Origin of the sequence: Streptomyces sp. NPDC101118, assembly GCF_044759445.1 — a bacterium.
In the GTDB taxonomy this organism is placed as follows: Bacteria; Actinomycetota; Actinomycetes; order Streptomycetales; family Streptomycetaceae; genus Streptomyces.
The window spans coordinates 228,712-271,291 of the sequence record NZ_JBIVZG010000006.1 but is presented as its reverse complement, the minus strand read 5'-3'; the positions used below and the strand labels follow the sequence as shown (position 1 = coordinate 271,291).

The 42,580-nt window shown below is 74.1% G+C and carries 39 protein-coding genes, 1 tRNA gene and 1 pseudogene (1 of these 41 cut by a window edge); 27 read left to right on the top strand and 14 right to left on the bottom strand.

Features of this window, described 5'->3' with window-relative positions:
* Positions 1-1,297 precede the first annotated feature (1,297 nt).
* Complete coding sequence (locus ACIQUQ_RS13975; protein WP_403975145.1) at positions 1,298-1,783, top strand: SMI1/KNR4 family protein; 486 nt, start codon at positions 1,298-1,300, stop codon at positions 1,781-1,783.
* 55 nt (positions 1,784-1,838) lie between these two features.
* On the opposite strand, the gene ACIQUQ_RS13970 is transcribed toward ACIQUQ_RS13975, so the two are convergent.
* A tRNA-Arg gene (locus ACIQUQ_RS13970) sits at positions 1,839-1,911 on the bottom strand.
* A gap of 157 nt (positions 1,912-2,068) precedes the next feature.
* On the opposite strand from ACIQUQ_RS13970, the gene ACIQUQ_RS13965 reads away from it, so the two are divergent.
* From ACIQUQ_RS13965 to ACIQUQ_RS13955, 3 genes are all read left to right on the top strand, one after another.
* Positions 2,069-2,416, top strand: coding sequence for a GntR family transcriptional regulator (locus ACIQUQ_RS13965; protein ID WP_403975021.1), 348 nt, complete (start codon positions 2,069-2,071; stop codon positions 2,414-2,416).
* A gap of 2 nt (positions 2,417-2,418) precedes the next feature.
* A complete protein-coding gene (locus ACIQUQ_RS13960) occupies positions 2,419-3,390 on the top strand; it encodes a DUF1648 domain-containing protein (RefSeq protein ID WP_403975143.1) in 972 nt (323 codons plus the stop codon).
* 480 nt (positions 3,391-3,870) lie between these two features.
* Entirely contained in the window at positions 3,871-4,587 is a 717-nt protein-coding gene (locus tag ACIQUQ_RS13955) for a chaplin family protein (RefSeq protein WP_403975019.1), read from the top strand.
* 169 nt (positions 4,588-4,756) lie between these two features.
* Here ACIQUQ_RS13955 and ACIQUQ_RS13950 read toward each other — a convergent pair whose 3' ends face one another.
* A complete protein-coding gene (locus ACIQUQ_RS13950; RefSeq protein WP_403975017.1) occupies positions 4,757-6,037 on the bottom strand; it encodes a M6 family metalloprotease domain-containing protein in 1,281 nt (426 codons plus the stop codon).
* Between the two features lie 277 nt (positions 6,038-6,314).
* Here ACIQUQ_RS13950 and ACIQUQ_RS13945 point away from each other — a divergent pair, with 277 nt between their 5' ends.
* The 3 genes from ACIQUQ_RS13945 (at position 6,315) to ACIQUQ_RS13935 (ending at position 9,622) form a co-directional block, all read left to right on the top strand.
* On the top strand, positions 6,315-6,995 hold the full coding sequence (locus tag ACIQUQ_RS13945; RefSeq protein WP_403975141.1) for a TetR/AcrR family transcriptional regulator: 681 nt from the start codon (positions 6,315-6,317) through the stop codon (positions 6,993-6,995).
* Between the two features lie 111 nt (positions 6,996-7,106).
* Positions 7,107-8,654 (top strand): MFS transporter, encoded by a 1,548-nt coding sequence (locus ACIQUQ_RS13940; RefSeq protein WP_403975015.1) that lies wholly within the window; start codon positions 7,107-7,109, stop codon positions 8,652-8,654.
* A gap of 179 nt (positions 8,655-8,833) precedes the next feature.
* Positions 8,834-9,622 (top strand): dioxygenase, encoded by a 789-nt coding sequence (locus ACIQUQ_RS13935; RefSeq protein WP_403975013.1) that lies wholly within the window; start codon positions 8,834-8,836, stop codon positions 9,620-9,622.
* Positions 9,623-9,628: 6 nt separating this feature from the next.
* Here the strand turns inward: ACIQUQ_RS13935 and ACIQUQ_RS13930 are convergent, their stop codons facing one another.
* The gene (locus ACIQUQ_RS13930; RefSeq protein ID WP_403975011.1) at positions 9,629-10,273 is read right to left on the bottom strand and encodes a Uma2 family endonuclease; all 645 of its coding nucleotides are present in this window, start codon (positions 10,271-10,273) and stop codon (positions 9,629-9,631) included.
* Positions 10,274-10,808: 535 nt separating this feature from the next.
* On the opposite strand from ACIQUQ_RS13930, the gene ACIQUQ_RS13925 reads away from it, so the two are divergent.
* A complete protein-coding gene (locus ACIQUQ_RS13925) occupies positions 10,809-11,810 on the top strand; it encodes an RNA polymerase sigma factor RpoD/SigA (protein WP_403975008.1) in 1,002 nt (333 codons plus the stop codon).
* A gap of 32 nt (positions 11,811-11,842) precedes the next feature.
* On the opposite strand, the gene ACIQUQ_RS13920 is transcribed toward ACIQUQ_RS13925, so the two are convergent.
* A complete protein-coding gene (locus ACIQUQ_RS13920; protein ID WP_403975006.1) occupies positions 11,843-12,871 on the bottom strand; it encodes a helix-turn-helix transcriptional regulator in 1,029 nt (342 codons plus the stop codon).
* A gap of 74 nt (positions 12,872-12,945) precedes the next feature.
* Between ACIQUQ_RS13920 and ACIQUQ_RS13915 the strand changes: the two genes are divergently transcribed.
* From ACIQUQ_RS13915 to pfkB, 3 genes are all read left to right on the top strand, one after another.
* Positions 12,946-14,502 carry an MFS transporter gene (locus ACIQUQ_RS13915; protein WP_403975139.1) on the top strand — a complete coding sequence of 519 codons (1,557 nt, stop codon included), beginning with the start codon at positions 12,946-12,948 and terminating at the stop codon, positions 14,500-14,502.
* A gap of 152 nt (positions 14,503-14,654) precedes the next feature.
* Positions 14,655-15,416, top strand: a complete 762-nt coding sequence (locus tag ACIQUQ_RS13910) for a DeoR/GlpR family DNA-binding transcription regulator (RefSeq protein WP_403975004.1) — start codon at positions 14,655-14,657, stop codon at positions 15,414-15,416.
* Positions 15,413-16,357, top strand: a complete 945-nt coding sequence (pfkB, locus tag ACIQUQ_RS13905) for a 1-phosphofructokinase (RefSeq protein ID WP_403975002.1) — start codon at positions 15,413-15,415, stop codon at positions 16,355-16,357. The genes ACIQUQ_RS13910 and pfkB overlap by 4 nt, the downstream gene beginning before the upstream one ends.
* A 17-nt stretch (positions 16,358-16,374) precedes the next feature.
* Here the strand turns inward: pfkB and ACIQUQ_RS13900 are convergent, their stop codons facing one another.
* Positions 16,375-17,145, bottom strand: coding sequence for a DUF6227 family protein (locus ACIQUQ_RS13900; RefSeq protein ID WP_403974999.1), 771 nt, complete (start codon positions 17,143-17,145; stop codon positions 16,375-16,377).
* A 208-nt stretch (positions 17,146-17,353) separates the two neighbouring features.
* The gene (locus ACIQUQ_RS13895) at positions 17,354-18,391 is read right to left on the bottom strand and encodes a P1 family peptidase (RefSeq protein ID WP_403974996.1); all 1,038 of its coding nucleotides are present in this window, start codon (positions 18,389-18,391) and stop codon (positions 17,354-17,356) included.
* Positions 18,392-18,469: 78 nt separating this feature from the next.
* Here ACIQUQ_RS13895 and ACIQUQ_RS13890 point away from each other — a divergent pair, with 78 nt between their 5' ends.
* Positions 18,470-19,126: a vitamin K epoxide reductase family protein gene (locus tag ACIQUQ_RS13890; protein ID WP_403974994.1), complete on the top strand. Its 657-nt coding sequence runs from the start codon at positions 18,470-18,472 to the stop codon at positions 19,124-19,126.
* Between the two features lie 147 nt (positions 19,127-19,273).
* Here ACIQUQ_RS13890 and ACIQUQ_RS13885 read toward each other — a convergent pair whose 3' ends face one another.
* On the bottom strand, positions 19,274-19,684 hold the full coding sequence (locus tag ACIQUQ_RS13885) for a rodlin (protein ID WP_403974991.1): 411 nt from the start codon (positions 19,682-19,684) through the stop codon (positions 19,274-19,276).
* A 181-nt stretch (positions 19,685-19,865) separates the two neighbouring features.
* Between ACIQUQ_RS13885 and ACIQUQ_RS13880 the strand changes: the two genes are divergently transcribed.
* Both ACIQUQ_RS13880 and ACIQUQ_RS13875 read left to right on the top strand, forming a co-directional pair.
* Positions 19,866-20,387, top strand: a complete 522-nt coding sequence (locus ACIQUQ_RS13880) for a hypothetical protein (protein WP_403974988.1) — start codon at positions 19,866-19,868, stop codon at positions 20,385-20,387.
* Positions 20,388-20,509: 122 nt separating this feature from the next.
* The gene (locus ACIQUQ_RS13875) at positions 20,510-20,749 is read left to right on the top strand and encodes a chaplin (RefSeq protein WP_403659048.1); all 240 of its coding nucleotides are present in this window, start codon (positions 20,510-20,512) and stop codon (positions 20,747-20,749) included.
* A 222-nt stretch (positions 20,750-20,971) separates the two neighbouring features.
* Here the strand turns inward: ACIQUQ_RS13875 and ACIQUQ_RS13870 are convergent, their stop codons facing one another.
* The 5 genes from ACIQUQ_RS13870 to ACIQUQ_RS13850 all read right to left on the bottom strand — a co-directional run bounded on the left by ACIQUQ_RS13870 (position 20,972) and on the right by ACIQUQ_RS13850 (position 24,214).
* Entirely contained in the window at positions 20,972-21,316 is a 345-nt protein-coding gene (locus ACIQUQ_RS13870; RefSeq protein ID WP_403974985.1) for a hypothetical protein, read from the bottom strand.
* Positions 21,317-21,517: 201 nt separating this feature from the next.
* The gene (locus tag ACIQUQ_RS13865) at positions 21,518-22,786 is read right to left on the bottom strand and encodes a chaplin (RefSeq protein ID WP_403974982.1); all 1,269 of its coding nucleotides are present in this window, start codon (positions 22,784-22,786) and stop codon (positions 21,518-21,520) included.
* Positions 22,787-22,915: 129 nt separating this feature from the next.
* A complete protein-coding gene (locus ACIQUQ_RS13860) occupies positions 22,916-23,149 on the bottom strand; it encodes a chaplin (RefSeq protein WP_403974979.1) in 234 nt (77 codons plus the stop codon).
* 290 nt (positions 23,150-23,439) lie between these two features.
* Positions 23,440-23,850 carry a rodlin gene (locus ACIQUQ_RS13855; RefSeq protein ID WP_403975137.1) on the bottom strand — a complete coding sequence of 137 codons (411 nt, stop codon included), beginning with the start codon at positions 23,848-23,850 and terminating at the stop codon, positions 23,440-23,442.
* Positions 23,851-23,953: 103 nt separating this feature from the next.
* Positions 23,954-24,214, bottom strand: coding sequence for a chaplin (locus tag ACIQUQ_RS13850; RefSeq protein ID WP_403974977.1), 261 nt, complete (start codon positions 24,212-24,214; stop codon positions 23,954-23,956).
* A gap of 175 nt (positions 24,215-24,389) precedes the next feature.
* On the opposite strand from ACIQUQ_RS13850, the gene ACIQUQ_RS13845 reads away from it, so the two are divergent.
* Genes ACIQUQ_RS13845 through ACIQUQ_RS13805 form a run of 9 tightly spaced genes read left to right on the top strand, consistent with a single transcriptional unit; the run spans position 24,390 to position 35,366 of the window.
* Positions 24,390-25,520 carry a DUF3344 domain-containing protein gene (locus ACIQUQ_RS13845; RefSeq protein ID WP_403974974.1) on the top strand — a complete coding sequence of 377 codons (1,131 nt, stop codon included), beginning with the start codon at positions 24,390-24,392 and terminating at the stop codon, positions 25,518-25,520.
* A 21-nt stretch (positions 25,521-25,541) separates the two neighbouring features.
* Positions 25,542-26,723 (top strand): glycosyltransferase, encoded by a 1,182-nt coding sequence (locus ACIQUQ_RS13840; protein WP_403974971.1) that lies wholly within the window; start codon positions 25,542-25,544, stop codon positions 26,721-26,723.
* Positions 26,720-28,219: an exopolysaccharide biosynthesis polyprenyl glycosylphosphotransferase gene (locus ACIQUQ_RS13835; protein ID WP_403974968.1), complete on the top strand. Its 1,500-nt coding sequence runs from the start codon at positions 26,720-26,722 to the stop codon at positions 28,217-28,219. Before ACIQUQ_RS13840 ends, ACIQUQ_RS13835 begins: the two co-directional genes overlap by 4 nt.
* Before the next feature lies 1 nt (position 28,220).
* Positions 28,221-29,651 (top strand): O-antigen ligase family protein, encoded by a 1,431-nt coding sequence (locus tag ACIQUQ_RS13830; protein WP_403974965.1) that lies wholly within the window; start codon positions 28,221-28,223, stop codon positions 29,649-29,651.
* On the top strand, positions 29,648-31,429 hold the full coding sequence (murJ, locus tag ACIQUQ_RS13825) for a murein biosynthesis integral membrane protein MurJ (protein ID WP_403974963.1): 1,782 nt from the start codon (positions 29,648-29,650) through the stop codon (positions 31,427-31,429). Before ACIQUQ_RS13830 ends, murJ begins: the two co-directional genes overlap by 4 nt.
* On the top strand, positions 31,419-32,204 hold the full coding sequence (locus ACIQUQ_RS13820; RefSeq protein WP_403974961.1) for a polysaccharide deacetylase family protein: 786 nt from the start codon (positions 31,419-31,421) through the stop codon (positions 32,202-32,204). Before murJ ends, ACIQUQ_RS13820 begins: the two co-directional genes overlap by 11 nt.
* Entirely contained in the window at positions 32,201-33,412 is a 1,212-nt protein-coding gene (locus ACIQUQ_RS13815) for a glycosyltransferase (RefSeq protein ID WP_403974959.1), read from the top strand. The genes ACIQUQ_RS13820 and ACIQUQ_RS13815 overlap by 4 nt, the downstream gene beginning before the upstream one ends.
* Before the next feature lie 8 nt (positions 33,413-33,420).
* Positions 33,421-34,191 (top strand): lipopolysaccharide biosynthesis protein, encoded by a 771-nt coding sequence (locus ACIQUQ_RS13810; protein WP_403974956.1) that lies wholly within the window; start codon positions 33,421-33,423, stop codon positions 34,189-34,191.
* Positions 34,188-35,366: a GNAT family N-acetyltransferase gene (locus ACIQUQ_RS13805; protein ID WP_403974954.1), complete on the top strand. Its 1,179-nt coding sequence runs from the start codon at positions 34,188-34,190 to the stop codon at positions 35,364-35,366. The genes ACIQUQ_RS13810 and ACIQUQ_RS13805 overlap by 4 nt, the downstream gene beginning before the upstream one ends.
* A gap of 566 nt (positions 35,367-35,932) precedes the next feature.
* Here the strand turns inward: ACIQUQ_RS13805 and ACIQUQ_RS13800 are convergent.
* A pseudogene (locus tag ACIQUQ_RS13800) lies at positions 35,933-36,910 on the bottom strand (glycoside hydrolase family 26 protein); the annotation flags it as partial.
* Between the two features lie 150 nt (positions 36,911-37,060).
* On the opposite strand from ACIQUQ_RS13800, the gene ACIQUQ_RS13795 reads away from it, so the two are divergent.
* The 4 genes from ACIQUQ_RS13795 (at position 37,061) to ACIQUQ_RS13780 (ending at position 42,471) form a co-directional block, all read left to right on the top strand.
* A complete protein-coding gene (locus tag ACIQUQ_RS13795; protein WP_403974952.1) occupies positions 37,061-38,485 on the top strand; it encodes an ATP-grasp domain-containing protein in 1,425 nt (474 codons plus the stop codon).
* Between the two features lie 59 nt (positions 38,486-38,544).
* Positions 38,545-39,831 (top strand): NAD(P)-binding domain-containing protein, encoded by a 1,287-nt coding sequence (locus ACIQUQ_RS13790; RefSeq protein WP_403974950.1) that lies wholly within the window; start codon positions 38,545-38,547, stop codon positions 39,829-39,831.
* 270 nt (positions 39,832-40,101) lie between these two features.
* Positions 40,102-42,183 carry a SpoIIE family protein phosphatase gene (locus tag ACIQUQ_RS13785; RefSeq protein ID WP_403974947.1) on the top strand — a complete coding sequence of 694 codons (2,082 nt, stop codon included), beginning with the start codon at positions 40,102-40,104 and terminating at the stop codon, positions 42,181-42,183.
* 120 nt (positions 42,184-42,303) lie between these two features.
* The gene (locus ACIQUQ_RS13780) at positions 42,304-42,471 is read left to right on the top strand and encodes a hypothetical protein (protein WP_399949683.1); all 168 of its coding nucleotides are present in this window, start codon (positions 42,304-42,306) and stop codon (positions 42,469-42,471) included.
* A gap of 35 nt (positions 42,472-42,506) precedes the next feature.
* Here ACIQUQ_RS13780 and ACIQUQ_RS13775 read toward each other — a convergent pair whose 3' ends face one another.
* Positions 42,507-42,580, bottom strand: partial view of a DUF6299 family protein gene (locus ACIQUQ_RS13775; RefSeq protein WP_403974945.1) — the 3' portion only. The gene runs 364 nt beyond the window's last position; 74 of the gene's 438 nt are visible here — the last part of the coding sequence; its start codon lies beyond the right edge, outside the window; it ends in the stop codon at positions 42,507-42,509.

The following is a 42,580-nucleotide window of genomic DNA, read 5'->3' as shown; positions in this document are numbered from 1 at the left end:
CGGCCCGGGAGCCCCGGGGTCGCCCGTAGCTCCCGGAGCTCCGGTGTCCCCAGTGGCACCCGCAGGCCCCTGGCCACCCGTGGCTCCGGTGGCGCCGGCCGGACCCGCAGGCCCCTGGTCTCCGGTCGCACCCGTGGCTCCGGTCGGCCCGGTCGGCCCGGGAGCCCCGGGGTCGCCCGTAGCTCCCGGAGCTCCGGTGTCCCCAGTGGCACCCGCAGGCCCCTGGCCACCCGTGGCTCCGGTGGCGCCCGCCGCACCCGCAGGCCCCTGGTCTCCGGTCGCACCCGTGGCCCCGGTAGCTCCCGGAGCTCCGGTGTCACCGGTGGCGCCCGTAGCCCCGACCGGACCGGGCTCGCCCTGCAAGCCGGCCGGCCCCGCCGCACCCGTAGCTCCAGTCGCCCCGACCGGCCCGGCAGGCCCCTGCGCACCAGCAGGACCAACGGGCCCCTGCACTCCGGCAGGCCCGGTAGCCCCCTGCGGTCCAGCCGGGCCGACCGGTCCCACAGGACCCGCCGGACCAACAGGCCCCGCAGGGCCCGCCGGCCCGGGCGGCCCAGGAGGCCCCTCCTTGCACTCGCCCCCACCGCCACCCGCACCAACGGCACCACCCGCACCAACGGCACCACCCACACCAGCCGCGCCACCCCCACCACCGGCGCCACCACCGGCGCCACCACCACGGCCGGGGTTCACGCCCACCCGAACCGGGCCCGGCGGCCGGCCGTCCGGCACCCCCGGCCTCCGCGGCCGGCAGTCATCGCCGCCACCCCCGCCCCCACCACCAGCCGGAAGCACAACAGCGGCGGCGGCGGCCGCGGCGCGCTCGCGAGCCGCACCCGCAGTACCAGCCGCATCCGCCACCCCCGCGGCACTCGCCACAGGCGCGACGAGCCCCACCAACACCAGCCCCAGCGACGCCAGCGCGCCACCGGCAACCCACGCCCCGCTCCGTGGCAGCGGGCCCAGCCACAACTTCGTTCCGTACGGAGAACGCACCCATCTCCCTTTCAGGCCAGGGCCGGACGCTCCCCGGAACCGGGCCGAGCGCCACGAGCCATCAGCACTTCCATCGGCCCGGACGCCCCACCCTTGAGGCCCCCACCAGCACGTTCATCCCGACAGCGCACCCAAGCGACCCACGGCCGCCACCGCAACACAAAGGCCCGACCAGCCCGCCCGCACCCGCCGCTTACACTCTGCTCGCGTGATCACGACCCCGTCCCCGGCCCCGAACCCCAACCCGACCTCGAACCCGCACGACGGCGACCGCCACTTCCCCGCCGCGCTCGCCGCGGCCATGGCGGTCCGGCTCGACCGCATCGGCGAGGACGGGGTCGACTTCGAACCCCACGAGTCCTTCCTGAGCGCCGACGAGACGACGGACTGGTTCCGCGCGTGGACGGGCAACGACGACCTCGACGGCGACGCCTTCCGCGTCTTCGGCCAGGACGGCACCGGCGGCTACGCGGCGTTCTGGCTGGCCCGCCCGGGCCAGGAGCTGGCCGACCAGCCCGTCGTCTTCCTCGGCTCCGAGGGCGAGACCGCAGTGGTCGCCCGCGACCTCGGCGCCTTCCTCTGGCTGCTGGCCGACGGCTACGGCCCCTGGGAAGCGGCAGCCTCGTACGGCGCCGACCCCGACTGGGCCCCACACCGCATCCAGGCCCTGGCAACCATCGCCGAGCAGTACGCCCCGCACAGCCGCGCACCAGCAGCCTCGATCGTCACCCAGGCCACCGAAGAGTTCCCCGACTTCGACGGCACCATCCTGAACCTCTGCCGCTGAACCCCTCAAAAACCAAAGGGCACCTACCAGAACCGGTAGGTGCCCTTCGCCCATGTGCCCCCGGCAGGATTCGAACCTGCGACACCCGCTTTAGGAGAGCGGTGCTCTATCCCCTGAGCTACGAAGGCGGACGGCGTGGTGGCAGGCCGTGAGGGCGTGGCCACCGCGGTCAGTGTAGCGGGTGGCGCATGATCCGCAGGCGGCAATACGTGCGTGCTGGGTCGGGGCGTGGGGGGCCGGGCGCTTTAGCCGGATGGCGTGGATGGTGCTAGTTTCATTGGCATCATGCTGCTGAAGTTGGACGCGAGTGACAGTCGGCCGCTGCACGAGCAGGTTGCGGGGGCGATTCGGCGGGCCGTTGCCGAGGGGGAGTGTGCGCCGGGCGACCGGCTGCCTCCTGCGCGGGATCTGTCGCGGGCGCTCGGTGTGAACGCGAACACCGTGCTCCGCGGCCTGCGTGCCCTGCGCGACGAGGGCGTGCTGGAGTTCCGGCGCGGTCGGGGGATCACCGTGGCCGGGGCCGCCGATCAGCGGGCGCAGCTCCTGGACCGGGTCCGTGAGTTGGTGGCCGACGCGGCGCGGGTCGGGTACGGCAGGGACGACGTGATCGAGATGATCAGGGGGCTTTCGTGATCGTGCGTACGGAGACGAGGGGCGCCCGGTGGGCGGCGGTGACCTGGGTGGCCGGGGTGGCGGTCTTCCTGGCGGCGCTGCCCGTTGTCGCGCGGGGGAGGCTGCCCGGGCGGCTCGCCACCCACTGGGGGGCGGGTGGACCGGACGGCTCGATGCCCCTGTGGGCGGCGGCCGCCTTCCCGGTGCTGGTCTGGGGCGTCCTGGCTCTCGCGGCGGCTCTGGCCGGGCCGCGGGCGGGCGCGTCGGCCGGGGCGTGGGGCGGTGTCGCGTTGCTGTCCGGAGGGGTGCTCCTGGCCGGTGTCCAGGCGTGCGTCGTGCGGGCCAACCTGGACCGGACGGACTGGAGGGACGCCGGTTCGGTCGGGGCGGGCGTCGCGATCACGGCGGTCGCCGCCGTGGTGGCGGGCGCGCTCGGGTGGCCGGCCGTCCGTCGCGCGTCCCTTCCCGCCGTGCCGCCGCAGCCCGTCGCGGGCGACGTCATGGAGCTGCCGCCCGGCGAACGGCGCGTCTGGCTCTCCCGTACGTCCAACCCCTGGCTCCACCTCGTCGCGGCGGTCACGGGGCTGGTTGCCGCAGCTGGCGCCGTGGCGGGTGCGGGCGGGCTGGTCGGGGTGCAGTGGGGCCTGATCGCCCCCTTCGCGATCGCCTCGCTCGCCGTGCTCGCGTGTTCCTCGGTGCAGGCGTGCGTGACCGAAGCCGGGCTGGAGGTGTCGTTCGGCCCGCTCGGGTGGCCGGTGCGTCGCTGGGCGGCCCGCGACATCGTCTCGGCGCGCTGTGAGACGCGTTCCCCGGCGCAGGTCGGCGGCTGGGGCTACCGCCTGAGCGGACTCGGCACCACCGTCATGCTTCGGTCCGGTGAGTGCCTGGTCGTCCGGCCGCGCAAGGGGGCCGAGTTCGCCGTGAGCGTCGACGACGCGGAGCGCGGCGCCGCGCTGCTCAGTGCAGTTGCCGCCAGGCAGTCGGCCGACGCCTGAGCGGCCGATGCCTGACCGGGCGACGCCTGAGCGGCCGATGCCTGACCGGCCGATGCCTGAGCGGCCGATGCCTGAGCGGGCGGGGCCGGGTGCTGCCGTACGCCGCACCGGGGCCGGATGGTGCCCCGTACGCCGCACCGCGGCCGGGGTGCCGTACGCCGCCACCGGCGTCGGGGCGCGGTACGCCGTGCCGGGAGCCGGGAGCCGGGAGCCAAGTGCCGTACGCCGTGCCAGGGCCGGTTGCCGTACCCCGCACCGGGCCAGGTGCGGTACGCCACGCGCCGGCCTTGGCCGTACGGGCACGGCGGCGAGCGCAGGATGCCGCGCCGCCCGTTCGCTCGTCCGTTCGGTGGCCGCATCGGGCGAACGGCTGACAAGCCATAACCCCGCCCGTTCGCTTCGCGTTTCACCGGTCGACCGCGGGTAGCCGCGACCTCGTCCGGAAGGCAGGGACCGATGAGACGGGCCAATCGGAACAGCGTGATCACCATTGCGGCCGCGTCAGGCGTGATGGCCTTGGCGGGGCCGGTCAGTGCCGACTCCCACGCGGACGGCTCGGCGGCCGGTTCGCCCGGGCTCGTGTCCGGCAACGGCATCCAGCTGCCGGTGAGCCTCCCCGTGCAGGTGTGCGGGAACACCGTGAACGTGGCGGGGCTGCTCAACCCGGCCGCCGGCAACACGTGCGCGCAGAAGGGCGGGGGCGCGAAGGACGGCAAGCCGGCGCGGGACTCCAGTACGTCCGGCAGCGTGAAGGATTCTCCTGGTGTCCTCACCGGGAACCTCGTCCAGCTCCCGGTGAAGGTGCCGGTCAACGCCAGCGGCAATTCCGTGAACCTGGTGGGCGTCGGCAACCCCGTCTTCGGCAACGGCGCGGAGAACACCCCCGCGCAGCCGGTCGAGCCCGCCGAGCCGGTCCGGCCGCAGCAGCCCGTCGAGCCCGTGAAGCAGCCGCCGGTCGAGGAGCCGACGACGCGGGTCGTGCCGCCCGTCCCCTCCCGCCCGCAGCAGCCCGCCGCGCCCCGGCCGCTCCCGGAGCCGGTCCCCGTCGAGGTCCCGCAGCGCACCACCGGCGAGCTCGCCCGTACCGGTACGGAGGAGGGCACCCTCGGCGTCGCGGCCCTGAGCCTGCTGTCCGTGCTCGGCGGCGGCGCCCTGTACGGCGGGCTGCGCTCCCGCGCGTCGCGGCCCAGCTCCTGACCGGGGTCCGGCCCAGCTCCTGACCGGGGTCCGGCCCAGCTCCCGACGGGAGACCCGTCACGGCTCCCGACCCGGACCCGTCACCGCTCCCGGTCCGTACGGCGTCCACGTCCCGTCGTGACCCCGGCGGGTGGCGGCCACCCGCCGCCACCCGCCGGAGCGACCACCCTCAAGGCCGCGTCACGCGCACCTGGTACGCCCCGGTGCGGAGCTGGCCGACCACGGAGATCGAGATGCCGGCCTCGTCGTCCGTGAAGGTCTCGCCCGGCGAGAAGGGGGCGTCCGACAGCTCCGCGTGGACGTTCGGGCGGCGCGTGCAGCCCCCGCTGTCGCGGGTGCTGTCCGAGACCGTCACGGGCCCGCGCCCCGTGTCCACGTCCGAGTCCACCTTGTAGATCAGTACGCCGGGCTTGCAGACCGCCTCGTCGTTCCCGGCCCGCGTCCGCACCTCCACCGCGTACCCCGCCGACTCCGACGTCGGTACGAAGGCCAGCTTCGTGCCGCCCGCCACCGCCAGCGGCGACAGGACGTGGTCGCTCGTCCCCGCCTTCGAGGCGCAGCTGATCTGTGACGCGTCCAGCCAGCCCAGCTTCCACTTGTGCCAGCCCAGCAGGTCGTTGTTGGCGCCCCAGTCCTCGGACATGATGTCCCAGTGCCCGACGGCCCCGCCGCCGTCCGCGGTGTAGAGGTCGGGCAGCCCGAAGACGTGGCCGTTCTCGTGCGGCAGCACCCGGTAGCCGGTCTCGCGGTACGAGCCCGAGCCGTCGTCCTGGCGGCTGTAGACGAACGAGGTGTTCGCGAGCGGCACCCCGTCCGCCACCGGCGCGTCCGTGTTCCCCGAGAAGGTCACCGACAGCACGGTGTCCAGCGCCGAGGGCCCCGCGTTCGGCGTGACCAGGATGTTGACCAGGTCGTACCTGCTGAAGTCCACCTCGTCGTCCGCCGCGGCCACGATGTGCTGGACCAGCTGCCGGTAGCCCGGCTCGTACGGGGCGCCGCGCTCGATCCCGTACGCGGCGAACGGCATCGGCATCCGCAGCCACTCCCGCAGCGGCGCCTCGGGCAGGTAGGCGAGCCGCCCGTACGAGCTGGTGCGGAACCAGTCCGAGGTCTGCGGGAAGAACTCGGCGAGCCGGTCCGCCGCGGTCCCCTCGCCCTTGGCGTCGGGGAAGTCGACCATCAGGTTCAGCGCCCGCACCTCGCCCGTGGAGCGCGAGTACCCGGGCGGGGTGGGCAGCCCTTCGGACATCTGGACGCCCATCGAGCCGGAGATCCGGCAGGGTGCGAGGGTCGCCGACTCGTTCGCGGCGGCCACGGGGCCCGGGGACGAGTGGCCGTGCTCGGAGATGCCGGTGCTCGCGGTTGCGGTGACTCCGAGTGCCAGTGCGGTGAGGCCGATGTACGCACTGGCGCGGCGGTGTCTGCATATGCGGTGCCGGATCTGCGCCATGCCGCCGCCCTCGTGCCTCGTCGGCCGCCCGGCCCGTCCCGGATGGCGCCTGTGCGATCACCCTCTGCCGCCGCTCGCGAGCCCGCTCGCCGGAGGCGTCCGAACGTGGGGTGGGGTGTGACTCAGGTCACACCAGCGAGTGAAATAAGCGGGGACTCCCTCCCCGTTTGCATGACTGTCCCCGAAGCGGGGAGTCGTTCCCCGGTTTCGTTCGCCGCGGGTACGGCACGGGGGAGGAGCCGGAACAAGCGAGGAGGACGCCGTGCAGGCGCCAGTCATGGACATCGGCAGTACGGGCCAGGCGGGCCCGCCCACCCGCGTCCCCCGCCCCCGCGCCGACGCCCTGCGCAACCGCGAGCGCATCCTGGTCGCCGCCCGCGAGGTCTTCGTGGAGCACGGGTCCGACGCCCCGCTGGACGAGATCGCCCGCCGGGCCGGCATCGGGAACGCCACGCTCTACCGCCACTTCCCCGACCGGAAGCTCCTCGTCCACCACGTCGTCCTGTACGTGATGGACCGGGTGGCCGACCAGGTCGAGACCGCCCGCGCCGAGGAGCCCGACGCCTTCGCCGCGCTCCGCCGCTTCGTCCACTCGGCCGCCGACGAGCGGATCGGTGCCCTGTGCCCGATGCTCTCCGACGGCTTCGACCGCGAGCACCCCGAGCTCCTGGCCGCGCGCGACCGCCTGGAGTGCGCGGTCGAGCGGGTGATGGCCGAGGGCCGGGACGCCGGTCTGCTGCGTACGGACGTGGCCGTCGGCGACCTGATGGTGGCCCTCTCCCAGCTCAGCCGCCCGCTGCCGGGCAGCGGCTGTCTGTCGTTCGACCGCTACGTCCACCGCCACCTGCAGATCTTCCTAGACGGACTGCGCGCGCCGGCCCGCTCCGAACTCCCGGGCATGGCGGCCACGCTCGACGACCTGAGGCGCCCCGAGACGACCCGGGGCGAGTCCGTATGACGCCGACCTCCTAGCGGCTGGTCACCGGTCTGACCTCCACCGAGCCCGAACCTTCAACTCGCCCTTTTCCTCGGGTTTCTTCCCGATCCGCATCACGAAGTGGGTACCCCCATGTCCAAAACAGCCCCGTCCCCGGCCCCCGGCGGCCTCCCGCAGGCCGACCCCAGCCGCTGGAAGGCGCTCGTCTTCATCGCGCTCGCCCAGCTGATGGTCGTGCTCGACGCGACGATCGTGAACATCGCGCTCCCCTCCGCCCAGCAGGACCTCGGCATCTCCGACGCCAACCGGCAGTGGGTCATCACCGCGTACGCCCTGGCCTTCGGCGGTCTGCTGCTGTTCGGCGGCCGCATCTCCGACCTGTGGGGCCGCAAGCGGACCTTCGTCACCGGCCTGATCGGCTTCGCCGCGGCCTCCGCCCTCGGCGGCGCGGCCACCGGTGAGGCCATGATGCTCGGTGCCCGCGCGCTCCAGGGCGCCTTCGGTGCGCTGCTCGCGCCCGCCGCGCTGTCCCTCCTCGCGGTGATGTTCACCGACGGCAAGGAGCGCGCCAAGGCGTTCGGCATCTACGGCGCGATCGCCGGCGGTGGCGGCGCCGTGGGCCTGATCCTCGGCGGCTTCCTCACCGAGTACCTCAACTGGCGCTGGACCTTCTTCGTCAACATCCCCTTCGCGATCGTGGCCGCCGTCGGCGCGTACTTCGTGATCCACGAGCCCAAGGGCGGCCGCAACCGCGCGTCGCTCGACATCCCGGGCGTGGTCCTCTCCACCCTCGGCCTCGTCTCCCTGGTGTACGGCTTCACCCGCGCCGAGTCCGCGGGCTGGACGGACGGCCTGACGCTGGGTCTGTTCGTGGCCTCCGCCGTCCTGCTGGCCGCGTTCGTGTTCACCGAGGCCAAGGTCCGCTCGCCGCTGCTGCCGCTGCGCGTGCTGACCGAGCGCAACCGCGGTGGCGTGTACCTCTCCCTCGGCCTCGCCGTCATCGCGATGTTCGGGCTCTTCCTCTTCCTGACGTACTACCTCCAGGTCGTGAAGGGCTACTCCCCGGTCAAGACCGGCTTCGCCTTCCTCCCGATGATCGCGGGCATGATCACGGGCTCCACGCAGATCGGCGCGCGCCTGATGACCCGGGTCGCCCCGCGCCTGCTGATGGGGCCGGGCTTCCTGACCGCCGCCGTGGGCATGCTGCTGCTGACCCAGCTCGAGGTCGGCTCCTCCTACCCGGCGCTGATCCTGCCGGCGCAGTTGCTGCTGGGCCTCGGCATGGGCATGGCCTTCATGCCGGCGATGTCGCTGGCCACGCACGGGGTCGCCCCGGTCGACGCCGGTGTCGCGTCCGCGATGGTCAACACCTCGCAGCAGGTCGGCGGCGCGATCGGCACGGCGCTGCTGAACACCATCGCCGCCTCCGCGACCACCGAGTACCTCGTCTCCCACGCCGCCGAGGCGGCGGGCGGCAAGCAGGCCGCCCTGGCGCTCCAGGCCGAGGCCATGGTGCACGGCTACTCCAGCGCGATCTGGTGGGCCGTGGGCATCCTCGTGGCCTCCGCGGCGATCGCCTTCACGATGATCAACACGGGCCGGCCGGGCGCCGCCGGCACGGTGGCCGGTTCTGGCGCGGCCGAGGGCTCCGAGCCGCAGGTGCCGGTGATCGCCCACTGACCGGGCGACGGCGCGACTGACGCCCTCCGGGCATGGGTACCCCTTGACCCGTCCGCCCCGGCCACACCTGACGGTGGCCGGGGCGGACGGCTGCCCGGACCTCCGCCGCAACACCCGCAACATCTTCAAATTCGAACTATCTTCTTCAAATTTGAACTAAACGGGTCTACGCTGGTCACATGACCACCGCCCCGGAACGCATGCCCGCCCTCTACCTCAGCCACGGCGCCCCGCCCCTGGCCGACGACCCGGTCTGGCCGGGCCAGCTGGCCGCCTGGTCCGCGGACCTGCCGCGTCCCCGCGCGATCCTGATGGTCTCCGCCCACTGGGAGGAGGCGCCCCTCGCGCTGGGCGCCACCGAGACCGTCCCGCTCGTCTACGACTTCTGGGGCTTCCCCGAGCACTACTACCGGGTCCGGTACGACGCCCCGGGCGCCCCCGGGCTCGCGGAGGCCGTCCGGAAGCTGCTGCGGGCCCCGGGCACCCCCGTACAGGACATCCCGGACCGGGGCCTCGACCACGGCGCGTACGTCCCGCTCGTCGAGATGTTCCCGGAGGCGGACGTCCCCGTGCTCCAGATCTCCCTGCCCACCCTCGACCCGCGCGCCCTCATGGAGGTCGGCCGCAGGCTCGCGCCGCTCCGCGACGAGGGCGTCCTGATCGTCGGCAGCGGCTTCTTCACCCACAACCTGGCCGCGCTGCGCCACTCGGGCCCCGGGGTGCCGGCCTGGTCGGCGGAGTTCGACAGCTGGGGCCACGAGGCGCTGGCCGCCGGGGACGTGGACGCGCTGCTGGACTTCGAGCACAAGTCCCCGTCCGGCCGCCTGGCCCACCCGCGCACGGAGCACTTCGCCCCGCTCTTCGTCACCCTCGGCGCGGCCGACGCCGCCGGCGACCTGACGGCCCGCCGGGACGTCATCGACGGCTTCTGGATGGGCCTGGCGAAGCGCTCCGTCCAGTTCGGCTGACGATGCCTAGCCGATCGCGTTCCGCGGCGGTCCGGTGATCGCCTCGTCGATCACGAAGCCCTTGGCGGGGCCCTCGGGGATGACCACCTCGGAGCCGTACTGGACCCGCAGCTCCCCGGTGTAGCGGGCCTCGCCCGGAATGGGCGAGGTCAGCACGCTGACGGTGCCGTGGCCGTCGTAGTCGTCGACCAGCACGTACACGGGGATCCCGGCCCGGGCATAGGCGCGGCGCTTGCGGACCCGGTCGCGAGCCGTGCTGTCGTGGCCGGGAGAGACCACCTCGACGACGAGTGGAACGGCGGACGCGTCGACTCCGAGACCGTCCTCCGTGACGTACTGTCCGTCGTCGTCCTCGGAAAGGACGAACACGTCCGGGATCCAGACCTTCCGGCCGTGGATCACGTTCATGTCCTGGCGTGCGGCGTACTCCGAACCCGCCAGGAACGTACTCAGTCTGTCGCGCAGACGGTTGACGATCCGGCCGTGCGAGTAGCGACCCGTGGGCGACACCTCGATGAACCCCTCGACGATCTCCGCGCGGTAGCCCTCGGGGAGTTCCATCGCCTTCCAGGCCTGCCACAGGACCTCGTCCAGGTCCTGATGCGGCGTCTTCGCTTCGGGAGCGTCGTGCTCGTGCGCGAGAGCGGTCATGGGGCGGCACCTCCTCCTCAAGTGTGGGCGTCGGTGGCCCGCTGCCACAAGCGACACCCGGACGGTAGGGGAGGGAGGCCGCATATGCCGGAGGAATGGTCATGTAGTCACCCGGACGGGTGGCGGTCCTAGGGTGGCGGGGCGATCCGGGGGTACACGCAGGCAACCAGGACGTGGCTCCGGCCGTCTTCGGGGGTGTGGGAGCAGGTGCGGGCAGCGTCGCCCGGGCGGCGGACCCGCGCCGCGCCGAGTGTGACGCCTGTCTCATCGGAGCGGGGTCTCGGGTGTCCGCGGGGCCTCCGGCTCGGCCGCCGCTCCCGGCCTGACCTGCGCCTCTTCGTGGTCTGGCGGCGTCCGGCCCCTGTGGAGGCGGGGCAGGATACTGCAAGATCTCGAAAATGGGGCGCGGCGTGGGAATTCTGTCCCGATTCCGGTCGTTGTTTCCTTCGGATGCAGCCACTCGGGAGAGTGTCAAGGCACCCGGACAGAGCCGCACCAGCCGCACCGCGACCGAACTCATCGCAAGGGAGCACGCATGGCAACCCGCGCCGTCGCCCGTCGTCAGTCCGACACGGCCAACACCGTTCGCGCCGTAAGCGGGGAAATCGCCGACCGAGACCTGGTCGGCATGTATCTGGACGAGATCGCTCGCACCCCGCTGCTCGACGCCGCCAGGGAAGTGGAGCTCTCCCAGATCATCGAGGCGGGCGTGTACGCCCGGCAGATCCTCGACGAGGACGGGCAGGACACCGAGAGCACGGACGGCGGGGCCGCCGGGGCATCCCGCGAGGAGCTCCAGGCACTGGCCGACGCCGGTGAGCGGGCCAAGGAAGTCTTCATCCGGTCCAACCTCCGCCTGGTCGTCGCCGTGGCGCGCCGCTACCCGCGCAGCGGACTGCCGCTGCTCGACCTGATCCAGGAGGGCAACGCGGGCCTGGTGCGGGCGGTGGAGAAGTTCGACTACACCAAGGGCTTCAAGTTCTCCACGTACGCGACCTGGTGGATCCGCCAGGCGATCACCCGCTCCATCGCGGACCAGTCCCGCACGATCCGTCTCCCCGTCCACCTGGTCGAGGAGCTGGGCCGCATCCGCCGCGTCCAGCGCGAGTTCAACCGCGAGAAGGGCCGCGACCCGGAGCACGCGGAGATCGCGGCCGAGCTGGGCTCGACCGAGCAGCGCGTGGGCGACGTACTGGACTGGGCGCGTGACCCGGTCAGCCTCAACATGTCCGTCGACGACGAGGGCGAGACCCAGTTCGGCGACCTGCTGGAGGACACCTCGGCGATCTCCCCGGAGCAGTCCGTGCTGGCACTGCTGCGCAGCGAGGAGCTGGAGGACCTCATCGGCAAGCTCGACCAGCGCACCGCGTCGATCATCAAGATGCGTTACGGCATCGACGACGGCCGGGAGCGTACCCTTACAGAAGTGGGCAAGCAGCACGGACTGACCCGCGAGCGGATCCGGCAGATCGAGAAGCACGCCCTGCTGGAACTGAAGAAGATGGCCCGGGACACGGGCTTCGACGCCGCCGCCTAGAGCGGCCGGCGTCCCCCCTGCCGCCCCGGCACCTATCCCCCCCAGGTGCCGGGGCTCTCCCGTTCCCGGGCTCCGTACGACGCCTCGCCCGCCCCCGTGCCGGCCCCCGCCGCCAGCCGCGCCCCCATCGCCCCCGCCGCCGCCACCAGCGCCTCCGGCGAGTGGATCGTGAAGGGCAGGCCGGTCAGCGCGAGCCGGACCGCGACCCAGTCCAGCGTCTCCGAGGTCTCGAAGCGCAGCCGGGAGCCCGTGCCCTCAGGGCCCGGTTCCGGTACGCCCACCCAGGCCGGCGTCACCGCCGCCACCTGCTCGACCGTGGCCGCGAAGGAGACGTCCACCCGGTACGCGGGGGCCTGCCGCCCCCGTACCGCCTGGGCCACGAACGCCAGCACGTCCCCCATCGGCAGCTCCCGCGGCGTGAACCGGGCCCCGGTGGCGAAGGGCTCGCTCACCCGGTCCACCCGGAAGGTCCGCCAGTCCGACCGGTCCAGGTCGTAGGCGGCCAGGTACCAGCGGCGCCCCGTCGACACCAGCCGGTACGGCTCCACCAGCCGCTTCGAGGCCGCCCCGTCCCCCGCCCGGTACGCGAAGCGCAGCCGCTCCCGGGCGGTGGCCGCACCCGCGATCGCGGTCAGGGTGTGCGGATCGATGCTCGCCCCGTCGCCCCGGGTCAGCGGCACGGTCGCGGCCTGGAGGGTGCCGACCCGGTGCCGGAGCCGCGCCGGCAGCACCTGCTCCAGCTTGGCCAGGGCCCGTACGGACGCCTCCTCGACGCCCTCGATCGCGTGCCCGGCCCCCGCCCGCAGCCCCACCGCGATCGCCACCGCCTCCTCGTCGTCGAGGACCAGCGGGGGCAGTGCGGCCCCGGCCACCAGGCGGTACCCGCCCTCCGCGCCCAGCGTGGCCTCGACCGGGTATCCCAGGGCCCGCAGCCGGTCCACGTCGCGGCGGATCGTCCGGGAGCTGACCCCGAGCCGCTCCGCGAGCTCGCGGCCGGGCCATTCGCGGGGGGTCTGCAACAGCGAGAGCAACGTCAGCAGGCGTGCGGGTGTATCGGTCATGGAATCCAGGTTCCCCGGGAAATAGGACACGATCTGTCCTACTCGCAGTCTACGGTTCCCCCATGAGCACCGAGATGAAGAAGACGCCCCAGTCGGGGGCGGAACCCGAGAACATAGCCGGCGACGCCGGCGACCGTCGGCGCTGGTTCGCGCTGGCCATCGTCATGACCGCGGCCTTCATGGACCTGGTCGACGTCACGATCGTCAACATCGCGCTGCCCAGCATGAAGACGGAGTTCGGCGCGTCCGACACCGCGATCCAGTGGATCACCGCGGGATACGCCCTCGCCTTCGCCGCCGGCCTGATCACCGGTGGCCGTCTCGGTGACATCTACGGCCGCAAGCGGCTGTTCCTCGTCGGCATCGCGGGCTTCACCGCCGCCTCCGCGCTCTGCGGCTTCGCGGCCAGCCCCGAGATGCTCGTCGCCTCCCGGATCCTCCAGGGCGGCATGGCGGCCCTGATGGTCCCGCAGGTGCTCGCGATCATCCACGTCACCTTCCCGCCGCACGAGCGCGGCAAGGTCTTCGGCATGTTCGGCGCGATCGTCGGCCTCGGCGCCGTCTCCGGCCCGATGCTCGGCGCGCTGCTCACCGAGTGGAACCTCTTCGGCCTCGAATGGCGCCCGATCTTCCTGATCAACCTGCCCGTCGGCATCGCCGGTCTGCTCCTGGGCTACCGCTTCATCACCGAGTCCAAGGCCCCCAAGGCGCTGCGCCTCGACCTGGTCGGCGTCGTGATGGTCACCCTCGGCCTGGTCATGCTGATCTATCCCCTCACGCACGGCCGCGAGGCGGACTGGCCGCTGTGGGGCTTCATCTCGATGGGGGCCACCCCCTTCGTCTTCGCCGCCTTCATCGCGTACGAGCGGTACAAGACCAGGAAGGACGGCTCCCCGCTGGTGGAGCTCTCCCTCTTCAAGATCAAGAGCTTTGCGGGCGGCATCGCGGTCCAGCTGACCTTCGGCATCGCGCTCGGCATCTTCTTCCTCTGCTGGACCCTCTACATGCAGATCGGTCTGGGCTGGACCCCGCTGCACGCCGGCGTCACGGGCATCCCCTTCTCCCTGGCCGTCTCCGTGGCCGCGGGCATCTCCGTGCAGAAGCTGGTCCCGCGCTTCGGCCGCAAGGTCCTCCAGGCGGGTGCGCTGACCATGGCCGTCGGCATCCTGATCTACATCTGGGAGGCGAACCGCTACGGCCTCGCCATCCACTCCTGGCAGATGGCCCTCCCGCTGGTCGTCATGGGCCTGGGCATGGGCCTCATCGTCGCCCCGCTGACGGACGCGGTGCTCGCCGACGTGCCGCGTGAGCACGCGGGCTCCGCCTCCGGCCTGATCAACACCATGGGTCAGGTGGGCAACGCGCTCGGCCTCGCCCTGGTCTCGGTGGTCTTCTTCACCGTCATCGACGACAAGCTGCCCGAGGCCGGCCCGGGCACGGCGTTCGTCGAGGGCTACCAGACCGCCCTCTGGTACGTGCTGGGCGTCCTGGCCCTCATCTTCGCGGTGATGTTCCTGCTGCCGCCGCGGCAGAAGCAGGGCATCGCCCACGAGGCCGAGGCCGGCGCGCTCGATGCCGGCGCCGAGGACACCGCCGGCACCGGCGAGCCGGTGAAGGTCCCCGCCGGCTGAGCGTGACGCCGGCCCGGCCGGTCCCGCACGCACCACGGACATACCCGCCCGACATGGGGCGGGTATGTCCGTTTCGTTTGTTCTGTTCCCCGTGGGCCGGTAGCCTGGCCCCGAATCCACGCATTCGGGCATCGAACGGACTCAAAACCCCCATGTACGCTCCGGAGCGCCAGCAGGAGATCCTCCGCCTCGCCCGTGCGGCGGGCCGCGTGGACGTGCTCTCCCTGGCCGAGGAGTTCCAGGTCACCGCCGAGACCGTACGCCGCGACCTCAAGGCCCTCGACCGGGCCGGCCTCCTCCGCCGCGTCCACGGGGGCGCCATCCCCGCCGGCCGCCTCGACTTCGAGCCCGACCTCACCGAGCGCGAGGCCACCGCCGCCGACGAGAAGGACCGCATCGCCCGTGCGGCCCTCGCCGAACTCCCCGACGGGGGCAGCGTCATCCTCGACGCCGGCTCGACCACCGCCAGGCTGGCCGCCGCCATCCCCGTCGACTCCGCGCTCACCGTGGTCACCCACGCCCTGCCGGTCGCCGCCCGCCTCGCCGCCCACACCGGCATCGACCTCCACCTGGTCGGCGGCCGCGTGCGCCAGCGCACCCGGGCCGCCGTCGACGCCTGGGCGCTGCGCGCGTACGCCGAGATCCGCGCCGACGTCGCCTTCCTCGCCACCAACGGCTTCAGCGCAGAACGGGGCCTGACCACCCCCGACCTCGCCGAGGCCGCCGTCAAGGCCGCCGCGCTGCACGCCGCGCGCCGCGTGGTCCTCCTCGCCGACTCCGCCAAGGCCGGGCAGGAGCACTTCGCCCGCTTCGGCGGCTTCGCGGACGTCGACCTGCTCATCACCGACGCGGGCCTGGACCGCGCCCAACAGGCGGCCATCGAGGCCGCCGGTACGGAAGTCGCACTCGTATGATCCTGACCGTCACGCCCAACCCCTCCCTGGACCGCACCTACGAGGTCGCGGCCCTCGAACGCGGTGCCGTGCTCCGCGCGACCGCCGACCGGGTCGACCCCGGGGGCAAGGGCGTCAACGTCTCCCGCGCCGTCGCCGCCGCCGGCGGCCGGACCGTCGCCGTCCTCCCGCTCGGCGGCCCGCCCGGCACCCTCATCGCCGAACTCCTCGGCGGCCAGGGCATCGACGTGACGGCGGTGACCATCGCCGGCCAGACCCGCTCCAACATCTCCGTGGCCGAGCCCGACGGTACCCTCACCAAGATCAACGCGGCCGGGCCGTCGCTCACCACCGCCGAGGCCGACCTCCTCCTCGGCACCGTCCGGCACCAGGCCGCCGACGCCGACTGGATCGCCTGCTGCGGCAGCCTGCCGGGCGGACTGCCCGTCGGGTGGTACGCCGACCTGGTCACCCGCGCGCACGACGCCGGCGCCCGCGTCGCCCTCGACACCGCGGGCCCCGCCCTGCTCGCCGCCCTCCCGGCCCGCCCGGACGTGGTGAAGCCGAACGCCCACGAACTCGCCGAGGCCACCGGCCGGCAGCTCATCACGGTCGGCGACGCCGTCGCCGCCGCCCGCGAACTCCGCGACCGCGGCGCCGCGGCCGTCCTGGCCAGCCTCGGCGCCGACGGGCAGCTGCTGCTGGAGGCGGGCGGTACGTACTACGGCACCGCCTCCGTCACCGCGGTCCGCAGCGACGTCGGGGCCGGCGACGCCGCCCTGGCCGGCTTCCTGCTCGCCGGCGGCCGGGGCCCCGACGCCCTCGCCTCGGCCCTCGCGCACGGCGCGGCGGCGGTCCGGCTGCCCGGCAGCGCGATGCCCACGCCCGCGGACCTGGACCCCGCGGCGGTCACCGTCACCACCGAACTTCCCTTGGACCGCCCCCTGTCGAAGCCGGCCTGACGAACCGCCAGGCCGGTTCAGCGCACCCGGGCCCGCAGCTCCATCGCCCCGCGGGCCGCCTGCTCGCTCGTGTACACCTCGCACATGTGCCGCCCGTCGGGCGTGGCCGTGTGCTCGACCTCCCACAGGCTGAACTCCGTGCCGTCCAGCAGCACGAACGCGTGCTCGTACAGCGTGAACCCGGCGTCCCGGCCGTCCGCCAGGCACTGCCGGCTCCCGAACGCCTGGGTGATCTGGTGCGCGTACGCCGAGGCCAGCAGCCGCCCCACCGCCGGACCCGGCCGGTCCGGGTTCTCCGCGCGCCGCAGCACCCGGCGCGCGTGGTCCGCGGACTCGTCCACGGCGTACATCCGGCGCTGCCGCGGCAGGCCGGGCCGGGCGAACAGCGCCCCGAGCACCGCGAGGTCGTCCTCCGTGTCGTCCGGCGCGTCCGGGTCCTCCGCCACCGCCGTCGCCACGTCGAACTGCTCGCCGAAGAGCCGGTTCGTGGCCAGGCAGAGGTCCGCCTTGCTCGCGAACACCTCGTGCTCGGTCCGGCCCGTGCCCGGCGCGCGGTACGCCAGCTCCCACAGGGAGACCGCCTCGCCGTCGGACAGGAGGTAGGTGTGCCGGAAGGTCTCGCGGTGCAGCCCGGTCACCGAGCTGTGGTGCGAGGAGTGCAGGGCTGAGCTGTGGGCGAGCGCCGTGCCGAGGCGCTCGACCAGCCGGTCGGGCAGGTCGTAGGAGTTGAGGGCGCGGCCGAGGAGTCGCTCGAGGTGCGCCTCGGTTGTCTCGTACGGATCGCTCAAGGTGGGTCTCCAGGCCGTCGCAGCTTGTCACTTCGCGGACGCTCAACGTAGCCCCTGGGTCTGACATCGCGCCCGGGTTATGGAAAGACGTACGGCATCCACGGCAGGTTCCCGGGGGTCGGCCCGATCGGAACCCCGCAACCCGAGGCGTCCGCCGGGGCCCTGCCCGGGCCCGGGCAGGGCCCCGGACCCCGGGGGCCGGTGCAGGTCAGTACAGGTCGCGGTACGAGGGGAACACGCCCCCGGGGCCGTCCACGCCCTCCGCGTGCAGCACCGCCCGCACCACCGCCCGCGTCACCGCGTCCGCGCCGGCCGCCAGCACCGCGTTGAACTCCTCCACGCCCGGCACCTCCCGCTCACCCGCCGACAGGGCGAAGACGGTGTCCCCGTCGTTCATCAGGTGGACCGGCCGCACCGCACGCGCCAGCCCGTCGTGCGAGGTGCCCGCCAGCTTCCGCGCCTGCGCCTTGGTCAGCGCCGCGTCCGTGCCGACCACGGCCAGGGTGGTGTTGAGCGGCGGCCGTACGTAGCCGGCCGCGCGCTCCGAGGTCGCCGCCTTCGCCGCCGCCAGCCGCTCCAGCGCCGCCTCGTGCACGGGGTCCGCCGGGTACGCGGTCCTGCCCTCCAGCATCCGCCCGTACAGCACCCCGGTGAGCGGGTCGACGACCGAGCCCGCCGCGTTCACGACCACCAGCGCCCCCACGGTCACCCCGGAGTCCAGCCGCACGCTCGCCGTGCCCACCCCGCCCCTGAGGCCGCCGGCCACCGCCCCGGTCCCCGCGCCCACCGAGCCCTGCGCCACCGGCGAGCCGGGCTCCGAGGCGGCCGCGGCCTCCACCGCAGCCCGCCCCACCGCGGCGTCCGGCCGGGCCCGCCAGTCGCCGCCGCGCCCGAGGTCGAAGAGCGCGGCGGCCGGCACCACCGGCACCACCTGCGAGGGGTCGGGGCCGACCCGGACCCCGCGGCCCCGCTCCTCCAGCCAGGCCATCACCCCCGACACGGCGTCGAGCCCGTACGCGCTCCCGCCGGTCAGCACCACCGCGTCGACCCGGGAGACCAGGTTGAGCGGGTCCAGCGCGTCGGTCTCCTTGGTGCCGGGGCCGCCCCCGCGCACGTCCACCGCGGCCACGGCGCCGCCCTCGGGCGCGAGCACCACCGTGGTGCCCGTCAGGGCGCCGTCCCCGGGCAGCCGCGCGTGCCCCACCCGCAGCCCGGTCACATCGGTCAGAGCGTCTACTCGGTCCATGCGTCATCAGTACCAGTTCTCGTCAACTTGCGTACCAGGACGCGACGTTAGCCCGCGTCTGTCCGGGAATGCGGGAGTATGGCGGGCATGGCAACGAACGTAGCGGGCGACACCATCCCCCGGCAGCAGGGGCGGTCGCACGGTCAACGAGAGTCCGAACGGGCCGGTTCCGACCGGGGAACGGCCTGGCTGCTGGCGATCACGGGCGCGGCCGGCCTGCTGGCCTCCTGGGTGATCACGCTGGACAAGTTCCTCCTCCTGGAGGACCCGAACTTCACGCCGGGGTGCAGCCTCAACCCGGTGGTCTCCTGCGGCAGCGTCATGAAGAGCGACCAGGCCGCCGTGTTCGGCTTCCCCAACCCCATGCTGGGCCTGGTGGCCTACGGGGTCGTGGTCTGCGTGGGCGCGGGCCTGCTGGCCGGGGCCCGGTACCGCGGCTGGTTCTGGCTCGGCCTCAACGCCGGCCAGCTGTTCGGCGTCGCCTTCTGCTCCTGGCTGATGTTCCAGTCCCTGTACCGGATCAACGCGCTGTGCCTGTGGTGCTGCCTGGCCTGGGTCGCGACGCTCCTGATGTTCTGGGCCACCACCGCGCGCAACGTACGGGCCGGGGTGCTGCCGGTGCCGGCCCCGGTACGGGCGGCCGCGGCGGAGTTCGCCTGGCTGCCGCCGGTGCTGCACGTCGGGGTGATCGGGATGCTGGTGCTGACCCGCTGGTGGGAGTTCTGGACGAGCTGACGGCTTACGGGCCCGGTCCCCCGTACCGGGCCCGTACTCCCGCGAGGGGCGCGGCCGTTCACGACGAGACCCCCGGCAGCTGGAGGCTGCCGGGGGTCTCGTCACATCGCTCCACGGGCGTCAGCCCGGACGGAAGGAGGAGCGGGGTCAGCTGCCGACGGCACCGTTGCCGGAGAGCGCCGAGATGTCGTCCAGGATGTGCGAGAGCGGCTCGTCGCCCTTCGCCTGGGTGGAGTTCTCGGTGCACTGCTGGGTCTGCGGCGCGGACAGGACCGGGATGTCCTGGACGCCGACGTTGACCAGGGCGAGGATCGACTGGGCGTTGACCTTGGCCGGGATGCCGACGCAGGGCTTGTTCAGGGTGCCCTGGACCAGGCCGAGCTGCGGGCTCATGTCGCCGTGGGTCTTCTGGTTGCCGTAGACCTGCGAGGCGCCGTTGCCGTTGAAGGTGGTGGTGCCGTTGTCGTTGCCGATGGCCAGGGCCTGCGGAGCCAGGGCGGCGCCCGTGCCGATCACGGAGGCGGTGACCGCGGCAGTGGCCATAATCTTCTTGAGCATGTGATTGGTCCTTTTGTCGCACGAGTGCCCGCTAATGGAGCGTCCTGGTCAACTGCCCCTCCTGGGGGTTGGTTCCGCTGCTTCACTCAAACGGCCCGCGGGCGTTGCGCGGTGTGGACGCCGATCCCACGGTGGACGAGGGGGGTTGTCCCGGTCTTCGCACCCCACCGAAGGAAGTTCCATGCATCCCAAGAAGGCGCCCCGCGTCCTCGTCCCGGCCGCGCTGAGCGCCGCCCTGCTGTTCGGCGCGGCCGCACCCGCGAGCGCGCTGGTCCGCGACGACGACGCGGAGCTGCGGCAACGCGTCGCCGCCGTCCAGTCCGTGCGCGAGGAGGTCGAGGACCGGGCAGCCGCCGTACAGGCGGGCCCGATCGACGACCTGCTCGCGGGTCTGTCCGCCACGCTCAACGGCCTGCTCGGCTCGCTGACCGGCCTGCTGGGCGGCATCAAGCTGCCGCCCATCGAGCTGCCCAAGCTGCCGCCGCTCGAGCTGCCGAAGCTCCCGCCGATCGAGTTGCCCATCGAGCTGCCCAAGCTCCCGCCCGTCGAGCTCCCGGTGGACCCCCCGAAGGTCCCGCTGGAGCCCCCGGCCGTACCGCTGGAGCCCCCGGCCGTACCGCTGGAACCTCCGGCCGTCCCGCTGGAGCCCCCGGCGGTGGCGCCCGTGCAACTGCCCGCGGTGCCCGACCTCAAGCTCCCGTGAGCTGACTATTGGGCTGAACAGGGTGAGTTTCCCTCCCGGCCGTGTCGTCCTGGCCGGTGCGCCGTTCCCCTCGTTGTGAGCCCCGGATCGGGGCAGATCATCGAACAGAAGGTGCACTTCCCATGAACTCTGCCAAGAAGGCCGCCCTGGTCCTGGCCACCGCCGGTCTCGCCGCGGGCGCGGCCGCCGGCTCCGCCGTCGCCGACTCCTCGGCGGAGGGCGCCGCCGTGGGCTCCCCCGGCGTTCTGTCCGGCAACCTGGTCCAGGTTCCGGTGCACGTCCCGGTCAACGTCTGCGGCAACACCGTCAACGTGATCGCCCTGCTGAACCCCGCGTTCGGCAACCACTGCATCAACGACTGACGCCCGCACCGCGTTCTCAGTGGCGCCCCCGGCTCCGGCCGGGGGCGCCACGAGCGTTTTCCGGGGCGACGGGGGTGCTCCGGAAGGCGCGCGGGGGAGTGCGGGGAGGGCGGGGCGTGCGGGCGGAGACGCGTGCGCGGTTGCGTACCTACACGAAACCGCCCGCGCCGCGGGAGTCGGCGGCACGGGCGGTGCGGTGGGGCGGCGCGAACGTCGCCCGGCTCAACCGTGGTTGATGTTCAGACCGCCGAGCAGCTGGGGCGCGACAGGGGCGGTCTCGGTCGCGCTGGTCAGGGCCCCCAGGACCTTGTCCGGAGCGTGGTTGCGGAGGTGGTTGACGCCCTCGGCCGCTTCGACGGTGGAGTGCAGCGCGGAGCCCTGCTCCTCCAGCGCGTTCTCGAGGTGCAGCGGGAGGTTCTCCGACAGCGGCGCGGTCGCGGCGACCGCGTCCATCGCCCCGCCGTTCAGGCTCATGGGCTGCATGTCGTCGGCGGCGAACGCGGGGGTGACGGCACCGAGTGCGGCCACGGAACCGGCGACGACAGCGGCGACCTTCGAGAACTTCATTTGGGATCCCTTTCTCCAGCGGCGACCGTCGCGCCACTTCCGTCATGCACAACGATTCCTCGCGGCTGCGGAAACTCCGCGTCCACCGCTTTCTTGCGCGGCCGCTCGGACAAGTGATCGGCCGGAGAATCCTGACGGATTCTCCGGCCGATGTTTATTCACCTTTTTCGATTACCGGCCAAGCTGCGGCCGAATGCCCGGTCAGGCGATTCGGGAGCGCCGGTACAGGACGGCCCCGCCGAGCAGCAGCCCCGCGCTGAGGGCGGCCGCGGGGATGGTCGCTCCGGTCGCTCCGGTCGCCGCGAGGACGGGGACCTGGCGGGCGGGCGCCGCCGGGACGGACTCGGGGGCCGGAGCGGGAGCCGGGGCCGCCTCGTGGGGTGCGGGCGCCGGGGTCAGGTCGACCGGGCGGTCCTCCTCGGGGGCCGAGGGGGGCTGGTCGGCCCGGGGGACGTCCACGGCCGGGGCGGGCGCCGGGACCTCGGCGACGGGGGCGGGCGCCGCCGGGGGCGCGGGGACGGGCGCGGGCGCCGGCGCGGGAGCGGGTGCCGCCGGAGGGACGACGACGGGCGCCGGGGCGGGGACCTCTTCCTGGTGGCCGCGGCGGGGACGCGGCTCGGGCACCTCGACCGGGGCGGGGGCCGGCAGTGGCTTCGCCTCGTGGACCGGCTCGGGCTTGGGCTCCGGCCTGGGCTCGGGCTTGTGCTCGGGCTTCGGCTCCGGCTTCGGTGCGGGCTGGGCCTCCGGCCTGGGCTCGGGCTTCGCCTCCGGCGCGGGGGCCGGCGGTACGACCGGGGGCGGGGCGGGGACGGCCTGCTCGGGAACGGTCTCCGGGACGGGAGCCGGCTTGGGCTGCGGCTTCGGCTCGGGCTTGTGCTCGGGCTCCGGCCGCGGGGGTGCCTGGTGCGCGGGCGGGGTGCCGTGCTCCTCGTCGCACTCCTCCTCGGGGGCGCCGTACCCGGGCCCGTGCTCGTGCCCGTGGCCGGCCTGGGGGGCCGGGGCGGGCTTGCGGTGCTTGCCCGTGCCGGGGCCGGGCCGGTGGTCCTCGCGGCCGGGACCGGCACCGGGCCGCGCGTGCTGCGGCTCGTGCCGCTCGGGCGAGGGGCGGAGGTAGCGCTCGTAGTCGCGCGCCTCCGGCTCCAGGTACCGCTCGTAGTCGTACCCGCCCCCGTACGAGCCGCCGCCGTAGTAGTGGTGGTGTTGCTCGTGGGAGGCGCCGGTCTCGCAGTGGTTGCCCATCGAGGGGTTGAGCGCCGAGGCCGCGTCCGCCGAGTTGCCGCAGAGGTTCGGACTGACGGTCAGCGGTACCGAGACGCTGTTGCCGGACAGTACGCCCGGGGAGTGCGAGGCCTCGGCGGTCGCGCCCGGGTGCGCGTAGGCGGCGCCGGCGCCTAGGGACAGCAGGCTCGACGCCGCCGCGGCGGTGAGTACGCCCTTGCTCAGTACTTGTCGGCTCAGTACCTGTCGCATGGGTCCTTCCCTGTCTACCGGCGCTCGCCGCCGGTGCGGAGTAAGTCAAGGTGGCCCCGGAGTGCACCGCCGTGCACTCCGGGGCCACCCCGAGGAGGTTTGCCCTGGCGGGCGAGGACGCTTCGCGCGTCAGCGGTTGACGCAGACGTTGCCGAACGCGGGGTTCAGCAGGCCGATCACGTTCACCGAGTTGCCGCAGATGTTGATCGGGATGTTGATCGGCACCTGGACGTTGTTTCCGGAGCCGACACCGGGGGAGCCCACGGCCTTGCCGTAGGCCTCGGAGTCGGCCATGGCGGGGGTGGCGGCACCGGCGGCGATCAGGACGCCGGCGGTGACGGCGAAGGTCTTCGTGTACTTCATTTTCGATCCTTCCCGCAGGGGTGTTCCGCCGCATGCACGACCCTCGCGCTGCGTGCACAGATTTCTGTTCTTCAACACCGCTGCGAGTTGAACAACGAGCCGTCCGGGGAAAGGAAACCGAAAATCCGGGAGTGGCTCTTCCGATTTCACTCCGTTGCCGTCGGGGAAAGTCGGCGCCGGAATTTGGTCAGGTATTTCCGGCCGAATTGGCGCATGATTTCCCGCCCTGCAGACGACGAGGCCGCCGCGACCCGAAGGTGCGGCGGCCCCGTGGCACTGGGCGGTCCCGACTAGCTGTTGACCGCGCCGTTGCCGGAGAGCGCCGAGATGTCGTCCAGGATGTGCGAGAGCGGCTCGTCGCCCTTCGCCTGGGTGGAGTTCTCGGTGCACTGCTGGGTCTGCGGGGCGGACAGGATCGGGATGTCCTGGACACCGACGTTGAGCAGCGCGGCGACGGACTGGACGTTGCCCTTGACCGGCAGGGCCACGCAGGGCTTGTTGAGCGAGCCCTGGATCAGCGCCATCTGCGGGCTCATGGCGCCGTAGGTGGCCTGGTTGCCGTAGACCTGGGAGGCGTGGTTGCCGTTGACGGTGGTGACGCCGTTGTCGTTGCCGATCGCCATCGCCTGCGGGGCCATCGCCGCGCCGGCGCCCACGACCGAAGCCGCGACCGCTGCCGTGGCCATCATCTTCTTGATCACTGTCATCCCTTTTCTGAGGATTGCCCGGTACAGGAGCATCCGGATCAACGGCCCTTCCCAGGTTTGGGTTGCGAGCCTTCACCCGAACGGGCCCCTGGCGGCCCTACGCGTTGATGCAGGTGTTGCCGAAGGACGGGTTCAGCAGGGCGATCAGGTTCGCCGTGTTCCCGCACAGGTTGACCGGGACGTGGACGGGGACCTGGACCAGGTTCCCGGAGAGGACGCCCGGGGACTCGGCGGCGTAGCCGGCCGCGGAGGCGCCGCTGCCGTCCTTGCCGTGGGCGGCGGCGATGCCGGCGCCGCCCATCAGCACGGCAGCACCCGCGACCGCCGTCGTGGTGGTGCGGATCAGCGTCTTCTTCATCTCGGATTTCCCTTTCTGTTCGAACGTGGTGCACCCGCATAACGAGCACCGGACGGCAAGGGTGCGCACCTTCGCCCAAAAGGCCGTACGAGCGAGTCCGACGTGATTTCCAGCTGGGTTTCTGACAAAGTGCACTCCTGTTTTGACGCCTTGATCGGAAATGGGAGACCTGGTCATGCCGGAGGCTTCGAAGTCGACTGGGCGCAAGGCCTTCCGCACCCTCGGTGTGCTCTCCGGCCTGGGACTTTCGATGTCCCTTCCAGCTGCCGGCGCCTCCTCGGCCGTCAGGGAATTGCCGGAGATTCCTTTCACGCAGCGTTACCAGGCCGTGCAGCACGGCGGGTTCGCACGGGCGTCCAACTCCGGCATCAGCTGCGAGAAGCGGGCCGATGCCGAGGCGCAGCCGTGCGGGGACGTCAAGCGCGGAGCGGCGGGGGTGAACGGGGACTTCGAGATGCTCTACAGCGACCTCGACCGGGACCCGAACACGTACAACTCGACCCGGGCCGAGCTGGTGGTGCCGAAGGGGGCCCGGATCACGTACGCCCGGCTCTACTGGGGCGGGAACCTGCGGGTCGGTGAGCAGAAGCCCCCGGAGGACAACGGCCGCGTGCTGGTGGCCGAGCCGGGCGGCTCGTACAAGGACGTGCTGGCGGACACCCGGATCGCGCACCGCGACGCCGACGGCAGCGACGCCTACCAGGCCTCCGCGGACATCACCCCGCTCGTCCGGAAGTTCGGCGGGGGGATGTGGACGGTGGCGCAGCTGAACATCGCCAAGGGGCACTCGGACGTGGGTGCCTGGGGCGGCTGGACGCTCGTGGCGGCGTACGAGAAGCCGGACGAGCCGCTGCGCCAGCTGTCCCTGTGGGACGGCTTCGCGGCCCTGCGGGGCGGTGAGGACGCGGACGCCGACGGGGCCCGGGACACCGGGCGGACGGTCGAGCTGACCGGGTTCGAGGTGCCGGCCCGCGGGGCCGGCCGGGCCGGGGTGGTCGGGTACGACGGGGACCGCGGGGCGCTCGGCGACTCACTGACCGTGACGGCGGACAGCGGGCGCAGGCTGAACCTCAGCGATGCCGAAAACCCCTTCAACGATGTGATGAATTCTACGATCACAGAATTCGGCCGCCCCTCTTCCAGGCGACAGCCCGAACATGTGAACAATCTCGGATATGACGCGGACGTGTTCGATCTCGGCCCCGCGCTGTCCGAAGGCGCCCGAAGCCTGAAGTTCAGGTTCGAGGCGGAAAACCAGGGTCATTTCCTCGGCGTGCTCTTCGTACAGGCAGACGCGCGCCGCTGAAACGTACGGAGATCACTCCACGTGCAGTCAGACACCGCGACCGCCGGCCCCGCGCCGACGGTCCTCCACCTCGTCCAGCCCGTGGAGGGCGGAGTGGCCCGGGTCGTCACCGACCTGGTCCGCGCCCAGATCCGGGGCGGCCTGCGGAGCGTCGTCGCCTGCCCGCCCGGCGGGACGCTCGCCGACGGCGCGCGCGAGGCGGGCGCCGAGGTCCTCACCTGGCGTGCCGGCCGCGCCCCCGGCCCCGCCCTCGCCTCCGAGGCCCTGGCGGCCGCCCGGGTGGTCGGCCGGGTGCGTCCCGACCTGCTGCACGCGCACAGCGCCAAGGCGGGTCTGGCCGGCCGGCTGGCCGTACGCGGCTCCGTGCCCACCCTCTTCCAGCCGCACGCCTGGTCCTTCGACGCCGTCGGCGGCACCACCGCCGCGCTCGCCCTGCGCTGGGAGCGGCTCGCCGCCCGCTGGGCCGACCGGGTGCTCTGCGTCAGCGAGGCCGAACGGCGCGCCGGGGAGTCGGCCGGCATCGCCGCCCGCTGGGCCGTGATCCGCAACGGCGTGGACCTCGAACACTTCAGCCCGCGCGAGGGCGAGGACAAGGCGGCCGCCCGCGCCGGGCTGCCCCTGCTCTCCCGGTCCGCACCCCAGGGCCCGCTCGTGGTCTGCGTCGGCCGGCTGTGCCAGCAGAAGGGCCAGGACCTGCTGCTCAAGGCCTGGCCGGAGGTCACCGCGACCGCCGCCACCGCCCGCCTGGTCCTCGTGGGCGACGGCCCCGACGCACCCCGGCTGCGCCATTCGGCCCCCTCCGGGGTCCTCTTCGCGGGAGCGGCCGCCGACATCAGGCCGTGGCTTCGGGCCGCCGATCTCGTTGTATTGCCGTCGCGCTGGGAGGGCATGGCGCTCGCCCCGCTCGAAGCAATGGCCTGCGGCCGGCCGGTCGTGGTGTCCGACGTCAGCGGTGCCCGCGAGAGCCTGCCGCCCGGGCAGGCGCCCCTGTGCCTGGTACCGCCGGAGGACCCGACGGCGCTGGCCAAGGCGCTGGGCCGGCTGCTCTCGGAACCGGAGCTGCTCGACGAACTGGGGCGACAGGCCCAGGAACACGCGCGTACGGAGTTCGACGTGCGGCGGACCACGGCCGCGGTCACCGGCCTGTACCACGAACTGCTGGGCCTGCCCCGGCCCTCGAACCAGGAGCGCAACAGCCGATGACGATGGACAGCGCACACGCGCCACACACCGGGCGGAAGGGCGCCGGGACCACGGCCGTCCGCCGCTCGGTGACCTCCATCCACCCGCCCCGCGGGCCCAAGGCGGACGAGGCCCGGCCCGCCGTACGGCCCCAGCGGCACCGCCGCCACGAGGGCGCCGGCCCGCTGCTCACCGCCGACGCGGTCGCCGCGCTCGTCACCGCGGGCGCCCTGCCCGGCCTCGACTGGCCGCGCGAGGCGGCCGCCCCGATCGCCTTCGCGCTGGCCGCGCTGCACGCGCAGGCCGGGCTCTACCGGCCCCGGCTGTCGCCCTCCGCCCTGCTCGAACTGCCCGCGCTGCTCGGCCGCTCGCTCGCCGTCTGGTGCGGCGCGGCCGCCGTCGCCGCGGCGCTCGACCCCGGCCGGGCCCTGGGGTGGGCCGCGCTCGCCGCCGCCGTGTGCCTTCAGGTCGTACTGACGTGCGCGGGACGCGGGTTCGTCCACCAGCTGCGCCGCCGGTCCGCCGTACGCCGTCCCCGCTCCGCCCTCGTCGTGGGGCCCGCCGCCGGGGCCCGCCAGGTGGCCGCCGCGCTGCACGGCCGCCGCGAGTACGGGCTCCGGCCGGTCGGCCTCGCCGACCCCACCCAGGAGCCCGACCCCGCGGGCACCCTCGCCCTGCCCGTGCTCGGCACCCACGAGGACGTCCGCCGGGCCGTGATCCAGAACTCCGTCCGGCACGCCGTCTTCACCCGTCCGCCGGAGGCCGACGAGCGCACCGCCGCCCTGGTCCGGCTCTTCCGCGACCACGGCTGCCGGCTCTGGCTCGCCGACCCCGCCGGCACCGCCAAGGTCACCGGCATGCGCGTCGCCGAGCCCCACGACCACCTGTGGGGCTTCTCCGTGCAGCCGCTGCTGCCGCGCCCCGCCCGCCCCGTCGAGCGGGCCGTCAAGCGCCTGATCGACGGCGTGCTCGCGGCCGTGGCGCTGGTCTTCGCCGCACCCCTGATGGGCCTGTGCGCCCTCGCCGTACGCCTCGCCGACGGCCCGGGCGTGATCTTCCGGCAGGAGCGCGTGGGGCTGTACGGGCGGCCCTTCACCCTGCTGAAGTTCCGCACCCTGCGCCCCGCCGACGAGCACGAGTCCGCCACCCGCTGGACCGTTGCCAACGACAACCGGATGAGCAGGGTCGGCAGCCTGCTGCGCAAGTCCTCGCTCGACGAGCTGCCACAGTTGTGGAACGTGGTCCGCGGTGACATGAGCCTGGTCGGCCCGCGCCCCGAACGCCCCTTCTTCGTCGCGAAGTTCAGCACCGTCCACCCCGGCTACGAGGCCCGCCACCGGATGCCGGTCGGCATCACCGGCCTCGCCCAGATCAACGGCCTGCGCGGGGACACCTCCATCGAGGACCGGGCCCGCTTCGACAACCACTACATCGACACCTGGTCGCTCTGGCAGGACCTGTGGATCCTCGCCCGCACCGCCGCCTCCTTCTTCCGCTTCCGGCTGGGGGGCAGCTGACATGAGCGGCGCCGCCGTCCCGTCCGGCCTCCTCGCCGGGGGGAGTCCCCACGCCCCGCAGGGGCTTCCCGAACTGCTCCGGCGCCACTGGCCGCTGCTGCCGCTCGCCGCGACCGTGCTGCTGCTGGTCGTGCCGCTGCCGGCCGGTGACGCCACGGCCTCCGGCAAGGTCACCCCGGCCGACGCGGCCTCGCTGCTGCTCGTCTTCTGCTGCGCCGTGCAGGCCCTGCGGGGCGAGGTGCGGCGGCTGAGCCCGCTGGGCGCACTGCTGCTCGGCATGCCGGCCGTCGGCCTCGCCGCCGCCACGGTCACCGCCGGGGACCCGTACGCGGCGCTGACCGGCTTCGTGCGCTACCTCCAGGTCTTCGTGCTCGTGCCGGGCGCGATCGTGCTGCTCGTACGGGACGCCCGGGAGTTCCGGCTGGCCGCGGGGTGCTTCGTGGTGCTGGCGCTGGTGCAGGGCGCGGTGGGGGTGGTGCAGTACGCCACCCACACCGGCGCGTCGTACCAGGGCGAGGACATCAGGGCCGTGGGCACCTTCGGTCCCGGCGACGTGATGGGCATGGCCACGGTGGTCGCGTACGGGCTGGTGATCGCGGCGGCGCTGGCGCTGGCCCCGGGCACCCCGCGGAGGCTGCGCGGTCCGGCGGCGGTGAGCGCCCTCGCGCTGGTGGTGCCGCTGGTGCTGTCCTTCAGCCGGGGCGCGTGGATCGCGACCGCGGGCGCCCTCGCGGTGGTGATGCTGCTGGCCGGGGTGCGGCGGGCGCTCAGGACGCTGGCTGCCCTGGCCGCGGCCGGGGTGGTGCTGGTGGGCGGCTTCGGAGTCGGCTCCGAGATGATGGCCGAGCGGCTGACCAGCATCACCCAGGTGAGTTCGGCGCCGGACCAGTCGGTGACGGACCGGTACACGATGTGGGCCGCCGCCACGTCCATGTGGCAGGAGCGGCCCGCCGCCGGCGTGGGGCTCAAGGGCTTTCCGGCGCACCGCGACGGCCACTCCTCGCTGGGGCTGTCCTCGGGCAGCGACACCGCGGGCGCGGGCCAGGCGTACCTCCGCCAGCCCCTGCTGTCCCCGCACAACATGTACCTGCTGGTGCTCAGCGAGCAGGGGCTCATCGGGCTGACCGCACTGGCGGGCGGCTGGGCGGTGCTCCTGGTCGCGGGGCTGCGCCGGGCACTCCGGCCGGACCGCGCGTCCCGCCCGGTGCGGGACTGCGGGCTGGCGGCGATGGGCCTCCTGGTGTGGCAGCTGACGGACTTCCTGTACGCCGACATCGGCGGCCCGTCCACCGTGCTGACCGGCGTGATCATCGGCCTCGCGGCCTGGTGGGCCCTCGGCTCCGCCGCGGCCGGCGGCACCGGCGCGGGCGGCGGGGACACCTCCGGCGCGCGCGTCCCCGCACCCGCACGCGAAGGCGCGGCGGTCGCGTGACGGAAACCGCGGCGCCGCTCCCGGGGGCCCTGCCCCCGGAGCTCCCCCCTGCCTACGGCACCGGAAGTCCGGCCGCCCCGGGTGGTTTCGGCGCGGACGGCCGAGGGACGCTTCCCGGGGGCGCGGGGCCCGGTGGGGGACCGCCCGGGACCGAGGGGACCGACGTGCAGGGGGAGCCGCCCGGCGGGCCGCGGCTGGGCGGGTTCCTCGCCAAGGCCGCCGCCGTGACCGCGGGACTGACCGTGGCCGGGGCGGTGTTCGGGCTGCTGCGCGACCAGACCATCGCGCACCTCTTCGGCGCCGGCCACGACAGCGACGCCTTCCTCATCGCGTGGACCGTCCCCGAGATGGCCTCCACGCTGTTGATCGAGGACGCCATGGCCCTGCTCATGGTGCCCGCGTTCAGCCACGCGCTGGCCCGCCGGTCGGCCGCCCGGGCCGGGCTCACGCGCCGGGAGGCGCGCGCCCAGGACCCCGTACGGCTGCTGGTCGGCGCCACGCTGCCGCGGCTGGCCGTCACGCTGGCCGCCGTGGCGGCCGTACTGCTGGTCGCCGCGCCCCTCGTCGTGGGGCTGCTCGCGCCGGGCCTGCCCGACCCGGACCTCGCCGTCCAGTGCACCCGGCTGACCGCCCTGACCGTGCTGACCTTCGGCATCGCCGGGTACTTCAGCGCCGGGCTGCGGGCCCACCGGTCCTTCCTGCCGCCGGCCGCGATCTACGTCGCGTACAACGTCGGCATCATCGGCACGATGCTGACCCTGCACGCCACGCTCGGCGTCCGGGCCGCCGCGGCCGGGGTCGCGGTCGGCGGGCTGCTGATGGTCGCCGTCCAACTCCCCGCGTTCGTACGCCACGTGGGCTTCGGCAACCCCCGCCCGGGCCGCGCCCACCGGGCGCTGCGGGACCGCGACCGGCCCACCCTGCTGGCCCTGGGCACCCTCGCGCCGGTCATCTTCTTCGCCGTGTCCCGGCAGTCGCAGGTGCTGGTCGAGCGGTTCCTCGCCGCCTCCCTGCCGCCCGGCGCCATCTCGCACCTCAACTACGCGCAGAAGGTCGCGCAGATGCCGATGGTGCTGTCCCTGATGATCTGCACCGTCACCTTCCCCGTCGTCGCCCAGGCCATGGCCGGCGGCGAGCGGGAGAAGGCCAGGCGGCGCGTCGAGCAGGACCTCGCGCTGGCCTCCCTGGCCGTGCTGACGGGCACCGCGCTCGTCATCGGGTACGCGCCTCAGATCATCCAGGTGCTGTTCGAGCGCGGGGCGTTCACCCACGAGGACACCCTCGCCACGGCCGCCGTGATGCGCGTCTACGGCATCGGACTGCTGGGCCACTGCCTGGTCGGCGCGCTCAGCCGGCCGTTCTTCTCCACCGCCAGACCGATGTGGTTCCCGGCGGCCGCGATGGCCGCGGGACTCGGGGTGAACGTCGTGGCGGGGGCCTTCGCCGTGGGCTGGTGGGGCACGTACGGCATCGCCGCGGCCAACGCGGCGGGCATCTCCACCACCGCGGCCCTGCTGCTGTACGGCATCGGCTCGCGCGTGATCGCCATCCAGGTCCGCCGGGTGGCGGTCAGCCTCGGCCGGCTGTCCGTCGCGGCCGCCGCGGCCTGTTTCACCGGCTGGCTGGCCGGGCCGATGATCCCCAACCCCCTGCTCAGCGCCGCCCTCGGCTGCGTGCTGGTGCCGGCCATGTTCATCGCCGCCGGGATGGCCATACGGGCCCTCGACGTCAACGCCCTGCCCGCCACGATCACCCAGAGGTTCCGTCATGTCCGCTGACACGGCGACACCCAGCGCCTCGCGCCCCGCGCCGCGCCCCCGCGCGAAGCACGCACCCAGGACCCCCTGGGTGCTGATGTACCACTCGGTCGCCGAGTTCACCGACCCGGCCGAGGACCCGTACGGGATCACCGTCACGCCCACCGCCCTGGAGGAGCAGCTGCTGTGGCTGCGCTCGCGGGGGCTGCGGGGGGTCTCCGTCGCCGAACTGCGGGCCGCCCGCGCGGCCGGGCACGGCGCCGGGCTGGTCGGGCTGACCTTCGACGACGGGTACACCGACTTCCTCAGCGGGGCGCTGCCGCTGCTGCGCCGGTACGAGTGCACGGCGACCGTCTACGTGCTGCCCGGCCGGCTCGGCACCGACAACGTCTGGGACCCGCTGGGCCCGCGCAAGCCGCTGCTCACGGCCGAGGACGTGCGCCGGATCGCCGCGGCGGGCCAGGAGATCGGCTCGCACGGGCTCCTCCACCAAGACCTCACCGCCGCCCCGGACGACGTGCTGGAGCAGGAGCTGGGCGGCAGCCGCGAGGCGCTCCGTCAGATCACCGGCACCGCCCCCGAAGGCTTCTGCTACCCGTACGGGACCGTCGACCGCCGGGTCGTCGAGGCGGCCCGGGCCGCCGGGTACGCGTACGCCGTGGCCATCGACCCGGGCCGGCTGTGCGGCGCGCACGCCATGCCCCGCACCCACGTCAGCCAGGCCGACGGCGCCGCCCGGCTGCGGGTCAAGCGGCTCCGCCACCGCGCCAGGTACCTGCTGGGAGCCGCCTCGTGAAGGCCCTGCACATCATCACCGGCCTCGGGATCGGCGGCGCGGAGCAGCAGCTGCGGCTGCTGCTGCGGCACCTGCCGGTGCGCTGCGACGTGCTCACCCTGACCAACGACGGGCCGGTGGCCGAGGGACTGCGGGCCGACGGCGTGCGGGTGGTGCACCTCGGCATGACCGGCAACCGCGACCTGCGGGCCCTGCCGCGGCTGGTGCGGTTCATCCGCCGGGGCCGGTACGACCTGGTGCACACCCACCTGTACCGGGCGTGCGTGTACGGGCGTCTGGCGGCCCGCCTCGCGGGGGTGGGCGCCACCGTCGCGACCGAACACTCCCTGGGCGACGCGGAGATCGAGGGTCGGCCGCTGAGCGGCGGGGTGCGCGCGCTGTACCTGGCGAGCGAGCGCCTCGGCGGGGCGACCGTCGCCGTCTCCGACACGGTGGCCGCCCGGCTGCGCGGGTGGGGCGTGCCGGAGGCGCGGCTGCACGTCGTGCCCAACGGGATCGAGGCGGTGCGGTTCCGCTTCGACCCGGAGGCGCGGCGCACCGCCCGGGCCCGTACCGGACTGCCGGACGACGCCTTCGTGGTGGGCGGGGTCGGGCGGCTGGTGCCGGGCAAGCGGTTCGACGTACTGGTGCGGGCCGTGGCCGCGCTGCCGGGCGTACGGCTGGTGATCGCGGGGGAGGGGCCGGAGCGGGCCGCGCTGCGCGCCCTGGCCGCGGAGCTCGGCGCGGCCGACCGCGTGCACCTGCTCGGTGAGCGGGACGCGCTGGGCGACGGGCCCGACGGCCGTGCGCCCGGGGTCCCGGCCCTGCTGTCGGCGATGGACGTGTTCGTCTCGCCCTCCCGTGAGGAGGCGTTCGGGCTGGCGGTGGTCGAGGCGCTGGCCGCCGGGCTGCCCGTGCTGCACGTGACCTGTCCGGCCATCGACGACCTGCCCGCCTCCCAGGCCCCCGGCGCCCGCCGCATCGGGCCCGGCGTGGACGAACTGGTGGCGGCGCTGCGCGAGCACGCGGCGGCCGGCGGCCGGCGGCTGCCCGCGCCGCCCGTCGTGCACCGCTACGACATCGCCAACAGCGCCGAGGCCCTGCTCCGGGTGTACGCGCAGGTGCTCGCGCCCGTCCCGCTGCTTCCGGACGCCCCCCGGGCCCCGCACGTCCCGCAGTCCCCGTCCCCCTCGCAGACCTCCAAGACCACACCGTCCTCGAAGAAGTGAGTACGCACATGGCCGAGCCCGGCACCGCCAAGAACGACCGGAAGACCACGCACGCCGACGAGCCCGCCGGCCCGTCCCGCCGCGTCCGCAGAGCCCGCCGGCGCCTGCTCCCGCCGCCCGCGTGGTGGCCGCTGCCGGCCTGCGCCGTCCTCGGCCTGGCCGCCGGCGGCGCGTACGGGGTCCTCAAGGCCCCGGAGTACGCGGCCACCAGCTACGTGGTCGCCGTCCCGGACGAGACCACCGAGCCGGCCACCGCCCTCGGCTTCGCCCAGGCCTACGCGCGCATCGCGACCAGTGCCTCGACCCTCGCCTACGCGCAGCCGCGCGCCGGGATCCCGGCGCGGCAGCTGCGCACCCGGGTGCGCGCCGAGACCTCGCCCGAGTCGCCGATGATCGCGATCACCGGCACCTCCGGCAAGGCGTCCGAGGCCGCCGACATCGCCAACGCGGTGGCCGACGCGCTCTCCCTGAGCAGCAACCAGGCGGCCAAGAACACGGGTGTCCGGCTGCTGCTGTTCAACCAGGCCGTCGCCCCGGCCGAGCCCGCCTCGCCGTCGGCCACGGTCAGTGCCGCGGTGGGGCTGTGCGCGGGCGGCCTGATCGGCGGCCTGGTGCTGCTGACCCGGCCCAGGGGGCGGCGCCGGGACGGGTCCGCGCCGGCCGTGGAGGCGGCGCCGGTGCAGGTCACCGGGGTGACCTCGCTGCCCGGCCCGGCCCACGGCGGGGCCGCCGAGGCCGCCGCGGCCGCCGCGGTGAAGGAGAAGGAGCCGGTGCGATGACGGCCGGCTCCCCGGGGGGCCCGGCCGCACCGGGGTTCCGGGAGCTGTCGGTGACCCTGTGCCGGGACCCCCGCCAGTTCGCGGCGCTGGAGGCCGAGTGGAACCGGCTGCTGCGCGCCTGTCCCACCGCGACGCCCTTCCAGAGCCACGCCTGGCTGCACTCCTGGTGGCTGTCGTACGGCAGGGAGGGCCGCCTGCGGATCGTGCTGGTCCGGCGGGCCGGCGAGCTGGTCGGTGCGGCCCCGCTGATGCTGGTGCACCGGCCGCTGCCGCTGCTGGTGCCGCTGGGCGGGGGCATCACCGACTACTGCGACGTGCTGGTGGACGACGCGCACGCGGCGGAGGTCGTGCCCGCGCTGGCCCGGGGGCTGCACCGGGCCGCGCGCGGGGTGGTGGTGGACCTGCGGGAGGTGCGGCCGGGGGCCGCGGTGGAGCGGGTGGTGCGGGAGTGGGACGGCGCGCACGCGGTGCTGCCCGACTCGTCCTGCGCGGAGTTCCCGGTGCTCTCCTTCGATGACCTGGTCAAGCGGATGCCGTCGGCGGGCGCCCAGCGCACCCGGGCCAAGGTCCGCAAGATCGACGCGCTGCGGATCGAGGAGCACCAGGTGTCCGAGCACGAGGTGCCGGAGACGGTGCGCACGCTGCTGCGGCTGCACGAGGAGCAGTGGCGGGGGCGCGGGGTGACCCCGGAGCACGTGAAGCCGCGGTTCTCGGAGCACCTGATCAGGGCCGCGCGGCGGATGGTGCGGACCGGTGACGCCCGGCTGACGGAGTTCCGGCTGGAGGGCCGGGTGGTCGCCGCCAGCCTGACGCTGCTGTCGGCGGGGCTGACCGGCGGCTACCTGTACGGGGCCGATCCGGAGCTGCGGGCCCGGAAGGTGGACGTGGTCACCATGCTGCTGCGGCACGAGGCCCAGCACGCCCACGCGCGGGGGCGGGGTGTGCTGAGCCTGCTGCGCGGCAGCGAGCCGTACAAGAACCACTGGCGGCCCGAGACGGTGGTCAACCAGCGGTTCCTGCTGGCCCGTTCCTCGCACCTGCCGCTGCTGCGGCTGCACGAGTCACAGGTCTCCGGGCGCGAGCGGGCGGTCAGCGCCCTGCGGGAGGCGCTGCCCGCCGCCCGTGACTGGCGGGCCCGGATCAACGAGTGGCGGGTGGACGGGGTCCGGCGGTGAGGTGGGGGCTAGAACGGCCACCAGCCGCTGTCGTCGGGCTCGTTGGTCTCCCAGTCGTCCCTGCCGTTCCAGCCGTCCTCCTTGTCCCAGTCGTCTCCCTTGTTCCAGTCCTCGCGCTGGTCCCAGTCGTCCCTCTCGTCCCAGTCCCAGGACCAGCAGATCTTCTTGCTGCCGAACATCTCGTCGAACCAGTCGCCGAAGTCGAGCGGCATGCACCATTCGCGCTCGGCGGGCGGCGTGGGCTTCGGGGGTTCGGGCGACGGCTTGGGAGTCGGCTTCACCGGGCTCGGCTTCGGCGTGGGATTCACCGGGCTGGGCTTGGGCGAGGGGTTGAGGGGCGAGGGCTTGGGCGACGGCTCGACCGGGCTGGGCTTGGGCGTGACGACCGGCGGTGTGATGACCGGCGGTGTGATGACCGGGGGCGTGATGACCGGAGGCGTGATGACCGGAGGCGTGACGACCGGCGGGGTGATCACGGGCGGGGTGACGACCGGAGGCGTGACCACCGGCGGTGTCACGACCGGCGGGGTGACCACCGGGGGCGTGACCACGGGCGGCTTGTACGAGAGCGCCTCGCGGAACACCTGCGAGGAGCGCGGGTTCTGCCCGCACTGCCAGACGCCGTGCGGGCAGTAGTCGGTGATCGTGTGGTAGAGCGGCTTGTGCTGCTGGATCCACTGGAGCATGCGCCGCATGTACTCGGGGTTGTCGCCGTTGCGGAACAGCCCCCACTCCGGGTACGAGATGCGCTTGCCGTGCTCCTTCGCGAAGTCCACGTGCTGCTGCAGCCCGTACGGCTGGCTGATCTGCTCGTCGAAGGTGCGCCCCGGCGCCTGGTCGTACGAGTCCATGCCGATGATGTCGACCACGTCGTCGCCCGGGTAGCAGCGGGTCCACCCGATGGCGTCCGTCCCGCGGTTGGGGGCGAAGTCGAAGCGGAACTCCTGGCCGGGCACCGAGCGCATCGTGGTGACGATCCGCTTCCAGTACGCCTTCCAGTTCTCCGGGTCGGGCGCGCACCGGTGCGTGTACGTCACGCCGTTCATCTCCCAGCCGAGCACGATCACCGTGTCCGGCACGCCCAGGTCCACCAGGCGCTCGGCGAGCTTCCTGAAGTGGTGGTCGTACGCGCCCTGCGCGCCCGACCTGATCAGCTGGGCGACCTGGTGGTCGGGGACGCCGGCCTCGTTCCGCTCCTGCATCGGGACGTTGAGCACGAACAGCCGGTCGGCCTTGGCCCTGCGCCACTTCGCCCAGCTGTCCAGGAAGTCCGGGGCGCCCTCGATGTTCGACCACGCGTCGCCGGGCAAGTAGGTGTGCCCGACGCGGAGTTCGGTGCCGCCCAGCCACGTGGACAGCTGCGGGATGCGGTCCACGCCGGGTGCCCCGTAGTGGAGATAGGCGCCCATGGCGGTGTCGCCCGCCCCGCCCCGTTTCCCCGGTCCGTCGTCGGGGGCGGCGGCGAGGGCGGCACCGGTGGCGAGCAGGCCGGCCGTGACCGTCCCGAGGCAGGTGCTCGCCAGTCTGCGGCGGTGAGAGGACATGGCGGCTCCAGAGGCTTCCTGAATCGATGCGCTTAGCAAAGACGTTAGGCAGTCAATCCGACTAATGGCCTGTCTGATGACCCGTTGATGGGCCATTCGCGACTGCCAACCCCCTCCGCTTGCTCCGACTAGGTGAAAGACAGCGTTCCCATGGCCGTGTTCGCCACCGATGTGCCCGCACTTCTGCTCCGCCTCGACCGCAACCCCTTCCACCACGGCACCCTCGGCGCCGTCAGATCCCTGGGCCGCCAGGGCGTGGAGGTGCACGCCGTGGTCGAGGCGGACGGCGGACCGGTGGCCCGCTCGCGCCACCTGCGGGCGGCCCACCCGGCCCCCGAGGGCGACCTCGGCCCCGACGCCCTCCTGGACTGCCTCACCGGGGTGTCGGAACGCATCGGACGGCCCGCGGTGCTCTTCGCCATGGACGACCTCGGCGCCATCACGGTCTCCCGCATCGCCCCCCTGCTCGCCGGCCGCTACCTGCTGCCCTCCCAGCCCGGCGAACTCCCCGCCCGCGTGGCCGACAAGGCCGAACTCGCCGCCCTCTGCGCCCGCTGGGACGTCGGGCACCCCGAGACCGTCGTCCCCGCCAGCGGCGCCGAGGCCGCCGAGGCCGCCTGGCGCCTCGGCCTGCCCGCCGTCGCCAAGTGGAGCCGCCCCTGGCTGCTGCCGCCGGACAGCGGGCTGCGCAGCACCACCCTGGTCACCACCGCGGCCGAGGCACGGAGGCTGTACGAGCGGACCGCCGAAGCCGGCAGCCCCCTGCTGCTCCAGCGCTTCCTGCCCGGCGGCCCCGACACCGACTGGTTCTTCCACGGCGCCTTCGCCCGCGGCGGCCGGCCGCTGCTCACCGGCTCCGGCCGCAAGGAGCTGTCCTGGCCGGTGCGCACGGGCCTCACCGCCGTCGGCCGCTGGCTGCCCGACCCGGCCGCCGAGGAGGCCGGGCTGCGCCTCGCCGCCCGCCTCGGCTACCAGGGCATCCTCGACCTTGACTTCCGCCGGGACGAGCGCGGCCGCCTGCGGCTGCTGGACTTCAACCCCCGGCCCGGCGCCCAGTTCCGGCTCTTCACCGACACCGCGGGGCTGGACGTCGTACGCGCCCTTTACCTGGACCTCACCGGGCAGCCCGTGCCCGAGCGGGCGGGCGGCCCCGGCCGGGTGTTCGTCGCCGAGAACTACGCGCTGCTCGCCGCGCTGGCCACCCGCGGCGCCGCCCCGCGCCGGGCCGGCGCGCGGATCGAGCCCGCCTGGTTCGCCGCGGACGACCCGCTGCCCTTCCTCGCCATGGCCCGCGCCTTCCTGGGCCGGGGCCTGCACAAGGGCGGCCGCCGCCTGTGGGGGACGCTTCGGGGCGTGCCCGCCGGGGGCCGGCGGACGGCCCGCGCCGTCGTACGGGTGCCCCGCGCCTTCGTACGCGCGGCGCCCCGGGCCTTCGTACGGGCCCCGCGCGCCGTCGTACGGGCGCCCCGGCAGCGGGGCGGCGACCCGCTGCCCGCACCCGCGCACCCCCTGCGCGCGCCCGCCTCCGCCGACGCCGTCCGGGACCGCCCCGAGCGCGCCCCGGCGACCCGCTGACCCGGTACGGCCGATGGACCGGCACGACCGATGCCCCACCGACGAAAGGGCGTGATCCCATGAACCGCACGGACGATCTCGTGGTGATCGGAGCGGGCCCCTACGGGCTGTCGATCGGCGCCCACGCGGCGGCCGCCGGACTGGCCGTCCGGGTGCTCGGCCGCCCCATGGAGTCCTGGCGCGACCACATGCCCGGCGGCATGTACCTCAAGTCCGAGCCCTGGGCCTCCAACCTCTCCGACCCCGCCGGCCGCCACACCCTCGCCGACTACTGCGCCGGCCGCGGCCTGGTCGCCGAGCACGGCCGGCCGCTGCCGATCAGCGCCTTCAGCGAGTACGGGCTCTGGTTCGCCCGGCACGCCGTCCCCGAGGTGGAGGAGCGCACCGTCACCGCCGTCGCCCCGCACGGCACCGGCTTCCGAATCACCACCGACGAGGGTCCGCCGCTGCTGGCCAGGACCGTGGCCCTGGCGGTCGGCGTCATGCCCTTCCGGCACTACCCCCGGGCCCTGCGCGCCCTGCCCGGCGAGCACTGCTCGCACAGCAGCGGCCACCAGGACCTGGGCCGCTTCCGGGGCCAGGACGTGATCGTCGTCGGCGGGGGCCAGGCGGCGATGGAGACCGCCACGCTGCTGGCCGAGCTGGGCGCGCAGCCCCGGCTGGTGGCCCGGGCCGGGCGGCTCAACTGGAACACCCCGGCCAAGCCCCTGTCCCGCAGCCCGCTGCGGCGGATGCGGGACCCGCACAGCGGCCTCGGCACCGGCTGGCGGAACTGGGTGTACGCCGAGCTGCCCGGCGCCGTACGGCGGCTCCCGGCCGCCCGGCGCGAGCGGATCGCCGCCACCGCCCTGGGCCCCGCGGGGGCCTGGTGGCTCCGGGAGCGCTTCGAGGAGCGGGTGCCGGTCCTGCTGGGGCACCGGCTGCTCAGGGCGGTGCCCGCGGGGTCGCGGACCCGGCTCGGGCTGACCACCGCCGGGGGCGAGGACGTCGTACTGGAGGCCGGACACGTCATCGCGGCGACCGGGTTCGTACCGGACCTGGCGCGCCTGGACCTGCTGGACGACAGGCTGCGGGCCGGGCTGCGGCGGGTCGGGTCGGGCGGGACGCCCGAGCTCACCGCCGGCTTCGAGTCCTCGCACCCCGGACTGTTCTTCGCGGGACTGCTCACCGCTCCCTCATTCGGCCCTTCCATGCGATTCGTGCACGGCGCGGGCTTCGCTGCGGGGAGACTGGTGGGAGGAGTCAGGCGGCGCCTCGGAGGCCGGGGCCCGCTGCCCGGGTCTTCCCGCGCCCGCTCCGCCGGTCCGGGGCGGGGAGCCGGGTACCCGACGTCGTCCGTGCGGTGAGAGGGGTCGGCGATGAGCCCGGACCGAGCAGAGGGGCGGGGCTGGGTGCGCATCCCGGCCAGCCGGGTGGAAGCCCGGCCGTACGCCGGACCCGCCGCGCCCCCGGCGTACCCGGACCAGTCCACGATCTACCTGTCGCTCGTCAGACGGTGGCGGGAGGCTGGAAGGACCCTTCCCGGGCATCCTGACCCAGAATGGGAACGGCTGATCTCCCAGCCGTGCTGGCCCGGTCCGTAGCGTCCGACGTCCGTAGCGTCCGGAGGGAGTCCCATGGCGGAGGCTGAGTCGGGTGCGGAGGAACGGGGCCCGGTGGCGGTGCCCGCCGTCGGACCCGGGGAGCGGCTCGCCCTGAACAAGATGGGCAGCTTCGACTGGGACCTGGACAGCGGGCGGCTCGACCTCGACGCCGGCGCCCTGTCGGTCTTCGACCTGGAGCCGGAGGAGTTCGACCACACCTCCTCAGGCCTGGGCCTCCGCATCGCTCCGGAGGACGGGACGCGGCTCCAGGCCGTCGTGCAGGCCGCCCTCGACGCCGGCGACACCGAGTACGGCTCGTACTTCACCGTGCAGCGGCGCGACGGCACCGAGCAGTGGACCCACACCCAGGGCCGGATCATGCGCGACGGGGACGGCAAGGGCCGCCGGATCCTCGGGATCGTCCGCAACGCCACCGCCGAGCTCGCGCACTCCACGCTGCTGCGCAAGCTGGAGGCGGCCCGCGCCAAGCAGACCACCATCGTGCAGCGCACCACCGAGGCCCTCTCGCGTGCGGTCACGGTCGACGACGTCACCGCCGTGCTGACCGGCGCCGGCGCGCTGGAGCGGCTGGGCGCGGACGGGCTGGCCCTGGGCCTCGCCGAGAACGGCACGATGAAGATCATCGCGCTGAGCGGCGAGTCCCTGGAGATCCTCGACGAGCGCCGCTACACCCGGCTGGACGGCTCGCTGCCCCTCTCGCAGGCGGTGCTCACCCGCAGGGCCCGCTTCGTGACCTCGCTGCACGCCCTCGCGGACGAGTTCCCGCTGCTCGGCGACTACCTGCGGCGGATCGAGTTCGACGCGGCCGCCTACCTGCCGCTGATCGCCCAGGACACCGCCATCGGCGGGCTGGTGCTCTTCTACCGCAGGCGCAGCGAGTTCAGCCCCGAGGAGCGCAACCTCTGCCTCGGCCTGGCCGGCATCGTCGCGCAGTCGCTCCAGCGGGCCCTGCTCTTCGACCAGGAGCGCGAGTTCGCCACCGGACTCCAGGCGGCCATGCTGCCCCGCCGGATCCCCGAGATCAGCGGCGGGGAGATCGCGGTCCGCTACCACTCCGCGTGGAGCGGCCGGGAGGTCGGCGGCGACTGGTACGACGTGATCGCCCTGCCCCGCGACCGGGTGGGGCTGGTCGTGGGCGACGTACAGGGCCACGACACCCACGCGGCCGCGATCATGGGCCAGCTGCGGATCGCCCTGCGCGCGTACGCGGGCGAGGGCCACCCGCCCTCGACGGTGCTGGCCAGGGCCTCGCGCTTCCTCGCGGAACTGGACACCGAGCGCTTCGCGACGTGCACGTACGCCCAGGTCGACCTGGAGACGGGCGGGGTGCGTGCGGTCCGCGCCGGCCACCTCGGCCCCCTGATCCGGCACACCGACGGTCGCACCGGCTGGCCGAACCTGCGCGGCGGGCTGCCCCTCGGGCTCGCCTCGGTCTTCGCGCAGGAGGAGTTCCCCGAGACCCGGCTCGACCTGGTGCCCGGCGAGACCCTGGTGCTCTGCACGGACGGCCTGGTGGAGGAGCCGGGCACCGCCATCACGGCCGGCATGGAGGCCCTGGCCCACGCGGTCAGGAGCGGCCCCCAGGAGGCCGGCGCGCTCGCCGACCACCTCTCCGACCGGCTCTGGGAGCGCTGGGGCTCGGGCGACGACGTGGCCCTGCTGGTGCTGCGCCGGGCGCCGGACCCGGGCACCCACCGGGCCCCGCGCATCCACCAGTACGTGCACCAGGCGGACCCGGAGGGGCTCTCCGAGGCCCGGTACGCGCTGCGCCAGGCGCTGCGGGACTGGGGCATGCCGGAGCTGGCCGACGACGTGGAACTCGCGGCCGGAGAACTGCTGGTCAACGCCCTGCTGCACACCGACGGCGGCGCGGTGCTCACCATGGAGGTGCTGCCGGAGCCGGTCCGGCGGATCCGGCTCTGGGTGAAGGACCGTTCCAGCGTCTGGCCGCGGCGGCGCTCGCCGGGAGAGGCGGCCACCACGGGACGCGGGCTGCTGCTGGTGGACGCGCTGGCCACGCACTGGGGAGTGGAGTCCCGGGGCGACGGCAAGGCCGTGTGGTGCGAGTTCGCGGGCCCGGCCGAGGGCACGTGAGACGGGCCCGGCGCGGCCGGTGACCGGCCGCGACGGATCGCTCGGCGTGCCCGGGCGGTCACGTCGAGTTGTGGGGCGGGCGGTGCCGGGTGACCATCGGCGTATGGAACGGATTCAGCCATGCGGTGGATGACCAAGGGGGCCCTGACGGGGCTGCTGCTCCTCGTGCTCGCGGTCGTCGCGCTGCCGCTCGCCGCCGCGCGGACGGCGGACCGGGCCCCGGAGGGACCCGGCTGCCGCACGGTGGCGTACATGTCGGTCGTGGGCGTCGGCGCCGAGTGCCCGTAGGTGCGGCGGCGCCGGCACCGCCGGCGCGGCCGGCGTCAGGACCGGTGGTCGACGAGGGCGACCCCCTCCTCGTGGCCGGCCAGCCCGCGGGGCAGCGGCAGCCAGCCGG

Bases quoted from the DNA above. Each gene is read 5' to 3' on its own strand.
- ACIQUQ_RS13975 (WP_403975145.1), top strand. From the start codon at position 1,298: ATGGCGGTCCGGCTCGACCGCATCGGCGAGGACGGGGTCGACTTCGAA.
- ACIQUQ_RS13965 (WP_403975021.1), top strand. From the start codon at position 2,069: ATGCTGCTGAAGTTGGACGCGAGTGACAGTCGGCCGCTGCACGAGCAG.
- ACIQUQ_RS13950 (WP_403975017.1), bottom strand. From the start codon at position 6,037: ATGGCGCAGATCCGGCACCGCATATGCAGACACCGCCGCGCCAGTGCG.
- ACIQUQ_RS13945 (WP_403975141.1), top strand. From the start codon at position 6,315: ATGGACATCGGCAGTACGGGCCAGGCGGGCCCGCCCACCCGCGTCCCC.
- ACIQUQ_RS13940 (WP_403975015.1), top strand. From the start codon at position 7,107: ATGTCCAAAACAGCCCCGTCCCCGGCCCCCGGCGGCCTCCCGCAGGCC.
- ACIQUQ_RS13935 (WP_403975013.1), top strand. From the start codon at position 8,834: ATGACCACCGCCCCGGAACGCATGCCCGCCCTCTACCTCAGCCACGGC.
- ACIQUQ_RS13930 (WP_403975011.1), bottom strand. From the start codon at position 10,273: ATGACCGCTCTCGCGCACGAGCACGACGCTCCCGAAGCGAAGACGCCG.
- ACIQUQ_RS13925 (WP_403975008.1), top strand. From the start codon at position 10,809: ATGGCAACCCGCGCCGTCGCCCGTCGTCAGTCCGACACGGCCAACACC.
- ACIQUQ_RS13920 (WP_403975006.1), bottom strand. From the start codon at position 12,871: ATGACCGATACACCCGCACGCCTGCTGACGTTGCTCTCGCTGTTGCAG.
- ACIQUQ_RS13915 (WP_403975139.1), top strand. From the start codon at position 12,946: ATGAAGAAGACGCCCCAGTCGGGGGCGGAACCCGAGAACATAGCCGGC.
- ACIQUQ_RS13910 (WP_403975004.1), top strand. From the start codon at position 14,655: ATGTACGCTCCGGAGCGCCAGCAGGAGATCCTCCGCCTCGCCCGTGCG.
- pfkB (WP_403975002.1), top strand. From the start codon at position 15,413: ATGATCCTGACCGTCACGCCCAACCCCTCCCTGGACCGCACCTACGAG.
- ACIQUQ_RS13895 (WP_403974996.1), bottom strand. From the start codon at position 18,391: ATGGACCGAGTAGACGCTCTGACCGATGTGACCGGGCTGCGGGTGGGG.
- ACIQUQ_RS13890 (WP_403974994.1), top strand. From the start codon at position 18,470: ATGGCGGGCATGGCAACGAACGTAGCGGGCGACACCATCCCCCGGCAG.
- ACIQUQ_RS13885 (WP_403974991.1), bottom strand. From the start codon at position 19,684: ATGCTCAAGAAGATTATGGCCACTGCCGCGGTCACCGCCTCCGTGATC.
- ACIQUQ_RS13880 (WP_403974988.1), top strand. From the start codon at position 19,866: ATGCATCCCAAGAAGGCGCCCCGCGTCCTCGTCCCGGCCGCGCTGAGC.
- ACIQUQ_RS13875 (WP_403659048.1), top strand. From the start codon at position 20,510: ATGAACTCTGCCAAGAAGGCCGCCCTGGTCCTGGCCACCGCCGGTCTC.
- ACIQUQ_RS13870 (WP_403974985.1), bottom strand. From the start codon at position 21,316: ATGAAGTTCTCGAAGGTCGCCGCTGTCGTCGCCGGTTCCGTGGCCGCA.
- ACIQUQ_RS13865 (WP_403974982.1), bottom strand. From the start codon at position 22,786: ATGCGACAGGTACTGAGCCGACAAGTACTGAGCAAGGGCGTACTCACC.
- ACIQUQ_RS13860 (WP_403974979.1), bottom strand. From the start codon at position 23,149: ATGAAGTACACGAAGACCTTCGCCGTCACCGCCGGCGTCCTGATCGCC.
- ACIQUQ_RS13850 (WP_403974977.1), bottom strand. From the start codon at position 24,214: ATGAAGAAGACGCTGATCCGCACCACCACGACGGCGGTCGCGGGTGCT.
- ACIQUQ_RS13845 (WP_403974974.1), top strand. From the start codon at position 24,390: ATGCCGGAGGCTTCGAAGTCGACTGGGCGCAAGGCCTTCCGCACCCTC.
- ACIQUQ_RS13835 (WP_403974968.1), top strand. From the start codon at position 26,720: ATGACGATGGACAGCGCACACGCGCCACACACCGGGCGGAAGGGCGCC.
- ACIQUQ_RS13830 (WP_403974965.1), top strand. From the start codon at position 28,221: ATGAGCGGCGCCGCCGTCCCGTCCGGCCTCCTCGCCGGGGGGAGTCCC.
- ACIQUQ_RS13820 (WP_403974961.1), top strand. From the start codon at position 31,419: ATGTCCGCTGACACGGCGACACCCAGCGCCTCGCGCCCCGCGCCGCGC.
- ACIQUQ_RS13810 (WP_403974956.1), top strand. From the start codon at position 33,421: ATGGCCGAGCCCGGCACCGCCAAGAACGACCGGAAGACCACGCACGCC.
- ACIQUQ_RS13805 (WP_403974954.1), top strand. From the start codon at position 34,188: ATGACGGCCGGCTCCCCGGGGGGCCCGGCCGCACCGGGGTTCCGGGAG.
- ACIQUQ_RS13795 (WP_403974952.1), top strand. From the start codon at position 37,061: ATGGCCGTGTTCGCCACCGATGTGCCCGCACTTCTGCTCCGCCTCGAC.
- ACIQUQ_RS13790 (WP_403974950.1), top strand. From the start codon at position 38,545: ATGAACCGCACGGACGATCTCGTGGTGATCGGAGCGGGCCCCTACGGG.
- ACIQUQ_RS13785 (WP_403974947.1), top strand. From the start codon at position 40,102: ATGGCGGAGGCTGAGTCGGGTGCGGAGGAACGGGGCCCGGTGGCGGTG.
- ACIQUQ_RS13780 (WP_399949683.1), top strand. From the start codon at position 42,304: ATGCGGTGGATGACCAAGGGGGCCCTGACGGGGCTGCTGCTCCTCGTG.